Annotated in this window: 31 protein-coding genes (1 of these 31 running past the window's edge); 26 read left to right on the top strand and 5 right to left on the bottom strand. The window is 39.3% G+C overall.

Annotation, left to right across the window (positions count from 1 at the left end):
• The 6 genes from JIV24_RS02565 to JIV24_RS02540 all read left to right on the top strand — a co-directional run.
• Positions 1-180 carry the final stretch of a RagB/SusD family nutrient uptake outer membrane protein gene (locus tag JIV24_RS02565; protein ID WP_200463440.1) on the top strand. 1410 nt of this gene lie to the left of the window's left edge, so the window shows 180 of its 1590 coding nt (coding positions 1411-1590); its start codon lies beyond the left edge, outside the window; it ends in the stop codon at positions 178-180.
• Positions 181-191: 11 nt separating this feature from the next.
• Complete coding sequence (locus JIV24_RS02560; protein WP_200463439.1) at positions 192-2045, top strand: sulfatase family protein; 1854 nt, start codon at positions 192-194, stop codon at positions 2043-2045.
• A 63-nt stretch (positions 2046-2108) separates the two neighbouring features.
• Positions 2109-3422 carry a sulfatase-like hydrolase/transferase gene (locus JIV24_RS02555; protein ID WP_200463438.1) on the top strand — a complete coding sequence of 438 codons (1314 nt, stop codon included), beginning with the start codon at positions 2109-2111 and terminating at the stop codon, positions 3420-3422.
• A 128-nt stretch (positions 3423-3550) separates the two neighbouring features.
• Complete coding sequence (locus JIV24_RS02550) at positions 3551-5062, top strand: T9SS type A sorting domain-containing protein (protein ID WP_200463437.1); 1512 nt, start codon at positions 3551-3553, stop codon at positions 5060-5062.
• A 67-nt stretch (positions 5063-5129) separates the two neighbouring features.
• Positions 5130-6695, top strand: a complete 1566-nt coding sequence (locus tag JIV24_RS02545) for a sulfatase family protein (RefSeq protein WP_200463436.1) — start codon at positions 5130-5132, stop codon at positions 6693-6695.
• A gap of 15 nt (positions 6696-6710) precedes the next feature.
• A complete protein-coding gene (locus JIV24_RS02540) occupies positions 6711-7568 on the top strand; it encodes an AraC family transcriptional regulator (protein ID WP_200463435.1) in 858 nt (285 codons plus the stop codon).
• Positions 7569-7983: 415 nt separating this feature from the next.
• On the opposite strand, the gene JIV24_RS02535 is transcribed toward JIV24_RS02540, so the two are convergent.
• The 5 genes from JIV24_RS02535 to JIV24_RS02515 form a co-directional block, all read right to left on the bottom strand.
• Positions 7984-8964 carry a nucleotidyl transferase AbiEii/AbiGii toxin family protein gene (locus JIV24_RS02535; protein WP_234445677.1) on the bottom strand — a complete coding sequence of 327 codons (981 nt, stop codon included), beginning with the start codon at positions 8962-8964 and terminating at the stop codon, positions 7984-7986.
• Positions 8961-9683 carry a DUF6088 family protein gene (locus JIV24_RS02530; RefSeq protein ID WP_200463433.1) on the bottom strand — a complete coding sequence of 241 codons (723 nt, stop codon included), beginning with the start codon at positions 9681-9683 and terminating at the stop codon, positions 8961-8963. The genes JIV24_RS02535 and JIV24_RS02530 overlap by 4 nt, the downstream gene beginning before the upstream one ends.
• A 159-nt stretch (positions 9684-9842) precedes the next feature.
• A complete protein-coding gene (locus tag JIV24_RS02525) occupies positions 9843-10358 on the bottom strand; it encodes a hypothetical protein (RefSeq protein WP_200463432.1) in 516 nt (171 codons plus the stop codon).
• Positions 10359-10534: 176 nt separating this feature from the next.
• Positions 10535-11755 (bottom strand): site-specific integrase, encoded by a 1221-nt coding sequence (locus tag JIV24_RS02520; protein ID WP_200463431.1) that lies wholly within the window; start codon positions 11753-11755, stop codon positions 10535-10537.
• Positions 11756-12009: 254 nt separating this feature from the next.
• Positions 12010-12582 carry an RNA polymerase sigma-70 factor gene (locus JIV24_RS02515; RefSeq protein WP_200463430.1) on the bottom strand — a complete coding sequence of 191 codons (573 nt, stop codon included), beginning with the start codon at positions 12580-12582 and terminating at the stop codon, positions 12010-12012.
• Positions 12583-12708: 126 nt separating this feature from the next.
• Here JIV24_RS02515 and JIV24_RS02510 point away from each other — a divergent pair, with 126 nt between their 5' ends.
• The 20 genes from JIV24_RS02510 (at position 12709) to JIV24_RS02415 (ending at position 57512) form a co-directional block, all read left to right on the top strand.
• Entirely contained in the window at positions 12709-13695 is a 987-nt protein-coding gene (locus JIV24_RS02510; protein ID WP_200463429.1) for a FecR family protein, read from the top strand.
• Positions 13696-13850: 155 nt separating this feature from the next.
• Positions 13851-17144, top strand: a complete 3294-nt coding sequence (locus JIV24_RS02505; protein ID WP_200463428.1) for a SusC/RagA family TonB-linked outer membrane protein — start codon at positions 13851-13853, stop codon at positions 17142-17144.
• Positions 17145-17171: 27 nt separating this feature from the next.
• Positions 17172-18854 carry a RagB/SusD family nutrient uptake outer membrane protein gene (locus JIV24_RS02500; RefSeq protein ID WP_200463427.1) on the top strand — a complete coding sequence of 561 codons (1683 nt, stop codon included), beginning with the start codon at positions 17172-17174 and terminating at the stop codon, positions 18852-18854.
• 139 nt (positions 18855-18993) lie between these two features.
• Entirely contained in the window at positions 18994-20541 is a 1548-nt protein-coding gene (locus JIV24_RS02495) for a hypothetical protein (protein ID WP_200463426.1), read from the top strand.
• Positions 20542-20654: 113 nt separating this feature from the next.
• A complete protein-coding gene (locus tag JIV24_RS02490; protein WP_200463425.1) occupies positions 20655-22607 on the top strand; it encodes a glycoside hydrolase family 97 protein in 1953 nt (650 codons plus the stop codon).
• A 73-nt stretch (positions 22608-22680) separates the two neighbouring features.
• Positions 22681-24699, top strand: a complete 2019-nt coding sequence (locus JIV24_RS02485; protein ID WP_200463424.1) for a glucosidase family protein — start codon at positions 22681-22683, stop codon at positions 24697-24699.
• 13 nt (positions 24700-24712) lie between these two features.
• Positions 24713-26695: a glycoside hydrolase family 97 protein gene (locus tag JIV24_RS02480; protein ID WP_200463423.1), complete on the top strand. Its 1983-nt coding sequence runs from the start codon at positions 24713-24715 to the stop codon at positions 26693-26695.
• 285 nt (positions 26696-26980) lie between these two features.
• Positions 26981-28003 carry a PEGA domain-containing protein gene (locus JIV24_RS02475; RefSeq protein WP_200463422.1) on the top strand — a complete coding sequence of 341 codons (1023 nt, stop codon included), beginning with the start codon at positions 26981-26983 and terminating at the stop codon, positions 28001-28003.
• Between the two features lie 27 nt (positions 28004-28030).
• The gene (locus JIV24_RS02470) at positions 28031-29467 is read left to right on the top strand and encodes a sulfatase family protein (RefSeq protein ID WP_200463421.1); all 1437 of its coding nucleotides are present in this window, start codon (positions 28031-28033) and stop codon (positions 29465-29467) included.
• 51 nt (positions 29468-29518) lie between these two features.
• On the top strand, positions 29519-32056 hold the full coding sequence (locus JIV24_RS02465) for a beta-mannosidase (protein ID WP_200463420.1): 2538 nt from the start codon (positions 29519-29521) through the stop codon (positions 32054-32056).
• 23 nt (positions 32057-32079) lie between these two features.
• Positions 32080-34947, top strand: a complete 2868-nt coding sequence (locus JIV24_RS02460) for a glycosyl hydrolase 115 family protein (RefSeq protein WP_200463419.1) — start codon at positions 32080-32082, stop codon at positions 34945-34947.
• A gap of 154 nt (positions 34948-35101) precedes the next feature.
• Entirely contained in the window at positions 35102-39181 is a 4080-nt protein-coding gene (locus JIV24_RS02455) for a hybrid sensor histidine kinase/response regulator transcription factor (RefSeq protein WP_200463418.1), read from the top strand.
• 1058 nt (positions 39182-40239) lie between these two features.
• The gene (locus tag JIV24_RS02450) at positions 40240-43335 is read left to right on the top strand and encodes a SusC/RagA family TonB-linked outer membrane protein (RefSeq protein WP_200463417.1); all 3096 of its coding nucleotides are present in this window, start codon (positions 40240-40242) and stop codon (positions 43333-43335) included.
• Between the two features lie 17 nt (positions 43336-43352).
• The gene (locus JIV24_RS02445) at positions 43353-45161 is read left to right on the top strand and encodes a RagB/SusD family nutrient uptake outer membrane protein (RefSeq protein ID WP_200463416.1); all 1809 of its coding nucleotides are present in this window, start codon (positions 43353-43355) and stop codon (positions 45159-45161) included.
• A 24-nt stretch (positions 45162-45185) separates the two neighbouring features.
• Positions 45186-46280 (top strand): DUF4959 domain-containing protein, encoded by a 1095-nt coding sequence (locus JIV24_RS02440; protein WP_200463415.1) that lies wholly within the window; start codon positions 45186-45188, stop codon positions 46278-46280.
• A gap of 328 nt (positions 46281-46608) precedes the next feature.
• A complete protein-coding gene (locus tag JIV24_RS02435; RefSeq protein ID WP_200463414.1) occupies positions 46609-49497 on the top strand; it encodes a M60 family metallopeptidase in 2889 nt (962 codons plus the stop codon).
• A 51-nt stretch (positions 49498-49548) separates the two neighbouring features.
• On the top strand, positions 49549-50850 hold the full coding sequence (locus JIV24_RS02430) for a DUF3472 domain-containing protein (RefSeq protein ID WP_200463413.1): 1302 nt from the start codon (positions 49549-49551) through the stop codon (positions 50848-50850).
• Between the two features lie 60 nt (positions 50851-50910).
• Entirely contained in the window at positions 50911-54048 is a 3138-nt protein-coding gene (locus JIV24_RS02425; RefSeq protein ID WP_200463412.1) for a glycoside hydrolase family 2 TIM barrel-domain containing protein, read from the top strand.
• A gap of 21 nt (positions 54049-54069) precedes the next feature.
• Positions 54070-55560 carry a Gfo/Idh/MocA family protein gene (locus tag JIV24_RS02420; protein WP_200463411.1) on the top strand — a complete coding sequence of 497 codons (1491 nt, stop codon included), beginning with the start codon at positions 54070-54072 and terminating at the stop codon, positions 55558-55560.
• A gap of 71 nt (positions 55561-55631) precedes the next feature.
• Entirely contained in the window at positions 55632-57512 is a 1881-nt protein-coding gene (locus tag JIV24_RS02415) for an alpha-1,3-galactosidase-related protein (protein ID WP_200463410.1), read from the top strand.
• Positions 57513-57671: the final 159 nt, after the last annotated feature.

Genomic DNA, 57671 nt, shown 5'->3' with positions numbered 1-57671 from the left:
TTCTTTATGGAAGGTCAACGTTGGTTCGACCTAATACGTTTAGGTGTTTATGAGGCAAAATGTAAGATTGCTTTCGACCCTAAAAACCAAGGTAAGATTCAGGGAATTAGAGGCCCTGAGGATTATACATGGCCAATTCCTATTACGGAGACATCTGCGAACGAAAACATTGATGAATAAGACGAATTGAGATGATGAAATTTGTGAGTATAGTCGTATTAAGCCTGGTACTTCTGCCAGGCTTGATACAGGCGAAGAAAAAGAAAGAGAATGAGCGCCCTAATGTGGTGTTCATCATCTCAGACCAGCATAAGAAAGATGCTTTAGGATGTTATGGTGATGAGCTGGTGATTACTCCAAATATTGATGCTTTGGCTAAAGAAGGCGTACGATTAACCAACTGCTATGTGGCGGCTCCCGTGTGTGCACCTAGCCGTGCTGCTTTGATAACAGGCATGTATCCGTTTGCAAATGGAGCTCCCTATCATAAGGCACCGATGCAAATGACTAATGGTAAAGTGAAGCACCTGGGTTCTGGTTTCTTGCGCGAAACGGGTTATCATGAGGGTGTCACTACTATTGGAGCAGCTTTCCAGGCCAATGGTTACATTACAGCTTCGCCGGGTAAAATGCATGTACATGGTGAGTTGCAAAAGAACGTAGATGAAGATCACCCCGATGGGAATGATTTAGGTTGGGATGAAATCAACACCCGTTATTACACACACTTCCCGGGTGGTCATTATCAGGATGAAGTAGGCGAAGATGCTTACCAGCGTTATCGTCAGTTTAAAAAATATGCTAAAGTATATAAAGGAGGGCCTGGCCATCTTAACGAAAAATATGAGCCAACTTTAGTGAAAAAGGATGAAGATAACTTCGATATGGTGGTGGCCCGTAAATCGGTCGAGTTTATCAAAAAACGAGGCAAGGATGGTGAAAACTTCTTCTTACATGTAGGCTTCGAAAAACCACACCCGCCTTTCACAACAACCCAGAAATACCTGGATATGTATAACCCGGCTGATTTCACTCTGCCTGAAACAGCTACCGAATGGCATGGTAAGGGTAAATATCCATGGCTACCCGACTGGATTCATTCAGGCTGGCCCAACAAGTATCCTGGTGCAACCAAAAATATCATCGCTTCTTATTATGCTTGTGTAACACAAGTAGATGATATGGTAGGGCGTGTAGTTAATGCCCTTAAAGAAGAAGGCTTGTACGATAATACCATCATCATTTACACTACCGATCATGGTGAGCACTTGTTTGAACACGGTTTAAGAGGTAAGCACTGTATGTATGAAGATGCGGTTAATGTTCCTTTTATTATTTCATACCCGAAGGCATTTCCAAAGGCTGAAGTGAACGATATGTTGTTCAGTTTTGTGGATGTAATGCCAACACTATGTGAGCTGACAGGCACACAAGTGCCCGAGACTGCGCAAGGAATTTCAATTGTAGATAATTTGAAGAATGGTACACGTTTATTAAATCGCCCTATATTGTCGGAGTATCGTAGCGGAAACTACAACGGCTTTAAAGAGATTAAAAACCTGCCATCACGCATGTTTCGAGTTGATGATTACAAGTTTATCTATACGCACGGTATTATCAGTCAGTTGTATAATGTGGTGGAAGACCCGGATGAGTTAAGCAATCTGGTTTTAGACCCTGCTTATCAGGATATGGCGCGTGACTTCTGTTTCCATACTTTAGTTGATAAACCTATTTTGGAATACCAAAACATTGATTTGTCCATTAAGTACCGCATCATAAAATGGCAAGCCTTTGACCAGGCCGAAAGCTATAGCGTGTATTATGCACCTGAGAACAATCCGGGGGCTGCAAAAATGATGGTTGAAGACTTGACAGAGCTATCCTATAAAGTGCCAAAAGAAGGGTTTTACTGGGTAATGGCGAAACCGAAATATACACGTACATCACCACGTTTAGGAGATGTGCCTGTTTATTTGGAAGAATACACCTATCAACTGCCAATTTCCGATGCCGTTGAGTTTGTACCGAAGAACAAGAAGTAATTTATATACTTAATTAGCAGGCATCTATTTTAATAGGTGCCTGTTTTTTTTAATAGACTTATGATGAAGCGACTCTTAATAATCTGCATAACCATATTTCTAACTTTTTTATCTAATGCCCAACAACCCAATATTGTCTTTATCCTAGCCGACGATTTAGGCTATGGTGATTTATCCTGTTATGGGGCGACCGACCTTCAAACACCCAATATTGATAAACTATGTGCAAATGGTGTAAAGTTCACACGTGCTTATGCCAATAGTACAGTTTGCTCGCCAAGCCGCGCAGCTATATTAACAGGCAATTATTCCGATAGAGTTGGTGTGCCGGGCGTTATACGTGATATGCCGGACAATACCTGGGGTAACTTGGCTGATGATGCACCTTTTCTTCCCGAACAATTAAAAGCGTTTGGTTATCACACGGCTTTAATCGGTAAGTGGCATTTAGGTTATGAAAGTCCCGATTTACCAAACGATAGAGGCTTTGACCATTTCAAAGGCTATGTGGGTGATATGATGGATGATTATTATACTCACCTGCGAGCAGGTGTTAACTGGATGCGTGAAGGTAAAAAGGAAATTTATCCCAAAGGGCATGCTACGGATGTATTTACGGATTGGGCGACGGAGTATATTGGTGAACAATCGCCAAACGATAAACCGTATTTCTTATTTTTAACCTACAATGCCCCGCACGACCCCATTCATCCACCTGCCGATTGGCTGGCAAAAGTAAAAGAAAGGGAGCCACAAGCCAGCCTGAAGCGTCAGAAACTAATCGCACTGATTGAGCATCTGGATGATGGTATTGGAAAGGTGATGGAAGCGATAGAAGAAAGTGGTGAAGCAGATAATACACTTATCATTTTTACATCAGACAATGGAGGTACCTTGCAGTATGGTGCCAACAATGGCTCTCTAAAGGGTGGCAAAGGAGATTTGTACGAAGGTGGTATTCGTATACCCTGTATCGTTAACTGGCCGCATAAGATAAAACCCAATACTGCTTCAGAACCTATCATCCTAATGGATTTTTACCCAAGCCTCATTGAATTGGCTGGAGGTAATCATCAACAGAAACTCCCCTCTAAAAGTCTGGTCAACTTATTAAAAGAAGAATCACCTAAATCCGTGGTCAGAGAAATGGTTTTTATGCGACGTGAAGGGCATCGATTTGGAGGACGAGCTTATTATGCCATTTCAAATGGTGAATATAAACTTATGCAGAATTCGCCTTTTGAATCTTATCACTTAGTGCACCTTAGTGAGTGCGGTAGCCTCGAAAAAGAAGTGGAAAACGGAGCTGTAAAAAAAGATTTGTGGAAAAAATTAATGAAGCATATTCAAATTTCCGGAGAAATGCCTTGGAGGTAAAAGTCATTGTAATAAGTTGTTAACAGTATTTAAACCCATCTGACCGATATATAAACCATATTTTCTGATTCACTATATACTTTTGATTTTGAATAAATGAATTAAATCAAAAGCTAAATAAAATTGATATGAAGAAAACGTTTACACTACTAGTATTGGCAATGGCTATTAGTTCAGCGATTGCACAAACCGTTAAAATCGGAACTACTTCCTATAATTCAATTACAGAAGCAATTGATGCTGCTCAGGATGGCGATGTTATTTACATTACCGGGGTGCATACAGAATCAATCAATATTGGGAAAAGTATCACATTGAGAGGTGCAGACCCTTCTATTGATATTATTCAAGCTGCTGCTACTCCAGCGTCCGATGGAACGGGTGCTCGTGTAATTGGAGCAGGTGAAGGAGACTTCGATATTACAATTGAAAACCTAAGTATCCGAAATGGTAATGCGCCAGATACTGACAATGGTGGTGGAATTAATGCGGATAAAATTACAGGTCTCTTAAGGCTAAAAAACTTAATCATTGAAAATAATTATACTGCCAAGAATGGTGGGGGAGTTAGTTTGGCGGGTTCAAATGTAGATATTGTTGAATGCGCTATTTTGAATAATAACTCTGCGCTTGACGGCGGAGGATTCATTGCTGTGCCTAATAATGGAGCAGCCATTAATTGTACGGTAAATATTAAACGTTCATTGATTGATGGTAATACCGGTCGAAACGGTGGAGGATTGTATATCAACGGAAACCAAGGTTACGGAAATGATTATACAATTGATGTAAATGTTGAAAATAGTATAGTTTCAAATAATGAAGCAAGCAGTGCTTCAAGTGGTGCCGGAGGTGGAGCAGTGTGGTGTAAAGTTGCTCAATGGACAACTAATGCTGGAGGTGATGGAACTTCAGGTAATATTAATTTGAGTTTTGTACATGCTACGATTTACAATAATACCCATGCTGCATTGGTTAAAGGTGGTTTACGCTTTACAGGTACAACGGGTTATACAACCAATTTAAGTGCCTTCAACTCAATTATTGTTTCTGCTGATGACCTGTCAGTAAAAGCTATTAATTTTGCAAATGCCAACCTAACCAATATGGTAAATTGTATTATAGGAGGATTAGAAGCTGCAGCTACAGCAAATACTGTTATTGATGATGCAGCTAAGAATAATGCAAAGGGTAAAACTTCTACTTTCGCTGGATTGGCTACAAGCCTGACTGATGAAGGGGGTAATGTTAACGTCCTAACTATTGGCAATGGTAATAACAATGCTGTCGATTATTGTACGGCTGCTACTGGTATTGCTTTGCCGACTACTGATGCCCGCAATTTCTCACGCGATGTAACGCCTGATGCCGGTGCTTTTGAATTAAATGGTGTTGCGACAAATGTAGGTCAGGTTCCTGTGTTGGATGTGACCATTAGCCCAAATCCGGCTACTGACTTCTTCAATGTCATTGGTACATCGCAGGTTCGAACTGTTAATATCTACTCTTTAGGAGGAGTATTGGTTAAGTCAGTGTCAAACACCAACCATGTTGATGTTTCGACATTCACAAACGGGGTTTATTTGGTACAGTTGGTAGGAGAAAATGGCGAGGCGATTAAGAAGTTAGTTGTAAAATAAACTGTATTTTAATTCATAAATGAAGCACTCTGACTAAGGTTAGAGTGCTTTTTTAAATCTGTAAAGCATGCAAAAGTATTTGTTTCTTCTTGGCTTGAGTTTGTCACTAATTCTTTTAAATAGCTGTGCTAAAAAGGTAGAAAAGCCCAACGTGGTTTTTATTATGACCGATGACCATGCCAGTCATGCCATATCCGCTTATGGTGGTATTTATAGTGAGATAGCACCAACACCCAATATTGACCGTTTGGCTAATGAAGGTGTACGGATGAATAATACCTTTTGCACCAATGCTATCTGTGGGCCAAGTCGTGCTGCAATTTTAACCGGTAAGTACAGTCATGTCAATGGCTACTTGAAAAACTATAAAGGCGGACGTTTTGATAATACGCAATGGACTTTCCCTAAAGAGCTTCAGGCTAATGGTTATGAAACCGCAATGGTAGGCAAGTGGCATTTGGCATCGGAACCAACAGGTTTTGATTACTACAAATACCATGTGGCAAGAGGTGAGCAAGGCTATTATTGGAATCCTTTGTATAACGATAATGGCGATACGATTCAGGTAAAGGGTTACGCTACTAACCTGACAACCGAATTTGCTTTAAACTGGTTAGAAGAAAGAAATGAAGATGAGCCGTTTTGTTTAATGCTACAGTTCAAAGCCCCACATCGCCCCTGGCAGCGAGATTCTGTATACCAGCATCTGTTTGAAGATATAGAATTACCATATCCATCAACGTTTAACGATGATTACAAAGGAAGAGAACTAACGGCCGGTAACACCGAAATGACCATGAATGATTTCAGTCGCGAAGACATGAAATTAACGCCACCGGATTCACTCAAGGGTAAACAGCTGCGCAAATGGATTGATTTTGGAATTAAGCCTCATGAGAATGTGATACCGGTAGAAGGCATGAGTGAGGAGGATGCCCGTAAATGGAAATACCAGCGCTACATGAAAGATTATTTAGCAACGATTCGTTCTGTGGATGATAATATCGGTAAAATCTTAACATATGTTGATGAGAAGGGTTTGACAGATAACACCATTGTTATTTACACATCCGACCAAGGCTTTTTTCTGGGTGACCATGGTTGGTTCGATAAACGTTTTATGTACGAACAGGCACTTCGAATGCCATTCCTGATTCGATATCCTAAAGTATTGAAGGCCGGCAGTAGCTGTAATGATGTTGTCACCAACATCGATTTTGCCCCAACAATACTGAATATGGCCGGACTGCAAGCACCTGGTGAGATTCAGGGAAGAAGTTTCTTTGCCAATCTAAAAGGTGATACACCGGATGATTGGAGACAATCGATGTATTACCATTATTACGAATACCCTTTCTGGCATCATGTGCAACCACATTATGGGATAAGAAACCAACAGTACAAACTCATTCATTTTTATTATGATGTGGATGTGTGGGAATTCTACAATCTGGAAGCTGATCCGAATGAGTTAAATAATCTAATAGATGCACCAGTGCATCAGAAACGAATTAAGCAACTGAAAGCAGAACTTTTTAAGTTGAAAGAGGAGTATGCTAATACTAAATCACTCGATGAATTGAGAACTGTATCTGATACTGATTTTGGAGGCTTAGAGTCAGGGAAACATTAATTACAAAAGCATTTTATGGAGTCAGTAATACGGGAAGTTTCACCACTAGCCAATGATGATTTCTTTTTTGTTTACCATTTAAAGCAGTCTATGTCAGATGAGTCTTTGCATTCCCATGTTAATTATGAACTGAATCTGATTATCAATGGGAATGGGAAAAGGAATATTGCAGGATCTGTTTCTCCATTTGGTCCTGTTGAGTTAGTCTTAGTTGGGCCAGAAACGCCGCACGCATGGCAGAGTGAAATATGTAATTCTGAGATTGTTAAGATTCAGTTTCATTCAGATTTTCTGGATAGCCAGTTTCTTTCCAGAAATGCTGCTTTACCAATAAAAGAACTCTTGCAAAAGGCTAGTAAAGGCATTCTTTTTTCTCAATCAACTGTAGAAAAGGTTAAAGATAAGTTGCTTTTTTTTGATAAACAGCAAGGCTTTGATTCTGTTTTGTCATTATATTCTGTACTCTATGACCTTGCAATTTCACGAAACATGGTTCTACTATCCGATTTTGAGGGAGACCAACAGTTTGATGAGGAAAAAGCCAGAAAAATCAGTATGGTAGAACAGTACTTAGTAGATAATTTACAGCGGAATATTAAGATTGAAGAGGTCGCTAACTTATTAAATATGTCAGAATCTGCATTTAGTCATTTCTTCAAAAAGTATCGACGCATATCATTTACAGAATACCTTACATCAATCAGAGTTGGAAGAGCCATAAGACTGTTACATGATTCAGAACATAGTATTTCTGAGGTTAGTCGAAAATGTGGTTTTAGCAACCTATCAAATTTTAACAGGGTATTTAAGAATATTCAACGATGTACACCCCGTGAATTTAAGGAGAAAGAGTTGAGCTATAGCTTTGTTTGATGAGTTGCGTAGTTATTTTAGACACTATCCCATTAGGAGTGTAGGTTTAAAAATAAACGTTCAGCTTAATTTGAGTTTTACCCTTTCTTCAAATATAGCAATACATTTACTAAGAATGATTCCCCAGTCTTTCAACGACTGGTGGCATTTTTTAGTAACCTCTTTAGTTGCAAGAAAGATGGACTCTGTAGCCTTACCTGATGGTTTATGATTGTCAACTGCAACTAAAACTATTATTTATAAGATATATATATATAGTGCTTTTATTGCAACCTGACAAAGCCAACAAATTATCGCAGTCACCTTGTTTAAAAGCAAGTAAGAGGGATATACACAAACCCATAATTTCTGTACATTTCTACTTCTTTTAAAAATTGATACCTTGACTAAGTTCAAAAAAAGGAATTGGGTAATCTTATTTCACATTAACACTCCAAGCCACTTTTGCCAAACGGGTCTTAATCCCTTTCAGTGTTTCCAATACATCACTATCCATAGGTAATTCCGCATAAACCAACTTTTTAAAGTCTCCGTTATATGTAGTTTTCAGTTCTTCCCAAGTTTCTTCAAGTTTATCAAAAATCAGTGCATCTTTCGGGTGATTAACAAGCCAAGAATTGTTGTTTTTAAAGCTTGTCACATCATCATTAGCTACTTTCAAAAGCATTTCATCAAACTCTGGTGAATTCAGAAAATCTGCATACTCCTTTTGCTTTAGTAACTGGTGTAAATCGTAAGTGTGCCTTATTTTGTTTTTCAGGTCTGTAATCGGGTCTTCACCATATGAAAACCTAACAAGGCTCATTATCTTTTCACAGATTGTTCTTTTAGGGTCCATTACATTTACTTTGAATGGTAAGAGACCTTTATCCTTGGCTATTTGTTCCTGATTATTATCTAGCATCATTTGCCCAACCATTGAAACAACCTCTTTTTCAGTATGAGGGTCAGAATTCCCTAACCATGTTGCCTCAAGCACAATGGTATCCCTCACCTGACCGTACTCTCCATCAAATTCTTTATTATAGGTATGTGCAGTTTTTCGAGTCATTCCCATTTTATGGGTTAGTCCATCCACTTGTATCTCTGGAAGCTCTTTACTGACAACCTTTCCCATCTTTTTAATTTTGTTGGAAAGCTGATTGCCTGTTTCATCACCTTTCTTGAGTACCACTAAATCAATATCTTCAGAAAATCGCTCTATCGAGGCATAGCATTTTGATAAAGCAGTTCCTCCTTTAAAGACAGTATCCTTCCCAATACCATCTTTGAATATTGTATTTAAGGCATATGTAACCCAATAGTCTTTCTCAACATAGATTGACAATATCCCCTTTTGTTGAGCTGTAAACTCAATTGCCTGTCTAAATAGCTTTTTATCTTCATGTAGTTTCATACGATATTCCATTTTTCAGCGTAAGGAAGAATATTATCCAAGCCACCCAGTTTGTATTTAGTAATCGGATTAAGAGACTTGTACAATTGGTCTAAATTACCAAAGTTAACGGTAGCCAAGATAGCTCCCAGTGTAGCCCTAACAGATGGAGGATACTTTAGAGCTAATCTGGCTATTGTTGATTTATCATTACTGTTAAGCCCTTTCACAATCGAAATTAAACGCTTCACAGAAGCTTCTATCGTTGTATCAGGTATTTTCTTTATGTAGCGGATAGCATCTAACATCTGCAATAGAGGGATATTTTCCTTAGTAATAGTATTATTCTGGCGAATAAATGAGATTGAATATCTTTCACGTTTAAAGCCAGGACGAATTGTGTTTTTTCCTATTTGAATAACATTACCAACTTGAGTAGTTAAACCTAATTGGTTATAGATACTATATCCAGTTAAATAACCTACAATCCTTCCATTTTCTTCTAAGAGGTCCTTAACTATTTGATATTGCGGAGGCTCTAAGTTTCCAAAGGGGGTTGTTTCCGGCTTGTAATATTTTCCCTTGGACAGCTTCGCTATCTTTCCAGATACCACCATTCTATTAAGGGCTTTAATAATAGCTTCTCTCTTATTTACCTCGGTTATAAAGTCAGCATAGGTGAATATATATCCTTTGGGCAACCTATCTATTGTATTTGCAATGTATTCAGTAGTTTTCATAGCGTAATCCTTATTGCAAATATATACAAAATGTCCAGTTTATTAGTTAAAAAACTGGACTTTTGAAAGGGTGATTAGTGGTGGGTATAGTTGTGTCCAATGATATCCTTCACAATCCTTTAAACTTTCTTTCAATCCTGATTTATCGGGATTGGAAATTTATTGTATCCTTTTCTTCAGTTCCTTAATTCCAATACTAATTTCTCGTGCTCTTCCAACCCGAATTGTGTCAATGATGACTAATAACTCATATAACTGTTGGTCACATTTTACCACATCTGGAAGATTTTTATACAGTGGTTCAATTTCCTGACCTCGAAGTTTGCCATTAGCATAGGGCCAAACGTAATCACCACCTCCAGCATTAATATGCTCTTTGATTGGGGAAGCTGAATGTGCTGTAGGAATACCTCTAACAATCGCACCAGGTTCTGTAGGAAACACATATTTTAATCCATAGATCAGGAATTCTAGGAAGGACTTCTTATGTACTTTTCTCTTCTTAGAATCAATGAGTCGGGCAACTTTGCAACGGTGTAATGCTTCTGAAATTTCTGATGCACTAATATTTAGCGAATACGCTAAATCTTTATTTAGCCATTCATCATTTCCGATAGTCGATATTTTCAATAAAACCACAATATCTTGCGGCCGCATTCCATTATGCTTTTTCATAAACTCAAATTTAATTCGCGATTCGCGAATTGCAAATATATAATTTCTGAACTGAAAAAGAATTCTATTGGATGGATCAGACATGTACGTATGTTATCCTTTGGTTGTTTTATAAACACCACGCCACTATTATACTTTATGAAAATATAGCTAAATTCAGTTAATGAAATCTATCATCATATCAATGAAATAACCTCATCATTATAGTTGTCAATAATCTTCTTGTTTAGACTTGCTAAATAAATTTGAGTAGTGCTTAATTTCTGATGCCCCAACATTTCACTAATTGCAGTAACCGGAATAGCCATGTTATTAGCTAAAGATGCAAATGTATGACGCGCTACATATGAGGTTAACTTAGTCTCAATTCCGGCATTTTCTGCAATCAAACGTAAACGTTTATTGTATTTCTTCCTGGCTCGAAGTATGTGCTTATATTGAGTAATAGGATCTTCACTGCGAATTACCGGCAAGATATATTCTTCTTTTGACTTATCTTTTGTGTAATAATCAAGAATTATCTGCAGTTGTGGTGATATTTTTATGTCGTAATGTTTTCCAGTTTTTTGTCTTTTGTATTGGATACGACCATCAACTATGTTCTTTACTTTAAGGTGCGCCAAGTCCGTAAAAGATGCTCCCATCAGGTAAAAACTCATCATAAAATAGTTACGAGATTTAAACAAAGCGGAGCCTGGCTTGAACTTGAGATTTGCAATCTTTTGAAGGGATTCCAGACTAATAGCTCTTTTCTTGGTTGGTTCAGTTTTAATAGAGAATCGATCAAAAGGATAACCTTCCTTTTCTGCAATGCCGTCTTTGATTGCTTTGTTATAGATTGCTCTGACAGTACGCATAAATGAGGCAAAGCCATTGACCGTGTATCCGTTTTTTATAAAGTAGGCCTCGTAATCTTGTAAGAAACGATAGTTGAGCTCATTAAATTTAAAATCCTTTTCTTTCCGAAATTTCTTTACAGAGTTGACAGCTGTTTTATAGCTGCGAGCAGTGCCTATTCTATTTTGCTCTATCATTGAATCAATCAACTGCTGTGAATAGGTAAAGAAGGTTTGGTAATTTTTTTTAGGAACAAGCTTTTGTTTTAGTTCTTGGATTGAAAGATAAGCCAATTCCTTTTTATCCTTAAGGATAGTTATTTGGTCAATGTGACGTGCGCGTTCTTTTTCCAGAAAATTATTTACCCTTAGAACGTTTTCGATCCCTTTATAATGTGTTTTAATTCGTCGATTCTTTTCATCCCAGAACTTTTCTGGCACACTATAGCCTGTTGAAATGGTTACTGTTTTCTGAAAATGACATAGTCGAAAGGTGATTGGGTAAGTACCATCTCTTTTCTCTCTGCGTGTATCCAATGTGATGACAATACTTGTATTCATAGGGCTCCAAAAATTTGCACTTAATTTGCACTTAGTAGTTTGATTTCATTTAAATCGCTTTAAATACAAATATAATGTATATTGCAGATAATCAGTACATATTGATTTTATTTAGTTTAATATAATATCCATTTTGCATAGCTCATAATCAGGGGGTCCCTGGTTCAAGCCCAGGTGGGCCCACCCTCAGAAATAAGCACTTACAGAAATGTAAGTGCTTTTCTTTTTTACAGCTCCAATATATCTTGGTATTTTTATATAAACTGTGATAAATAGCAAAAAATAGGAAGATACTCCTTCAGTTCTGTTCGCAGGTGTTTCAATGCTTTGCTGATGTGTTTCTCAACCGCTTTTTCACTGATATTGAGTTGGGCTGCAATCTCTTTGTTTTTGAGCTCTTCATTACGACTCATTAAAAATACTTCAAGACATTTGGGAGGAAGTTTGTCAAGTGCCACTTTGTATGTGTCACTAAGCTCCTGCTCAATAATACTGTTTATTGAGTTATCGTCATCTTGAAAATATTCAACTTCCATTATTGAAAGTTCATTCTGCTCATTTTTTGCTTTTTGTCGGATGACTTTAAGGCACTTGTTACGCGTAACCCCAAATAAGTAACTGTTTAACGATGTAGTAATATTTAAATCGATACGTTGTTGCCATAATGCCATAAATACCTCTTGCACAACATCACGAGCCTCATCTTCCGAGATAAATTTACAGGCATAGTAGAACAACGACTTTGAATACCGGGAGAATAACTCCCGATAGATAGTCACATCGCCACTTTCAACGGCTTGCAATATGATTCTTTCAGATGGATTCATGTTTTTTAGTGGCGTCAAATATACGGATTCCCCTAAAATTACAAGAGTGTAACAAAAATTTAAAAAAATTAACTTTTTGAGGTAGGGTGACTGCTACTTTTTGGAACATACTATAAAAGAACGTCAATGGAAGTCAATCAAGATATATTAATCCAGTTTATTAAAGGGGAGCTTAGTGCTTCGGAATATCAGGCTGTTAACAAGCAGATTAAGAGTGATAAGGCCTTGTTCCGTCAATATATTCAGTTAAAGGATATTTGGGATTATACTGCTTCAAAATCTAACGCTTTAAAATATAATGAAGGCAAGGAATGGGATACATTGGCCGCAAAAATACCTTTCGCTTCTACCAGAACACTAAAGTTTAAACGGATAGTTGGAGCGATTGCAGTCGCAGCGTCGATCGTTATTGCTTTTTTAATTGGTCATGTATACGAATCGATGCAATCGGGTAATGCTATGGTTGCTGGCTCACATGTATTCAAAGCTCCATTTGGACAAGTAAGTAATATTACCCTGGCCGATGGTTCAAAGGTGATGCTTAATGAAGGATCAACCCTGACTGTACCTCTGGATTTTGGTATTAACAATCGCAACGTAGCTTTAAATGGCGAAGGGTATTTTGATGTGAGTACGAATAAAGATTTGGAATTCTCTGTTACTTCTGGAAAGCAAAAAGTTAAGGTGCTGGGAACCATCTTTAATATCAGGGCTTATGAGCATGAAAACAAAATGATTACTACTCTGGAGGAAGGGATTGTTCGTTGGGAAATGGAAGCAAGGCACATCACTCTTAAACCCGGTATGCAGGTAATTTACGATAATCAGCTGGGGGATGTCGAAGAAAAGACTGTTGATATCACAGAGGTGAAACAGTGGGCTTTAGGACGTTATATGTATGAAGACGCCTCGCTCGACGAGATAATAGCAGTAATAGAAAGATGGCATAATGTAAAGGTGAAATGGAATCCGGCAGATTTTAAAGGCGTACACTTTAATGGCGTACTTAAACGTTCTGCTACCATTGATGAGACCTTTGAATTAATCAAAGTAATGGTGCCTATGAAATACACAGTTAAAGGACAAATAGTAACAATTGAGCGAATGAGATAAACGAAAAATCGGGAGATGCTACCAACATTTCCCGATCAACTAATGATGTCTTGCAGGACATCACAATAGTAATTTAACAATACAAATTTATGAAAAAAAAGTGGAACTGTTGTTTTCTCTTCAAAGAGAGAACGACAACTAAAATCGTCAAGGTTATGAGATTAACCATGGTAATGCTTATCGTTACGTTGATGAATTTATCGGCCAGTACTTATTCACAGAATAAGAATGTGTCGTTGAAACTGAAGAATGCAACGATTGAAGAAGCCCTAAAACAAATTCAAACGGATTTGGGAATTGATATCTATTTCCAAACCGAAATGATTCCTCAGGGAAGTACTGTCGATTTTGAAACCCAGTCAGCAACCGTAGCTGAAATTATGGATGCAGTGTTAAAAGACACAGGGTTAACCTATCGGATGATTGATGATAATATGGTGATTGTACCCAGACAATCGACAGTAAATACTTCAGCTCAGCAAGGTCTAACTGTTTCAGGAACAGTAACTGATGTTAACGGAGAGCCTTTACCAGGAGTAACCGTTTCAATTGAAGGAACAACTACTGGAACAATAACGGGTATTGATGGTACTTATTCCTTACAAAATGTTGAGGAAGGATCAGTTTTATTATACTCATTTATTGGTTTTGAAACACAGACTATTTCAGTTGCCGGACGTACATCTATTGATGTTACTCTGGTTGAAGAAGTAACCGATTTGAATGAAGTGGTAGTTGTAGGTTATGGCACGCAGAAGAAAGCTAATCTAACAGGTTCTGTATCGGCAGTAAAAGGTGAAGAACTATCAAAAAGAACAGTAACCGATACGCGACTGGCGTTACAAGGTGCGGCTACGGGGGTTACTGTAATTGATCGAGGTGGTGTTCCAGGGTCCGAAGATGTTAGTATAAAAATTAGGGGAAATACTTCTTTATCAGCAGGTAGTGATCCTTTGGTTCTTGTGGATGGAATTGAAATGCCAATTAAAGAAGTTAACCCAACAGATATTGAAAGTGTATCGGTACTGAAGGATGCAGCTTCAAGTTCTATTTATGGTTCTCGTGCCGCCAATGGTGTTATCTTAATTACAACTAAACGTGGTAAAGAAGGCGATTTTAAAGTAACCTATGATGGTCATATGGGATGGCAAACGCCCGCTACTTTACCTGAATCGGTGAGTGCTGCCGACTACCTGATGTTGGTGAACGAAGCCAAAGTTAATGCTGGTCGTGCTCCAAAGTATTCTCAGGATTATATTGATAAGACTGTTTCAGGCACAGATCCTGTGAATTATCCATATACGAATTTATTTGAAGAACTTTACGAAACAGCACCAATGCAAAACCATGCATTGCGTGTGAGTGGAGGAACAGAAAAGGCACGTGTCGCATTGTCAATGAATTTGTTGGATCAGGATGGTATGCTTAAGAATATCAATACCAAGCGTTATGGTTTACGTTTGAACACTGACTTCATTGTTAACGATCGTTTAAATATGCGTGCTGACATCAGTTTCAATCGTAGAGATAACGAAAAACCAACACGTGTTAATTCAGCAATTAGTAATATTGTAGGTACTTCGCCAGTATTCTTATCAAAATATCCTAATGGATTATATGGCTTGAATAAGGATAACCAAAGTCCTTTGGCAGCTCTTGAAGTTGGTGGAGAGACGGAAGAGCAGAGAGAGTTGTTAAATATCAAGGCTGGATTTGACTACCAGGTAATGACAGGTTTGAAATGGACCACTGATGTATCCTATAAAACGTTAAATAATCGTTCTCATAGGTTCCAGGCTGAATATGAATTCATGGATCCAATTAATGAGGATAATGAAGAGCCACTTTATACCTGGAATCCAAGTCAATTAACAGATAGTCGTTGGCAAGAGCAAGAATCAAACTTTCGTTCTTTGTTAAATTATAATAAAACTATAGGGAGCCACGGTTTTAAGGCATTAGCCGGTTTTGAAGCAATAGAGCATTTAGAATACTTCTTGTCAGGGTCGCGAAATAATATTTATAGCCCAGCTAATGCTGAATTAAATACAGGTGATGCTGAGACTAAAGATAATTCAGGCTATCGTGCTGATTGGGCTTTGGTTTCTTATTTTGGTCGTTTGAATTATGATTATAATCAAAAATATCTGTTGGAAGCTAACTTCCGTTACGATGGTTCATCTCGTTTTGCCGAAGGTAACAAGTGGGGATTCTTTCCATCTTTCTCAGCAGGCTGGCGTGTGTCAGAAGAAGATTTCTTAGCTGGAACTGATTTTCTTGATAACCTCAAATTGCGTGCTTCATGGGGTGAGTTGGGTAATCAAGATATTGGCTACTATAAATTTACATCACCAGTTTCCACAGGTTATTATGATAGATGGAATAATTTTAGGCCATTCCATTACAACTTTGGTAATAATGAAGCTACTGGTTATTCTCAATGGTACTATGCCAATGAAGACATTACATGGGAAACAACTCAAATTTTAGATATTGGATTTGACTTAACTATGTGGCAAGGTAAATTAGGTGTAGTTGCCGATTGGTTCCAAAAAGATACGCATGATGTGTTAATGACCTTACCGATTTCAACCATGGTTGGTCTGGCTCCTTCAGAATCAAATGTGGGTAACATTCGTAATACCGGATGGGAAGTATCTATCACTCACCAGAACCGTATTGGCGAGTTTGAGTATGGTGTAGGTTTCAACTTATCGGATATTAAAAACGAAGTAATAAGTTTAGCTGGACAGGAAGCTGTTATTAGTGGTTGGAATATACTACAAGAAGGTGAAGCTGTGTGGGCACTTTATGGTTACAAGTCGGATGGTTTATTCCAGTCGCAACAAGAAATTGATGATGCTCCACAACAGCCTAACCACGCCGATTTAAAACCTGGTGACATCAAGTTAGTTGACATAAATGGAGATGAAGTTATTAATGATGAAGATCGTACCATCATTGGTTCGGACATTCCACGTTACACTTATAGCATTGATTTGAACATGCGCTATAAAGGATTTGATTTGAATGCGATGTTCCAGGGTGTGGCACAAGCCGAAAACTATTTCTATGGTGCGCCTAATGAAGGTCCTAACTTTGAAATTTTCACAACAACTCGAGCTCTTGATCGCTGGACACCGGATAATCCTAACGCTTCTTTTCCTCGTTTAGAAGATGCATCAAACAAGAATAATTACTTGTACAATGATTTCTGGATTAGAAATGCGTCTTATTTCCGTATGAAGAATCTTCAGATAGGTTATTCATTTAATCAAAATGTATTGGAGAAGCTTCAAATTGAACGCTTGCGCCTGTATGTAGGAGGTACCAACTTATTTACTGTTACTGATGTAGAAAGTGGTTTAGATCCTGAAACATATGATGGGCGTCCATCATATTATCCACCCGTATCAACCTACTTAGTTGGTATGCAAGTAACATTTTAATGGTTTAAATTGAGAAAATTGAAACACATGAAAACATTAAAAATATATTTCTTCGCCCTGTTGGCACTAATGGGAGCGAGTAATTGTAGCGACGAATTTTTAGATAGAACACCTAGTGATCAGGTCTCTTCTGCTACATTCTTTCAACAAGAAAAGGACATTGTTTACGCCCTAAATGCTGTTTACGATTTAATTGGTTTTAATAATTGGGGGAGCGTTTATGGAAATGGAACAGATATGTTGCGTATCGAAGTATTAACTGATAATGCAGTTGATCATCACTCATGGAATGCCTGCTACGAGTTAGGTAATGGTACGGCTAATGCCTACGACTGGTATGTACAATACCGTTGGCAAGAACGTTACCGTGGCATTATGCGCGCTAACCGTTTACTGGAAGGTGTGCCTAATGTGGAAGACATGGACCTGGATTACCGCAATCGTTTAGTAGCTGAAGCAACTGTTTTACGTGCTTATTTTTACTTTGATTTGGTGTATTTGTTTGGTGATGTACCTTTCTTAACGTCAAGCATTATCCCTGATGATTGTGAACCAATGATTGATTCAGAAGGCAATGTAACGCCTAATCCGAAGTGTACACGCACTGATAAGAACACCATTATGGATGCTTTAGTCGCTGATCTGGAAGCAGTGGTAAATCATCTCCCAAAATCGTATGATACAGAAGATAAAGGGCGAGTGACGCAAGGAACTGCTTTAACTTTACAAGCACGTATTCATCTGTATCGTGAAGAGTGGGTTAAAGCCGCTGAAGCCTCTAAAGCTGTTATGGATTTAAATGTTTACTCTATTTACCCTTCCTATGCCAACATGTTCCATTATGAAGGCATTGATAATGAAGAGGTGATTTTTGACATCCAGGTGATGGAAGATGTAAAAGAAGGCGAATTTTGGTTACCTAACTATGGACCAAACTCTGTTGGAGGATGGAGCTGTTCATGTCCGTTGCAGTCAATGGTCGATGCCTATGAAACTACGGATGGCAAAACCATCGATGATCCTACATCTATCTATGATCCTAATATGCCATATGCGAATCGTGATCCTCGTTTTAACCACTCCATTTTATACCCTGGTCGAGATTGGCAAGGAGGAGTTTATAATACGATACCTGGGGCAACTTACCCTGGTAAAGAAATTATAATAGGTGATGACTTGACGGATGATGCCGGTGGTCAGTGGAATAAAACAGCAACGGGTTATAACTGGATTAAATATATCTCTCAGCAGGATATTGATAATTCGAATTACTGGGATAGTGGCATCCATTTTATCATTATGCGTTATGCCGAAGTATTATTAATGTATGCCGAAGCAAAAATTGAAGCAGGCGATATTGATCAATCGGTTTATGATGCCATCAATGACGTACGTCAGCGCGGCGATGTAATGATGCCGGCTATTACAGCAGGTAAATCAGTTGATCAGCTACGCGAAATTGTTCGTCGCGAGCGCCGTGTAGAGTTAGCATTCGAAGGCATTCGTTTATATGATATCCGTCGTTGGAAGATTGCTGAACAGGTTATGCCAGGCGAATCTGAAGGATTAACATATACAGATCCGGATAGTGGTGAACAAGTAACACTTTCTGGAGGGAACAGAAATTTCGATCCTGCAAAACATTACTTATGGCCAATTCCTCAGGCCGAAATTGATGTTTCCGGATTGCCCCAGAATAACAATTGGTAATATGATCTCACAGTTATGTGGCCCTGTTTTGACAGGGCTGCATAACTCTTTATATCCTTCCTTATCACGAGGCTTCTTTTTATCAATACCTTTCTAATCCACTTATTGATAAATCATCACTAACTCAGTCAAAACCATTATGAAGATATTGTTGATTACTTTGGCAGCGCTAATTGTTGGAACAGCTTGCACATCTGTTCAGCATGACAACAAAACGGCTCAATCATCCTCAATTGTTGAACTTTCAATCCAATCGGATAATTTATTGTTACAGGATGGCTTTAACTGGGCAGTTCAAAAAACCGGTCAATTTGTAATGACAGGTAAAACCGGATTGGTGAACAAGGATGAACGTAACAAAAATGGAACTGGCACGGCAACCTATATTCCATCCTATTGGGCGGGCTATTATGATCGAACAGCATTCTATGGAAGAGATTTTGTACATCAGGCAGTTGGCGCTCAAATAGTTGGTTTATGGGATGAGAATTTCTCCATGTTTAAAACCTTTGCCGAAAATGCAACAGAAGCGCGTGATTGGTGGACTCTTTGGGCTTTTAATTTTGATGGAACACCACACCAGATTGATTACAGAGGTGATGAAAAATTTGTTAAAGAGGTACCGGCTCAATTTGAATTGGTAGAAAAAGCCTATAAACAATACTTATGGAGTGGGGATGAACGCTACATAAGAGATACCACATTGTGGAATTTCTACACCAAAACATTAACTGACTTTATAAAGCTACACGACACTAATAATAATGGTATTGCTGAGGGTAAAGGTGGAATTTGGGCTGGTAGCTGTACTTATAATGAACGTGGCGAGTATCCCATTGAAGCAGGAGATGGCATCGCATGTCAATATCAGGCAACCCTGGCTTATGCACACATGTTAAAAGCTCGTGGAGAAGAAGAAGCAGCACAATTGTGGTATGCACAAGCTAACGAAATTAAAGACTACTTTAATAATGATTGGAGTGTATTAGAAAACAATACAGATACTTTTACACGTGGCATTAATAAAGAAGGTGTGAAACTGACCGGCTTTGGTAAAGAAAACTCATGGTTTATGCCATTGAAATTGATCACTGAACCCGGTAAACGCAATGACGATTACCTCCGCTTTATATCAGAAAACCTGGGCGAAGGCATTGGTACTACACCAACGGCACCCAAAAACATTGAAGCATACACATACATTCCTGATATGTACTTCCATTACAATTGGAATGATGAAGCCTGGCAATGGATGAAATACATACTATCGGTTAAAGACCTGCCGCATGAACGTCCATCTCAAGGTACCAATGGTGATTATCCTGAAATATCATATACCATCATTTCTCAGGTTGTAGAGGGGATGATGGGAATTACTCCCAATGCTAATACCGGCCAAATAGAGACTGCTGCACGATTGGCTCAAGACATTGGTTCGGTTAAAGTTAATAATGTTCGCTTTGGCGATTACAAGGTTAATGTTGAGCATGTTGACCTTCAAAAAACCATTTTAACGAACAACTCAACAAAAAAACTAAGCTGGGAAGTGTGCTTTTATGGCAACTACAAAACCGTAAAGGTGAATGGTGACAGCATAAATGCCAAACAAAAAGAAATTAATGGCGTCCTGGTAAGTTATGTGAATATTGATATTGAGCCAGGCCAAACATTAACGGCGGAAGTATAAGACAAAAACCATTTGTCTTGACATACTTGAAGGGACTTGTGTGAGCTAATAGTCTATCAACGATAGCGAATTCTTGTGCCCAGTAATTAAAGAACAACCTATAATCAAATACAATGAAATTAAAGCATATAGTTTTACTTGGTTTTATAACCTTGTTTGCAATAAATATACAGGCCAGAGAGAGTTATGTTAGCTCACCAGATAAAAATATTCATATTTCGATTAACATAGCTGATAACATCACTTATTCAGTTGATTTTAAAGGACAAAAACTGATTGCACCATCATCAATTTCAATGGATTTAGGATTTGGCAATGTACTAGGGCATAATCCTAAATTGACAGGAAGCAAAACCAAATCAGTTAATGAAATTCTTAAACCAGTAGTCAGAGAAAAACGTGCTGAAGTACTTAACCACTACAATGAACTAACCTTAAGCTTTAAAGGTGGATATAAGCTAGCTTTTCGTGTTTTTAATGATGGCATGGCTTATCGCTGGATAACATCGAAAGCCGGTGAAATAACAGTCTATAATGAGGAGGCTAACTTTTCTTTTGCCACCAATCAAATGGTCTATTTTCCTGAAACAAAAGGATACATTACGGCCTTTCAGCACACTTATAAATATCTGCCTTTAGACAGCATTTCAAATGACAGAATGTGCATCACACCAGCACTTGTTGATGTGGACCATGGCCCCAAGGTAGCCATTACAGAAGCCAACTTAAGAGATTACCCAGGTATGTTTTTAGTCGGAAACAGTAATAATACCTTATCTGGAAAATATGCACCATACATCCTTAAAGGTGACCAATTGGTTAATAAAAAGGACATTAAACGAGCTGATTATTTAGCTCGAACAAAGGGAACACGTCAATTTCCATGGCGCGTTGTAACCATTGTTGAAAATGATGGCGATTTGCTTAATACTGAAATCGTTTACCGCCTTGGTGAACCTTCGAAAATCAACGATACATCATGGATTAAATCGGGTAAGATTGCCTGGGACTGGTACAATGCCAACAATATTTATAACGTCGATTTCCGCGCTGGCCTGAACTATGATACATATAAATACTATATCGATTTTGCCGCCGATAATGATATTGAGTATGTGGTGTTGGATGAAGGCTGGTCAAATACTTATGATATCTGGGATCTGAATGAAGACATGCGTATGGATGAGCTGACAGCATACGCTATAGAAAAAGGAGTTGGGCTCATCCTTTGGGTGGAGTGGAGTACTTTTGGAGCCGATATTGAGGCGCTTACCGATCAATTTGTTGAGTGGGGTGTTGTGGGCATTAAAATGGATTTTATGAACCGTGACGACCAATACATGGTGAGTTTTTATGAGCAAGTAGCTCAAGTTTGCGCTCGAAAAAAGCTGATGGTAGATTTTCATGGTGCATTTAAACCTACAGGCATTCGTCGTACCTACCCCAATATAATGACTTACGAAGGTGTAGCAGGACTTGAAAACTGTAAATGGGCCGATTATGCCGATCCTGAATACGATGTGACCTTCCCGTTTATTCGGATGCTGGCTGGACCAGCTGATTATACGCCAGGTGCGATGAATACAGCACAAAAGAAAAATTTTAAAGCAATCTTTAATCGTCCTATGGGACTTGGCACAAGAGCGCACCAGTTAGCCATGTATGTCGTATTTGAAAGCCCCTTGCAGATGTTGGCCGATGCACCAACGGCTTACATGAAAGAAACCGAATGTCTGGCTTTTCTTTCTGAAGTTCCTGTCGAGTGGGATGAAACAGTAGTGTTGGATGCTAAAGTTGGAGAATACATTGTTATTGCTCGTAAACGAGGAAACGATTGGTATCTGGCAGCCATGACTGATTGGAATAAGCGCGAGGTTACTGTCGACTTCTCAAAAGTAGCCAACGGAACCTATACTTTGGAAGAGTTTGTGGATGGCATAAATGCTGATCGTAACGGAAATGATTACAAGAAAAACATCAGAACTATTTCAACTGAGGACAAGATTGAAGTGAAAATGGCTCCGGGAGGCGGCTGGACTGCTATTCTGCGTGATTCAGTGAATTAAAGAGGATTGCTTATCTTGTATTTTATCCCTTTTAAGAGTAAATCAATTCGAATAAAGAGTAAATTGAAATCAAATGAAAAATATCTTCCTATTAATATTGTTGCTTATTACTTTACAAACCATTGCGCAAACAGATTCTAATATCTGGGAAATTAACGAAGATGGTAGTATCGGTTGGACAGTAAAAGATTCTTCTTTACCTCATCATGATGATATCGAAATGAGTGGTAAATATATTTCTGCAGTGGTTAAGTATGGCGTTGAAGCTGATAATAGCTTCAGCATTGGCCGTGAGATTGTTTGGCCAATGTTACGAATCATTCCAAATCAAACTCGAGGTGGATTACTTCGAACCATAAATGATGATGTCATTAAAGGCTTGCACATTGAAGGGCGCCGACCTACAAAGGAAATTGTACACCATGTGCAGCATGATGGAACCCTTAAGGTAAAGCGTGAACTCCAGTTTAGCTACTTCAGAACTAAACCCGTATTAAAACTAGAATTAGAAAGCACTCATTTTGTCTCATACGATCAAGCTGCTTTCTGCGAAAAGTATGTCCTTCACAATCCGGGTGATGAAGATGTATTTGTAGAAATCCCTGAAACAAATAAGCAATGGGTGGCACATACAGACAGAACCGTGGATGGGCCACATCTTGTAAAATATCAAACAATTAATGGCGGCTCAAAAAAGTTAGGTGCTGGTGAATCGGTGGTTTTTTATGTCACTATTGCGGCGCATCGCCAAACAGATAAAACGCCTGTTATTGATGTAGAGCATGAACTAACTAAAAGAGCATTTTTTGTTAGCAACTTATGGGATAAGCTGATATTGGAAACGCCTGACAAAACACTAAATACGACTTTTGCCTTCGCAAAAATTCGAGCCAACGAAAGTATTTATCAAACAAAAGGTGGCCCTATGCATGGTCCTGGCGGATTGAATTACTATGCGGCTATCTGGGCCAATGATCAGGCCGAATATATCAACCCTTTCTTCCCATTCCAGGGCTATGATTACGGGAATGAATCGGCCATTAATTCCTATCGCCATTTTGCCCGCTTTATGAATGATGCGTACGAACCGATTCCATCTTCCATTATTGCTGAAGGCATAAGTTACTGGAATGGTGCAGGCGACCGTGGAGATGCTGCTATGATTGCCTATGGTGCGGCTCGATTCGCATTAACTTATGGCGATAAAAAAGTGGCTAGTGAACTATGGCCTTTGATTGAGTGGTGTCTTGAATTCAGCCGTCGTAAAATTAATGATGAGGGTGTGGTTCTTTCCGATTCTGACGAGCTGGAAGGGCGTTTCCCTGCTGGTGATGCGAACTTATGCACTTCTTCTCTTTATTATGATGCTTTGGTTTCAAGTTCTTACTTATGTCGCGAGTTAGGACTGGGTGATGAGTTGGCCGATGAGTATGAAGCGCAGGCAACAGCTTTAAAATCAAATATCGAGAAATATTTTGGTGCCAATGTAATGGGCTTTGATACTTACAGATATTACGAAGGGAATGATATTCTAAGAGCCTGGATATGTATTCCGTTAACCGTAGGCATCTACGATCGAAAAGATGCCACTATTGATGCATTGTTTTCACCTGATCTATGGACTGCCGATGGTCTTGCAACAGAAGCGGGCGATAAAACATTTTGGGATCGTTCTACCCTATATGGTTTACGAGGTGTATTTGCAGCCGGTGAAACAAAACGGGGACTTGAGTTTCTAAAGTATTATTCAAATCGACGATTGCTCGGTGACCGCGTTCCGTATCCGGTAGAAGCTTATCCTGAAAACAATCAGCGCCATCTGTCGGCTGAAAGTGCTTTGTATTGCAGGGTCTTCCTTGAAGGATTATTTGGGATTCGCTCAACTGGTTTTCATTCGTTTACAATCACTCCTCAGTTACCGGAAGAATGGGATTACATGAATATCAAGAATGTTCATGGCTTTGGTAAACAGTTTGATATTGAAGTCAGCAAAAAGAATAAGAAAGTTCAGGTATTGATTAAAGATACCAACGGAAAAACCCTATACAGAAAGACTGTTGCAAATGGCGGCTCCTTCTCTGTTAAATTATAAAATCAGTAATGATATGACTATGAAAAGAATCACTAAGCATCTTTTATCCCTTTTATTTTGTGCCAGCCTAGTACATTTGGCTGTTGCAGAAGAGGTAAAAGTAAGTTCATTGGATGGCAATACAATACTGACTGTTCAAATTGACAAGCAGATAAGCTGGTCGGTTAAAAAATATGACCAACTTGTTTTGCCAAAGGTTACCATTGGTATGACTGTTAATGGAAATCAATTGGCTCAATCTCCAAAGCTTAAATCAAATAAGGAAATTGAAAAAAACGAAACTTTTGAGGTGATTGTTCCTCTAAAGAACCGTCAGGTTTCCAATAATTACAAAGAATTGCAGCTGGCCTTTAAAGGTGGTTTTGGTCTTCATTTCAGAGTATATAACGAGGGTGTTGCCTATCGTTTTTACACATCAATGAGAGGGGAAATTGAAATCAACAACGAATTAATGGACATCACTTTTCCTGATGGTTCCAGTTCCTTTTTTCCAAAGGAAGTATCTACTTATTCGCATTATGAGCGTAATTATTTAAAGTTGGATATTGATTCAATACCTGTTGGCGATTTTTGCTCACTGCCAGTTTTGTTTAATCAGGATGACGAACAGCTTCGGGTATTATTTTCAGAAGCCAATTTGTATGATTATCCAAACCTGTTTTTGGAATTGACAGGCGATAAGCACCTTGCAGCCAGGTTTCCAATGGCAGTTAAAGCAACCATCCCTCAACCGGGAGCGAGAGTTGATCGCAATGTTATTATCACTAAAGAGTATGATTACATAGCGAAAACCAAAGGCAAAAGAACATTTCCATGGCGACTGTTTGTCATCACCAATGATGATAAAACAATGTTGGAACAAGACATGGTTATGCAATTATCAGATCCTTTAAAATTAACGGATACAGATTGGATCAAGCCTGGGAAAGTAGCCTGGGACTGGTGGAATGATAATAACATCTATGGTGTTGATTTCGAATCAGGATTGAACACAGCAACCTATAAGTATTTCATTGATTTTGCTTCGGAATACGGTATTGAATATGTGATATTGGATGAGGGGTGGACAAAATCGACTACCGAGATTCTGGACTTTAATCCGGACATGGATGTTAAGGAAATTATTCGCTATGGTGAAGAAAAAGGTGTAGGTATCATCCTGTGGTGTTTGTGGAAACCATTGGATGAAAACATGAAGGAGATATTGGATACTTATGCTTCTTGGGGAGCCAAGGGGATAAAAGTTGATTTTATGCAGCGTGCCGACCAATACATGGTTAATTCATACGAGCAAATTGCCAAAGAATGTGCCGCACGTCAATTACTGGTCGATTATCATGGCTCTTATAAACCGAATGGACTTCGCAAAGCATACCCGAACGTCATCAGCTATGAAGGTGTTAAGGGTAACGAAAACCACAAATGGAGCGATGAGATTACTCCCATTCATAATACAACCTTACCATTTATCCGCATGGCGGTGGGGCCAATGGATTACACACCTGGAGCGATGGTGAATATGCAGGAAGAAAACTTCAATATATCTTTCAGTCGCCCAATGAGTATGGGCACACGCTGCCATCAATTGGCCATGTATGTGGTGTTTGAAAGTGGTTTGCAAATGATGTGTGATAATCCTTCTAACTACTATAAAGAAGAAGAGTCTACACGTTTCATCTCTAAAATGCCAAGTACCTGGGATAAGTCAATTGCTTTAGAAGCCAGGGTTGGCGAGTTTGTGGTTATGGCACGTCAGAAAGGCGAAAACTGGTACATTGGTGGTATGACCAACTGGGATGAACGCAGCATGGAATTGGATTTATCATTCTTGCCTGAAGGGATTTTTGAAATGGTACTTTTTAAGGATGGTGTGAATGCCAATAAATATGCGCAGGACTACCAGGTCAAGACCATCAAAGTCACTCAAAGCGATCAGTTAACAATAAAATTAGCTAAAGGAGGTGGTTTTGCTGCCATTCTCCGTCCTATTCAGTAATACCAATTTTATTTTGGAATGAGCTTTAATTTTTTCGAATATTTTTTCCTTAGGCAAGGCGAAAAATTGAGGCATAGCCTTAGCTACGTCGATATTTTTCAACGAAGCATCGGTAAAAAAGAACAAAAAAACAAGGCTCACTTCAATGTAATATTGGTATAAGTAAACAAACATATACATACATCTATTTTGGGCTGGGTGGCGGTTTAGGCCGTTACTTATAGCCCGAAGCAGGTATCTATATCTCATATTTTTCAATAATACAACCTTATCAAACTCATTCAAATGAACAAAATAATTGTAGCTATACTCGCCATTGCTTTAGGTGTAATGGCTTGTGATTCAGGTGCAGATAAACAAACTAAAACGCCTTTGGTAAAGATATCAGCCGAAGAGCAGGGGCACGTCTATTTAGATGGTCAGTACACCGGATATACTACACCTACCGAGTTAAAAGTGAGCAAGGGGGAACACGTGATTTCTGTGACTGCTGAAACATCAAAACGATACATGCGTCAGGAAGTCACCATTAATGAAGATACAGAGGTGCAACTAACAATGAAGGATGTACCTGAACCTAAAGTATGGAAGGCGCTTTGGATTGGCGTGCAAGAAGTAATCGGCAATAGTGTCGATGGTCAGTGCAGTTCTTCCTTTAGTCAGGAGGAGTTAGATGCCGGTTTTGAGTTTTTCCAATGGAGCATCGACAAGCAGTTTCATCCGTTTTCCTATAACACCACTAAATGGGAAGTGGAGCGCAAAGATATAACTACACCCATAGAATTGCACAAAGCCAGCAATACCTGGTTTACCCTTGAGCCAGAGTCCATTACCGAACTGCTACCTGAGGTAAAACCGGGTAACTACGATGCTGTATTTGTTTTTTGGCGTGAGTCAGATGGCGATTGCAGTTTTAAAAGCTCGTATTTTGGATTAGCGTGGACCGATCCTTTAAATGACCCGATTAAAACGGGTTATATCACCATCAAATTTGATGCAGGTGACGACATCAATAAAAACATTAATTGGTATAAAGAGAATGATCCCGGCGTATGGGTTCATGAGTGGTTACATACAGTTGGTGAGAATTATTTTCAGAATTGTGGTGAGCGATTACCTGAGAAAGGTGGCGATGGATTAGTATTACATGCAGCCGAAAAGTATAAGTATACGTATCCGTGGATGGATTGGTATGCCGACTTTATGAGTGGGCGTGTCAAAGACCTAGGTTCAGGAAATACCTATTGCGGCATTGGACCCGAAGCCTTTTTAAAATACACAGTTCGAGAAAGTGCTTTAAATCAATAAGCTAATTCAATAATTATCCATACCATTATGAGCAAACTTCATTTATTACTCGCACTATTTATTTGTGTCACATGCATCTCCTGCTCTTGTGACAAGCCCGACAAGCCCAATATTCTTTGGATCTATGTTGAAGATTTAAGTCCAGATTTTACTTGTTATGGCAACAACTTGGTGAATACGCCCAATGTGGATAGACTAGTCGAAAATGGCATCTTATTTACCAATATACATATGCCAGCCAGTGTTTGTTCTTCTGTTCGTTCAGGAATCATTACCGGATTGATGCCAACCACTTTAGGTTTACACAATCACCATAGCAGTCGCGATTTGGCTTCAGCCATTTTTTTGCCTGATTCCATTCAAACTATTCCAGAGTTATTTAAAGAAGCGGGTTACTTCACCTTTAATCATGGTAAAGATGATTATAACTTCTGGTATGATCGTAGGAATTTATACGAAGGCGAATTTCGCTCTATAGGCATGTATGGTATGCAGGGATTGAAAATTGACTGGAATGCCCGTGATGAAGGACAACCATTTTTTGGTCAGATTCAATTGTATGGCAACAAACACATTTACAATCGAAAATTTAAGGAGAAGGTGATTCGTCCTATTGATCCGAATTCGATAGAAGTGCCACCGTACTACCCTGATTCAGCTTTTATACGTCAGGAACTGGCCGACCATTTAGAATGCGTGGAGCTCACAGATTATGAAGTAGGGCAAATAATTGAACGACTGAAATCTGATGGCCTGCTCGAAAATACCTACATCTTTTTCTTCTCCGACCATGGTATGCGCCTATGGCGCCACAAGCAGTTTCTGTATGATGCAGGTACCAATGTGCCATTCGTAATGGCCTACTTTGGCGAAGATGGTGTCATTAAAAAAGGCAGTATTAACAATGATTTGATTAGTGGATTAGATATCGGAACAACCAGTCTTGGATTAGCTGATATTGAAATTCCATCATATACCGAGGGTGCCGATTTCTTGTCAGAAGATTATACGCCGCGTGAGTTTGTCATCTCTACGCGCGATCGCTGTGATTTCACTATCGATCGTATTCGTTCGGTTCGTACAGATGAGTTCCGATACATTAAAAACTATTTTCCTGAACGTCCTTATATGCAAGCCAACTATCGCGATGAATGGAAAATTACACAACGCATGCGTGCGTTAGCAAATGGAAATATGTTAGGTGATATTCCGGCGATGTTCTGGTCTGATAAGCGACCAAAAGAGGAGCTTTATCAAGTTGACACCGATCCTCATATGATTCATAACCTGGCTGATGAACCGGCATTTGAAGCTCAATTGGTACAAATACGTTCTTTATTAGATAAGTGGGAGCAAGAAACAAATGATAAAGGCCAGCATCCCGAGGGAGCCGATGGTTTACGATTCATGTTTAACCGATGGGGCGAGCAGTGTATCAATCCCGAATATGACCAATTTAAATAACAAACAAAATAGTAGCCACAAAGCAAGTTCGTTAACTGAAAATCTTACAAAATGAAACAATTTATATTTCTTGTCATTTCCTGCCTGATGATTTTTAATTCTTGTAGTAATACCCTTGAGAAGCGGGTTCCACAAAAAATCATCTTAAGTGACAGTGATTGGTTTTTTGCCGAAAAAGATAGCCTTAATTTTCTTCCGGCCAATGTGCCGGGGTCGGTGCACATGGACTTATTACAGAACCAACTTATTGAAGAGCCTTACTATCGTAATAACGAGAATGAATTGCAATGGATTGGCGAACGCGATTGGGTGTATAAAACGAGCTTTAATGTCACTCAAGAATTGTTGAAGCATGATGCTGTTGAGTTATGCTTTGAAGGCCTGGATACATACGCCGAAGTCTATTTAAATGAGAAGCATATCCTATCGGCTGATAACTATTTTCGTCAGTGGCAGGTAAATGCAAAAGAATATTTGGTGCCGGGCGAGAATACGCTGCAAATTATTTTTCAAAGTTCAGTTCAGGTCAATAAAGATAAGCGCCGGGCAGACAGCGTTCCTCTATTTGACGATTATGCCTATTCGCGCAAACCGGCCTTTCACTTTGGCTGGGACTGGGGGCCTGTTTTTATCACAGCAGGTGTTTGGCGACCGGTGTATCTCAAAGCATGGTCTGATGCAATGATTACTGATGCTCACATCATTCAGAAAAGTGTAAATAAGAATCTTGCTGAGCTGAATGCCAGCATATCAGTTGAAGCTTCTGAGCCGCTTGAAGCTATTTTAATTGTTGAGGTAGAGGAGGCAGGCATAAAAGAGCAACTGGATGTTTCCCTCACAACGGGCCTCAACAAACTGGCGTGTGAATTCAAGATCGAAAATCCTGAATTATGGTGGTCACACGGGCTTGGTGAAGCCAACTTATACGAAGTCAAAACTAGCCTGGTGAGCAAAAGTGATCTGTTGGATAGCAAAGAAACAAAAGTTGGTATTCGTGATATTAAACTGGTGCAAAATCCCGATGAGTTAGGCTCTTCCTTTCATTTTGAGTTAAATGGTGTTCCCGTTTTTGCTAAAGGAGCCAACTACATACCGCAAGAAAGCTTTCAGAGCAAGGTCGATTCTGCCGATTATCGTCGTGTCATTCAGCATGCAATTGATGCCAACATGAATATGATACGCGTGTGGGGTGGTGGATTTTATGAAGAAGATTACTTCTATGACTTATGCGATCAACACGGCATATTGGTTTGGCAGGATTTTATGTTTGCCTGTAGCATGTATCCGGGTGAAACTGAATACCTTGAGAATGTAAAACAAGAAGCAATTGACAATGTGAAACGCTTGCGTAACCATGCGTCATTAGCCCTATGGTGTGGAAACAATGAAAATTATATCGGCTGGAGAGACTGGCGCTGGCCAGGCAAATTCCCAAAAGAAGATTCGGCCAAAGTATGGAACGATTACTTAGCTTTATTTGAAGAATTATTACCCGAAGTTATTGAAGAATACGACAAGGGAAAAGATTACTGGCCCTCATCGCCGAAGTATGGATGGGGTTATCCGGTAAATAGTGATGGGGATTCGCACCTTTGGGCCGTGTGGCATGCTCAGGATCCCTTTGAGGTGTTTCTCGAAAAAGAAAACATCCCTCGATTTATGAGTGAGTATGGCTTTCAGTCATTACCTGAGATGAAAACCATCGAAGCATTTACCTTGCCCGAAGACAGAAGTATTGATTCCGATGTAATGAAGAATCACCAAAAACACCGTATTGGTTACCCGGTAATTGACACCTACCTGAAGCGCGATTATCAATGGCCCAAAGATTTTGAATCATGTATATATATCAGTCAGGTACTGCAGGCCAAAGGAATTAAAATGGGCATTGAAGCGCATCGTCGTGCAATGCCATTTTGCATGGGCACACTTTACTGGCAATTAAATGATTGCTGGCCGGTAGCATCCTGGTCATCTGTTGATTATTACAATCGCTGGAAAGCTTTACACTACAAGGTACGTGATGCTTATGCGCCTGTGTTGGTTTCACCATTGGAAGAACAGGAAAATATCAATATCTACCTTGTTTCCGATGAGCAACAAGAACAACAAGGTCAACTGCTGACTACCATTTTTGATTTTCAAGGCAACGTCGTATGGGAAAGTAACCAGGATGTAACGGTTCCTGCTAATACGAGTCAGAAGGTAGCTAGCTTTAAAACAAACGATATGCTAAAAGGACACCAAAGAAATGAGCTTGTGTGTATGACTAAAGTTATTGTCGACGATCAAATAATTGCCAATAACACACTATATCTGGAATCTCCTAAAGATCTTAATCTCAAAAAAGCAAAACTATCTTACCAGATTGAAAAGCTTGGAGAAGATGCCTTGCAGATAACACTCACAACAGCTTATCTGGCAAAAGATATATGCCTGTCATTTCCTGAACTTGAGGGCTTTTTTACAGATAATTATTTTGATCTGATTCCGGGAGAAACAAAGCAAATACAGTTTAGAAGCCAGGCGCTAAGAAATACTAATACTCCAACCACTATAAATATCAAATCTCTGGTGGATAGTTATTAAACATGATTCAATAAAATAGAAATATGAATCGAAAACAATCACAAATACCAAGGTCACTTGTACTGTTTCTATTTAGTTTTTTGAGTATTACAATAGGCTCAGCACAAACAGTGAAAGTGGCGGTTGACAACACTGAAGGGAAGCAACATTTTCCATTGATAAGTAAAGGTGTGTGTGCAAGCATCTATTACGATGATGCAGATCATAAGGTGGTTGAGTTAGTGGCTGGCCATCTGGCTGATGACATTGAACTGGTTTCCTCTTACAGACCAGAAACTAGTTTAGTTAACAATATTCAATCAAAGTATCCCGTCATTATAGGAACACTGGGGCACAATCAGTTTATCGATAGCCTTGTCGCCTCAGGAAAAATAGATGTCAGTGCCATAAAAGGACAATGGGAATCCTTTATTATAACAACAGTAAAAAAACCTGCACCAGGCATCAAGCAGGCATTAGTAATTACAGGTAGCGACCGACGAGGAACTGCTTATGGGTCTTTTACTTTATCAGAGAGTATTGGTGTTTCGCCCTGGTATTGGTGGGCTGATATTATTCCAGAAAAGCAAGAGGAAATCTATATCAAACCCAAAACTTACCTTCAGTCCTCACCTTCGGTTAAGTATCGTGGTATTTTCATCAACGATGAGGGTTTTGGAGGTTTAAACGTTTGGGCATGTAAAACCTATGAAACGGAGATTGGGGACATTGGGCCAAAAACCTATGCGCGCGTTTTCGAGTTGATGTTGCGACTCAAAGCCAACTTAATTTGGCCGGCCATGCATGCCTGTACCAAGCCATTCTACTGTTATAAGGAAAATCCTGTTGTAGCCGATAATTATGCCATTGTAGTCGGGACATCGCATTTAGAGCAGATGCACTGCAACACCATGACGGAATGGGACGAAGACCAGACGGGACCATGGAACTACTTTGTGAATCGCGAAAGAATACAATCTTTTTGGCAGGATCGAGTGGACTTGACTAAGGGTTATGAGAATTTTTATACGCTTGGCATGCGAGGCACTGAAGACATTGAAATGCAAGGTGCCGAAAGTGTGGATGATATGGTGAGGATTACCGATCAATCCATTAGCGATCAACGAGAAATTCTGAAGAATACCATCGGACAAAAAGCCGAAGAAATACCCCAGGTATTATGTACTTATAAAGAGGTATTGGTGACCTATCAGAATGGATTGGATGTGCCGGATGATGTGACTTTATTATGGGCCGATGACAACCATGGCTATACCCGCCAGTTGTGCACGCCTGAAGAACAAAAACGAAGTGGAGGTTCTGGCGTTTATTATCACTTGTCCTTATTAGGAACACCGGAGGATTATTTATGGCTCAACACCATCTCACCAAGTCTGGTGGCCTATGAAATGACAAAAGCCTATGAATATGGAGCTGATCGAATCTGGATGTTTAACATTGGTGATATCAAACCACACGAAAAAGAGTTGACATTTGCGCTGCAGATGGCTTACGATATTAATCGATGGATGCCATCAAATGCACATTTGTTTTTGGCCGAATGGGCGGAAGATACTTTTGGAAAAGAGCTGGCTGACGACATAACTGCGATACTAGAAAATTACTATCGTTTAGCGGAATCTGGCAAGCCGGAACACTGTTATCGACTTGATTATTCACCCTTAGAGTTGGATGGGAGGATAGAAGCGTACAGAAGCTTATCAGGTCAGGTTGCTGAGATGAAATCTCGTGTACCTGAAACTTTGTTGCCAGCCTACTACCAATTAGTGGAATATCCGGTTTTAGGGTGTCGGTGGATAAATGAACGTAACCTGATGGCTCGACGTAGCTTGCAAAAGGCAGCCATTGGTGATATGTCGGCCTTGGATGATGCGCAATTGGCACATCATTGTCATACGCAATTAGATTCTATCACCCATTACTACAATGCCATAAACAATGATGGTAAGTGGAACCATATCATGTGCTGGCATCCCTGGATGAGTGATGAAATGCCTGATGTTGCATCCAAAGAATTGGTGCAACTGGGAAAGAAAGCCCCAAAGAGCCATACAGTGGTGCTGGAAGATGTGATTTGTAGTCCACAATTAACATTTAAAGACGGTGTGTTGAAACAGGAATCAATGTCAGAGCAACACCAAGCAGGCGAATACACTTGGCAAGCCGATAAAGAGGGCGAAGTGCCTGTTTGGATCTTTGCCACTATCCCCACAAGCTATGTACCTTCTTATAAATTGACGATTAATGGTGGTGAGATTAAATCTGAATTAAAACACATAGGAAATATCTGGCATACGCAGGCTGCAGCACCGGTATGGTACAAACTAGGACATGCACATTTAAATAAAGGTTCCAATACCATGCAACTCTCATTACCCGATTCTTTATTAAATATTGGAGAAATTCATCTAGGCTGGTATCCTCCTTCTCGTCAGAATTATAAAAAACAAATGATGGCTGAGGACTATGTAAAAAGTAAACATGGTCAATTATCAACCATTAATGTTGTATCTGGTTTAGGACTGGGGAAAGGGGTTTGTATAATGCCTTTTACTTCACCTTCATTAAATGTCAGTCATGTGGGCGAGGCAGCCTGGGTTGAATATGACATTGAACTGAGCGGAGGTCAGTCGGAGATTGAAATACGAACGCTGCCAACGCAACGCATCCATGATGGTAGAACCTTATCTTATGCGGTTTCCATTAATGGAGAGGAACCAGTCGTTTTTGACGTTCAGGCCGATGAGTTTACACCTGAATGGCAGGATAATGTCATTAGAGGTTTTACTTCACGAAAAATTAGTTATTCAGCAAAAGATAGTGAACCAGTTAAATTAAGAATTTACTTTCTCGATCCGGGATTAGTAATTCGTGATATTGTGGTTAATTGAAATAAATAGGTGTTATAAATAGGAAGGAGTCTTACTGTAATGGTAAGGCTCTTTTTGTGTATGAAAAAGGGTATAACTCATTTGACATACAACTTTTTCCAGTTTCATAAATAGGAATTAATATCTTTGGACAATAATTCAATTTGGGCGTACAATGAATTTTAAGAGGCTTATTCATATCTTTTCCATTACATGTTTATTCTTATCAGGAAATTTAGCGAATGGGCAAGAATATCTAATTTCCTATTTGTCAGTTGAAGATGGTTTATCCCAAAATGAGGTGACCTCTATTGTGCAGGATAAATATGGTTATATGTGGTTTGGTACCAGAGGGGGACTAAACAGATATGATGGCTATCAATTTAAGCATTATAAGCCTGAAAGTGAAGAAGGATTAAGTGTTCAGGATGCATCTGTCGAGTGTTTATATCAGGATTCAAAAGGTCAAATATGGGTTGGAACTCAGACAGGAGGTGTGAGTTATTATGATTCAGAAAAAGAACGTTTCATTGTACCTGCAGGATCAGAAAGGTTTGAAAAATCAAGGGTAATTTCTTTTGATGAGGATGCGAAAGGTCAAATCTATATTGGAAGTTTTGGTAACCGCTTGTATAAGTATTTAGGTGACAGCTGTAAAATGCACGAAATTTATGCTGCAGAGATTAGCCATTCGGTTAAAATAATCAATGATACTCTATTGTTTTGGGGTGACCAAAGTGGTTTAACAAAATTAGGTGACGAAAAGCAAGCTGAAACAATAAAGTTCATCGAGGATTATCAGGAACCTCTGGATATTATGGTGGATAAACAAGAACCATATTTGTGGATAGTCGGATGGCGCTTGAACCTAATTCGATATAACTATATAAATGGAAAGAGTAAAAGTTTTGCTATTCCAGGCTTCTCAATTAATCATGATGGAGGTAGTGCTTTATTACAAGATAATGAAGGTAATATATGGGTAGGAACCCGAGGGAAAGGGCTCTATCTGTATAATGTTGATAATTCGGAATTTAAGCGAATAAATATTAAACCCAATACCATTGATGCTACCAATAGGGATTATGATGTGATATTAGATATTTATCAGGATGAAGCCAATAATATATGGGTAGGTACTGATGGCGGAGGAATTGTTCGCTTATCAAAGAAAAAGCAATTTGATACATTTGAGCAATCAACCCCTATAGGCGGACAGCATATTACGTCTGTGCTAGAAGATAGGGATGGAATTTTATGGATTGGGACGAAGGGCAATGGACTCTATAAGCGAGATAATAATGGGAAGTTTGTCAAGGTCGTGCATTCTGATTCAACAAATGAATATTCATTTGAATCAGAATACGTCAGAAGTATATACGAATCTGATGATGGTCTAATCTTAATAGGATTTGAAACATCCTTATTTGTAGTTAATAAAAATGAGAAAGGTAGAGATGAATTAGTGCATGCTGATCGTTATTTAAGGTCACCAAGTTTGTATTTAAGAAAACCCATTGATATGCTGATGTTAGATAATCAGTTTTGGGTGGCCACAGATCAGGCCGGTTTACAGCTCTTTGAGAAAAAGAATGGGGTGTTTGTTCATAAAGAGAGCTTTAATGACTATGATAAGAAAGGTCAATTAGGTTCAACATTGGGTTTAACCCTACATTTGGATGATAAATTACGATTTTGGATTGGAACAAAGGCGGGATTATTTCTAAAAGCGAAGGGCGAAGAAACATTTATTAATGTCAACTCATTGGTATCGAGTCAGGAACAGCCAGGAGATCAAGCAATCTTATGTATTCACACTGATAGAGATGGTGATATTTGGTTTGGTACACCCAATAGTTTAAATCAATTAATTGAGCTTTCTGAAGGTAATTATCAGTTAATTCAGTTTACTAAAGAAGATGGTTTACCCGATGATTACATTAATTGTATTTTAAGCAGTTATAATGGAGATATCTGGATCAGTACAAATGCTGGATTGTCGAAGTTTAATAAAAAGACAAAACGATTTAGTAATTATAATGATTCAGATGGTATAAGAGGATTAAATTTTTCTGTATCCGCAGGTTGTGTTGGGCAGGATGGCCATTTGTATTTTGGGGCCTATAATGGATTAACTTACTTTAATGCATCAAAGATTAAGGAAAATAACTATTTACCTCCCATTGTAATCGCTGAGTTTAAGATCTTAAATAAAGATGTCCCTGTTAATGGTGATGTTCTAAAGGCGAATATTAATGAACAGCGATCAATTAAGCTAAATCATCAACAGAATGAGTTTTCATTTGAGTTTGCTGCTCTCGATTATAAGGCCACAGAGCTTAATCAATATGCATATTGGTTGGAAGGTAGAGATGATACTCGGGTAATGTTGGGTAAACAAAGATTTGTGTCATTTTCTAATTTAAAACCAGGAAGTTATACGCTTCATCTATATGGAACAAATAGTAATGGTATATGGAGTGATAATGAATGTGTTATAGACATAAGTGTCTCAATAGCTCCCTGGAAATCAGGCCTGGCTATTGTGGTTTATGTGCTTCTTATAGTTTCAGTTGTTGTTGTAATTGTACGCGTGGGTCGTAAACAAGAGAAGCTAAATCGTGATGTTGAAATGGAAAAGATGTTACGTGAACAGCAAAAACAATTAAACGAAGAGAAGCTAAGTTTCTTTACAAATGTATCTCACGAATTAAGGACTCCGTTGACCTTAATATTAGCTCCTGTTAGTGAGTTGTTAAGTAATGATTTCTCAAAATATAGCCTTGATTATATTAAAAGCAAAGTTGAAGTTGTCCACCAAAATACAACGAGTTTGTTATCATTGGTTGGTCAGTTACTTGAGTTTAGAAAAATAGAGGCCAAAAAAATAAAGTTGCAAGCCTCTGAAAATAATGTCGTTGAGTTTACAAAGCAAATTTGTCAGCCTTTTGAGAACTATGCCAAGAACAAAAGTACTCATTTCAAGATGGATTATTCAGAGGCAAGTGACGCTTTAATCTATTTCGACAACGAAAAAATGGCAGTCATACTGAATAACTTATTATCTAATGCATTTAAGTTTTCAGGAGAACCCGGAAAAGTAAAAATTGCTGTAAATACCGATTTGGAGAATAAAGTATTAATAAGTGTGTCAAATAATGGTAAAGGAATTAATGAAAAAGACCTGGAATTTCTTTATGATCGTTTTTATAAAGGAAGTGATTTGTCCTTTAGTGCAAGTTCGGGTATAGGCTTATCATTGGTTAAAAACTATATTGAATTGCATAAGGGTGAAATACAGGTGGATAGTAAGCCTGGAGAACAAACTACATTTACCCTATCACTTTTAAAAGGGAAACAACATTTACATGATGATGAAATGACACAATCCCCTACCAAAATACAACTATTCGAAGGCAACCCTAAGAAAGTGTCGAACATCCTGCAGAAGCCAAAGAAAGCGATAGAAGGTTCAACCATTTTAATAGTTGAGGATAACAGTGAAATACGGTCATATATGCAACAGTTATTGGAATCGATTTATAATGTGATTACAGCTAATGATGGGCTGGAAGCATTTGACAAAGTGATTGAGCACAAACCTGATCTTGTTATCTCCGATGTGATGATGCCGCGAATGGATGGTTTTGAGTTGTGTAAAAAAATTAAAACCAATGCATTGGTTTCCCATATACCAGTTATTTTATTAACAGCAAAAGGAACTAAAAAAGATGAAGTGTTTGGAACACGCCAGGGAGCAGATGCTTATATAACTAAACCATTTGATGTAACCCTACTGCAAGAAAAAATCAATATGCTGATAGAGTCCCGTCTTGCCTTATCAAATAAATATGCTGATAAGGTAATACTTGCGCCTAATAAGAAAGAAATAGAAACCGAAGATGCCCGCTTTCTTAAGAAAGCTGTGCAAATAATTGAAACCAATATTCACGATGTAGAGTTCAATCCTGAGAAACTTGCTGAACTAATGGCAATGAGTAATGCAACCATATATCGCAGATGTAAAAAAGTCATTAACAAAACTCCAGGTGCATTTATTCGATCTATACGTTTAAAAAGAGCTGCACAGCTGTTGATAGATTCAGATCTGGCAGTTGCAGAAATAGTAGAAGAAGTGGCCTATCAGGATGTTAGTGGTTTTCGACGTGGATTTGTTAAAGAATACAATATGTCACCCTCAGATTATAGAAAGGCGCATAGGAGTGGAAGTGATATAAATACAGAATATGAATAATGAAGATGAATGAGTTAGTTTACGTCGAATGAAAATAATGCAGGCTCAGGTTTAACGAAATGTCATAATACTTGGACGTTATTTTTTAAGGTCTTAATGTATTTAGTTCCATATGAAATCAAGTAGGTAATCTCAATATTGTCCCAACAGCATTGATGGAGCCATAAAGCATCGAAATTAGCTTACTAAGAATAAAATATTCCAGCACAAAGTAGGATTGTACATGTCTCTTATGCTTACCGACATCGGTCCCCTATGCTTGACAGTGTACATCCCTTATGCTTGATAATGACTGTCTCTTATAAGGGATGTAAGGTGGCTCTTATAGGTATTTTTACAAGTCAGAAATGGCATTCAGGAATCGCGGTCTGAGCAATCAATTTAATATCGTACTCGGGTTATTAATATACAATTCTTGATACATCCGGCCTGTTTAGCTTAGGTAATACAATAATCGTAGGTGAAAATACAAGCCTTTGAATAAAAAAAATACCGCCGTGGTAAAAGAGTGACTGAAGCAGGCGCTCTTCCATAGGCTCCTGCCCGGCAGGACGGGTATATAAGGTGGCAGGACGGGGCACTTGATTGGCAAGATAGCGAAAAAGAGCGCCAGAACGAAGCTATCAGTTTGAATAAAACGATAAAATTTTATTCGCAAAAATTAACGTTTAGTAAGGTTAAAACGCCATTTAGAAAAATGCAAACAGAGTTGGCGGGATGTTGTAAGTGACAGAAAAAGAGTAGTAAGGGGTTCTGGTATGATAAGTTTGGCACTCTTTGTGAGAATTTAAAAAATGTTAAAATGAGAATTGTCGCTTCTATGTTGAGAAGTATTTCTAAGCTATTGAGCATCTCAATTAACACATTTGTAAAGGAAATTTATGAAATAATTTACCGTTGCAAATGGTGTTAAAAACAAATCGAATTAGTATGAAGAGTGAAGCAATGCAAAACAAATTAAAAAAGAAGATGCGAGTTCTGTATCTGCTACTTGTATTACTCGTGAGTATTGTATTATACATTATTAGCAATTAGAGATTTACTAAAGTTTTATATTTATGAAAAAAAAGTATTGTAAATTGAGTCGGATGCTTTTGGTTATTGTCATGATAATCACATGCCATCTGAATGTAACCGCACAAGGAGGCACTGTCACAGGACGTGTTACCGATGTGGAAGGATTACCAATGCCCGGTGTTAATGTTATTGTAAAAGGGACTACTAAAGGTACTATTACTAACATTGATGGAAACTACTCACTTGATGTACCTGCGAATGCAGAAGCGATTCAGTTTTCTTTTATTGGAATGAAACTGCAGGAAGTGATTTATACTGGTCAGACACAGATTAACATGACCATGTTAGACGACGCCCAGGGTCTTGAAGAAGTCATGGTGGTTGGTTTTGGTAAGCAGAAAAAAGCCAGTGTTATCGGATCCATCAATACAGTTAAACCGCAGGATCTAAAAATGCCCACCAGTTCTTTATCAACAACTTTGGCTGGTCGTTTAGCAGGGGTTATCTCTGTACAGCGTTCAGGTGAACCTGGTGCCGATGGTGCTGATTTCTGGATTCGTGGTGTGTCCACCTTTGGTGCTAACAAGTCTCCACTGATGTTGGTGGATGGTGTTGAAGTGTCTTCAGGCGACTTTAATGACATTGATCCGGAAAATATTGCTAGTTTCTCAATCCTGAAGGATGCAACAGCAACTGCCATTTATGGTGTTCGAGGTGCAAATGGTGTGGTACTTATTACTACTAAAACTGGTAAAGTACAGGAAAAGGCAAGCATAAGTGTTCGTGCAGAAACATCTTTTACACAGCCTACTCAAATTGCTGATTTTGCAGATGGAGTAACTTACATGAAAATGTACAATGAAGCTGTTAGAATGCGCGATCCTTTGGCTCCGGCTAAATTCAGTAAAGAAAAGATTGCAGGTACTGAAGCAGGATTAGACCCTTATGTTTTCCCAAATGTAGATTGGTACAATACCTTATTTAAAGACATGGCTCAAAGCCAGCGAGCCAACATGAATGTAACTGGCGGTGGTAAAAAAGCACAGTACTTCTTATCAGCTTCTTTCTTTCACGATAGTGGGGTGCTAAAGAAAGATAATAGTAATACCTTTGATAACAACATCAATATTAAGCGCTACAATCTTCGAAACAACATCACGGTTAATTTAACACCTACTACGAAGGTTGATCTTAAGTTATCAGCTAACTTAGAAGATTACAATGGACCGGTTAGTGGTGCTTCAAGCTTGTTTGGAAATATTATGGAGTCAAATCCTGTTTCATTTCCAATCATGTTCCCAAATAATGGTGATGATTATGTGTATTTTGGTAATAAGTCTGGTGGATTCTTTGGCGGAAGATACATCAACCCTTATGCTGAGATGGTTAAAGGTTACAAAGAAAGGTTTGCATCAACATTAATCTCTAACTTGTCTTTCGAACAAAAGTTAGACTTTGTCATTAAAGGTCTTTCTGCGAATGGTTTAATATCATTTAAAAATTGGAGTACAACTAGTATAAACCGTTCAATTGAACCATTTTATTTTGAGGTAGATAATTATAGCTACAATCAGGATACTAAGAGCTATGACTATACCCTACGTCGTGTAGGTAGTGAAGGAAGGAATACGCTTGATTATGATCCATCGAATGCTTCAGATCGTCGAATGTACATTCAAACATCTTTAAACTATGCCCGTACGTTTGATAAGCACGATGTGGCTGGTATGTTATTGTACAACCAGGATGAGTATGTTAATGGGAGCCCTGGTAGTGATGATTTTTATGGTTCATTAGCATTCCGAAATCAGGGGCTGGCCGGTCGTTTTACCTATAGTTTTGATAATCGTTACTTTGGCGAATTCAACTTTGGTTACAATGGTAGTGAAAACTTCATTGAGGGCAAACGTTTTGGATTCTTCCCGTCATATGCAGCGGGTTACATTATTTCCAATGAAAACTATTTTGCCAGTTTAAAAGAAACCATTAGCCTTTTAAAAATGCGCGTATCTTATGGTTTAGTTGGTAATGACCAAATTGGCTATGGTCGATTCCCATATTTAACACAGGTTAACTTATCAAATGGAGATTATCAATATACCTTCGGTGATAATTACAATAATACCAGGTATGGAGTATCCATTGATCAATACGGTAACGTTGAATCGACTTGGGAAGTAGGTCGTAAGTTAAATATTGGTTTGGAATTAGGTTTGTTTAATGACGTAATGATCCAGGCGGATGTATTTAAAGAAGTACGTGATGGTATTTTTATGCAACGCGAAACGGTGCCAAGTACTGTAGGTATTGGAGAAGCTCGTCCATTTGCAAATATTGGTAAAGTAGAAAACAAAGGTTTTGATGCATCTATTGAGTACAACAAGGTATTTGGTGATTTGGTTGTTTCAGCTAAAGGTAACTTTACTTATTCGACCAATAAAGTATTGGCCATTGATGAACCAGATCAGTTGTATCCATATGCATCCAAAGTTGGTCATCCTATCAATCAATTATGGGGTTTGCAAGCTGAACACTTATTTATTGATCAGGAACAAATAAATAACAGTCCAGGACAAACTTTTGGACCATACCTACCGGGTGATATAAAATATACCGATGTATCTAAAGAATATGATGGTCAGGATCGTATAGATGTCAATGACATGGTACCAATGGGTCACCCTACAGTACCGGAAATTGTTTACGGTTTTGGTTCTTATTTTAAATATAAGAACGTTGACTTTTCATTGTTCTTCCAGGGTATTTCTCGCGTGTCTTTCTTCTTAAATAATATTCACCCGTTTGCACAAAACGAAAGAAACGTGTTGCAAGCTGTTGCTGATGATTACTGGAACGAAGAAACGCAAAATATTCACGCTTTCTACCCTCGTTTATCGGATACAGAAAATGCCAACAATGGACAAAACTCATCGTGGTGGTTACGTGACGGTAGCTTCCTAAGATTAAAGAACGTCGAATTAGGTTATACGTATAAAAAGGCTCGCTTTTTTGCCAATGGTACCAACCTGCTAACCTTTTCTAAGTTTGATATGTGGGATCCAGAAATGGGAGGTGGAAATGGATTAGGTTATCCTCCACAGAGAGTGATTAACATTGGTGTTCAGGTGAAGTTGTAATGATAAAAATAATAACGATGAAACAGATAAAATTTTTATTTCTATTTCTAACAGTATTCACGGTATCGTGTAACTACTTGGATATTGTACCAGATAATAATCCAACCATGGAGGATGCCTTTAAGAGGCCGGGTGAAGCTCAAAACTTCTTATTTTCACTATATTCATTTATGCCAGCGGAGAACGATATGTTTAAAAGTATTGGCTTGTGGGGTACAGATGAGATGGTAACACCTTGGGACAGAAGTTGGTATTATGCCAAGCGTATGATGAAAGGTGAATTAAATGCCAATGATCCATTCTTTGATTATTGGACCACTTCAGGCGATATTGATTTATACGATGGTATTCGTCAAGGCTATATTTTCCTAGAGAATGTTGATAATGTACAAGGACTTGATGAAGCAATTGCAATCCAATGGAAGGCCGAAGCAAAGTTCCTGATAGCTTATTATCACTTTATTCTATTGCGTCAGTATGGACCTGTGGTCTTGATGGAGAAAAGTATTCCGTTAGATGCGCCTGATGAAGAGTTTTTCCCTACGCGTAAGCCTTACGATCAGTGTGTTGACTTTATTGTCAATTTACTGGATGAAGCAGCAGAAGATTTACCGGAAACAATTTCTGATCAAACCGAATATGGAAAACCTTCAGCTGTAACTGCTAAATCGATAAAAGCTCGCTTGTTATTATACGCAGCATCACCTTTGTTTAATGGTAATGCAGAGTTCTATAGTAACTTTAAGAATAAGGATGGTGAAGCTTTAATGAATACCACTTATCAGGCTGATAAATGGAATCGTGCAGCTACTGCTATCAAAGACGCCATTGATATGGCAGAAGGAAATGGTGTAGCGTTATACAATTACACCGATGATGTGGCTGACCAGTTTGAGCAGTATACCTCTAATTATCGTTATATGATGGTTGATGGCTGGAACAAGGAGTTAATCTGGGGCTATTCAATTCAGGAAGGTTATTATGGATGGCAACGCCATAGTGCACCTGCTAATGGTGTTGGCTCTACTTATAACGGACAGGCGCCAACCATGCGTATGGTAGAAGCTTTCTATACAAAAGACGGTTTACCGATGGATGTGGATCCTGATTTTGACTATAATGGGCGATATAATGTTGATGGTGAGACAGTAAAATTGCACATCGAAAGAGAGCCTCGTTTCTATGCCACTATTGGTTACGATAGAGGAGACTATGAAATTAACAATGGGGTTACATCATTAGCGATGCGCTTTGATGAGGCACACGGATTTGCTGAAAACAGAAATGATTATTCGCCAACTGGTTACCTGGTGAAAAAAGGAGTGCACCCTAACACGACAATGACTGATTCGAAAGATAACATGGTACTTTACCCTTGGCCAATTATTCGTCTGGCGGAATTGTATCTAAACTATGCAGAGGCTTTAAATGAAGCTAACGGTGCAGCGAGTCATACTGAAGTAATCAGATATCTGGATGATATTCGCGAACGTTCAGGTGTTCCTGGAGTATTAACAGCCTGGCAAAAAGTGGGTAAGAGCAGCTTTACCAAAGAAGAGATGCGTGAAATTATTCGTACTGAAAGAACCATTGAGTTGTGTTATGAAGGACATCGCTGTTGGGATGTACGTCGTTGGAAAATGGGCGAAGAGCTGTTTAATACACCGGTTAAAGGTTGGAATATTAATGGTTCAAGTGCCAATGAGTTTTATCAGGTGGTGGATACCGAACCACGTGTATTTAACTCACCAGGGTATTATTTATTCCCAATTAAGATTGATGAACTTGAAATTAATACAAACCTGGTTCAAAATCCGGGCTGGTAATCGAATTTTCAAATAATAGTATTTATGAAGACGAAATATATAATAATGAATATTATTGCAGGCGCACTATTATTTTGCTCCTGTGATAAGGAAGAAGGAGAAACGACCCCTCCTGCTCCGGTTGCAAATATTGAGGCCTCATCAGACTTTGGTGCAGTCATGTTAAGCTGGGACAATCCAAGTGATGAAGATCTATTCTATGTAGATATTAACTTTACGGATGGTAATGGTGTTAAAAGAAGCGTTAAGTCAAGCAAATATGCCAGTGAAAAAACCATTGATGGTTTCGGAGATACCAGCGAATACGAATTTTCACTGAGAGCTTTCGATGAAAATGGGAATGCCTCTGCACCGGCATCTATTAAAGCTAGTGCTGATACGCCTCCATTCGAATTTGTGATTAACACGGTAGATGTACAGCCTGATTTTGGTGGAATCAAAGTATCGTGGACAAACGATACAGGTAAAGAAGTAAAAGTTGTTGTTAGTTACCTGGATGATGAAGATAAATTGCAGACAGCCACTTTTAACGCTACCAATACCGGAAGCAATATCTTAAATGGTTTAAGTCCGCGTGAGCATACGTTCACTGTAATCGCAACCGATATTTATGATCATGCTTCAGAACCTGTAACATTCACTACCACACCTTTAGTAGAGGAACAAGTTGATCGTTCAATCTGGACGGTGGTTGATTTCTCGTCTGAAGAACCGGCAGAGGCTAACTGGAGTTCGTATGACTACCAAGGTAAAGTGATTGCCATGTTTGATGGAATTACAAGTACTTTCTGGCATTCGGCATGGTCAGCTTCATTGCCTCCTTACCCACACTGGTTTATAGTAGATTTAGGGCAAACAGTTGCTGTTTCTAAATTCGAATGTTTCAAACGTGAAGGTAAAACCGAAGGCCATACAAAGGTTAAGTTCTATGGAAGTATGGACGGAGAGAATTGGACCGATTTTGGTGAATATGATTTTGATTCATCTAGCGATGATGCACAGCATTTCAGCATTGCTGGTTCACCACAGATGCGTTATTTCAAATTTGAAGCCATTGAAGGGCCTGCAACCCATACACATATGTCTGAGATATCTGTTTATGGTGGTGTAGTTAAGTAAGTATATTAATTTAGTTTGTGGATGGATGAGAGTCTGTCCACAAACTTTTTTTAACCCGGATTATGTATTAGAACATCGTAATGAGGAATGAAAATACAAACAATCAAGGACTTGTTGAGGCGATTCATAGCACCGCTATGGTGAGTCGAAGCAAGTTAGTTTACGGCTTGATTGGCAGTAGTTTCATTACGTAATAGGTAAGCTAATGCATATTGCGGGTTTAATTACCACCTGCCACTGTTTAGAAGAATATAGATTACTAATCATTTAGTTGTTAGTTTGATAAACTTATCCCTTTTCAAAGATTATATCCCTTAATTTTTACCCGATGTATAAGCACAAAATAATCCTACTCATCATTACCTTATTAAGCTTTTCTTATTCAGCCTGCCAGAAGGAAAGTGCAACTCCTCCCTCAATGCTTGAGATAGAAGAAGCCGACAAGTCCATTAATTTACCTGCTGAGGCCACCTTGAGGAGTGTTTCAATTAAGACAAATGTAGATAAGTGGACGGCTACAGCAGACCAGGATTGGTGTAAGGTCAATGCGAGTTACGCTGAAAATCCCTGGCTGGATATCGATGTGTCTTCTAATACAACTTTCGATTTACGAAAGGCCACCATAAGCATTCAAGCTGCAGAATTATCAGAACAAATAACCGTTACACAGTTAGGAACCAAACCAACAATCGTATTAAATGAGCGTCAGTTGATGCTCAATCTTAAAGCTCAGCAATTAGAACTAAAAGTAACCAGTAATGTAATACCTGAGGTTTCATTCTCACAAGAATGGATGAGAATTGCTGAAAACAAAGGGTTAAAGGGAACAAAAGTTGATTTAGTCGATTACAATTTTAAGGTAGAAGTAGATCAACTCGCCAATGATGTTACTCAAAGACAAGGAAAAGTCTTTTTTAAAAACGAAGCAGCTGATATTTGCGATAGTGTTATCATCACGCAGTCTTTAACCATTGAAGAATATATCCCCGAGGATACAAACGCTTTTGAAAAAGATAAAAAAATTACCATCCAGGGCGCAACGCTTACCCCTTCAGATAAATACCAAAGCGGAGAAGATATCACTAAAGCCATAGATGGCCAAACGTCAACCATGTACCATTCTCCCTGGAGCGGTATGTCGCGCGACACCGAACTTACGATGGAGTTTGCATTGGATCAATCAGAAGACCACATCGCCAACTACATCGTTTTGCATCCAAGAACAAGTGGACCTAATGGAATCATTAAGTCTGCTACTATTTGGGCAAATACATTAGATGACGATACCTATCAACAAGTTGGTGTACTAGAGGCCCCATTATCCAATAATCCAGCAGTAGTTCGTTTTGAGCTGCCGATTATACGCCCGAAAAACATAAAAATTGTTGTAACGGATGCCTATGGAGATGGTACCGGAAACTATTATGTATCCCTTGCTGAGTTTGAGTGTTATGAAAGCAAATCGATGAAGGGCTTAGAACAGGATCAACAGTTTTTTACCGATTTAACTTTTTCAGAACTTCAACCGGGCACAACAATAGCAGATGTTGCTGATATTCAGAATCCTTTCCTGCAAAATATTGCAGCCTACCTGCTAGCCGGTGAATATCCTGCCGAATACCGGGTTCAGAATTATAAGCCTTATCGTGAAGTAGGTGACTTGGCTTCAGAACTCAAAACAAGTGCTTACAGTCAATTTGAAAACATGACAGGGATGTACTTTTCAACTAACGAAGAAGTCGTTGTCTTTGCAGGAGAAATGAATGGTGAAAAAGTGAGCCTGAGAGTGACTGATTTCGGACAGTCAGGCAATGACTATAGCTATCCTCTAAGTGAAGGATTAAACGTGATTACTATGAAGGGAAAGGGCAATGGCTATTTAAGTTATTATACTAATAACCATGAGACGGCAAATTCGCTTAAAGTGCACATTGCATCAGGTCAGGTAAACGGCTATTTTGATTCATCATTGCACAGCGAAGAAGAAGGGAAAGCATTGCTGGATAATGCTGTTAGCACGATTATGGATATCAGGGGAGAATATGTTCATCTGGCCTATAGCGTTAGTTCTTTAAATAGTCAATGTTACGGACGTATGGGTGAGTTAATTGGTATTTATGATGATTTGATTGGATTGCAATACGCTGTAATGGGATTGGATAAATACAACAGAATACCAAAAAACAGAATGTTCGGTCGTGTTATTTGGAGCGGCTACATGCATGCCGATGGTTGGGGCGCTGCTTTCCATGATGATACCATGGGCGATGTCGCAAACCCGGATAATGTAAGAAATAATAATTGGGGAATAGCTCACGAATTCGGGCATGTGAATCAGGTACGTCCGGGTATGAAATGGGTAGGTACATCCGAGTGTACTAACAATATCTACTCAGTATGGTCGCAATACACCTATACACCCACTCAACTTCGTTTGGAACATGAGAATGTCGGAGGAACAATCGGAGGTCGATTCAATGCATTTCTTAATAATGGATTAGTTAAAGGTCAGGAATGGGGACTGCAAGCCGGTCCTGATAAGGGATATGGCTCTGATGAAAATGGCGAATGGGGTGCCGACCACTTTGTCAAGTTAGTGCCATTATGGCAACTGCACCTTTATTTCCATGTGGCCGGAGAAGGTAACTCATGGCACCGTCCTTACTTTTGGGCAGATATTTTTGAGACAGTTCGCCAGACAGATGAAAGTGCTATGAGCGATGGTGAAATGCAAATCAACTTTATAAAAAATATGTGTGATGCTGTTCAGTATGACCTAAGTGATTTCTTTATCAAAATCGGGATGTTGAAAGAAGTGGATAAGTATTTTGGCGATTACACATCAGCTCAAAAAACGATTACGCAATCAATGATTGATGAGGCTGTCAGCTATGCATCTAGATATGTAAAGCCTGAATCTGATCATATCTATTACATCAGTGGTAATTGTATAGATGCTTATAAGAATAAACAACAGGTTTCAGGAACCTTTAATACCGGAATAAGCGGCACAACCAGTAAAACCATTTCACATGCCGAATGGCAAAATGTAGTCGTGTTTGAGACATACGAAGGTGATCAGATAACTGATATTACAATGGTTGGAACAGGAAGCAGTAGTAATAGTTCCACCAAAGTGCCTTACCCATCCGGCTCAACACGTATCGAGGCTGTGAGTTATGATGGTACAAAAACGTTGGTTTTAGGTACGCGGTAATTGAAGCATTATTCGAGTGAAATAGGAGATTTTAGATTTAAAAAGAAAAAAATGATAAAAGTACACCTTATAGTATTGATATTAATTGGTGTTTTGTCCTCTTGTGTCGGAACCCAAAAAGGCAATTGCTCTGATGTTTATAGCCATGCAGTTCCATTTGTAGGCAATGCCTGGTTCGATAGTAATGAGATGCCTCCCCAAAGAATGGACTTTGATGAAGCTGGAGCATTGAATTGGAAAGAAGAAAATAAAACATTGAAAATATACTTCAGGACTGAAAAAACCGGAGATATCAAATTAGGCTTAAATGCGAAGGTTCTTGTTGGCCGGTCTAAGATTCAGCTTCGTTTTAAAGGAGAAGAGAAAGAGATTGTTGTTAAAGACAGCAGCTGGCATACGGTGTGCCTGGGTATGCATACGATTGAAAAACCGGGGTACCATGTAGTGGAGTTAAGGGGTATAAAACCGGCAGCTGATTCCTATGGGCTTTATAAAGAGTTATTGTTGGATGGTGCAGCCTGTAGCGATTCGCTTTACTTTGTGAAAGAAGATTTTTACTGGGGGCGTCGAGGGCCATCTGTTCACCTGGGCTACCAGGTGCCTGAAGAGGCTGGTGATATCGAGTATTTCTATAACGAAATAACCGTTCCGGAAGGTCAGGATGTATTGGGCTCCTATTTTATGGCCAATGGATTTGGTGAAGGCTACTTTGGGATACAGGTTAATTCACCAACAGAAAGGCGTATTCTGTTTTCAGTCTGGAGTCCTTTTCATACAGATAATCCAAACGATATTCCGGAAGAGCAGCGTATTAAGCTACTTAAGAAAGGAGATGAGGTTTACACCGGCAAATTCGGAAACGAAGGTTCAGGAGGTCAAAGTTATTTGAAATACAACTGGAAGGCTGGTATCACCTATGGCTTCTTACTAAAAGCACACCCTTCCGAAAATAACAGCACTGATTATACGGCCTGGTTTATGGATCCTGAACTTAACGAATGGCAATTGATTGCGAGTTTCCGACGTCCGCAGACCTCCACTTATATCAAACGTCCACACTCATTTCTGGAGAACTTTTATACGCAAATGGGTAATACCAGTCGAATGGCTTACTATACCAATCAATGGGTGCGTAATACCGAAGGAAAGTGGTATGAACTGACCAAAGCTAAATTTACGGCTGATGCTACCGCCCGCAAACATTCGCGTCTGGACTATGCAGGGGGCGTTCATAAAGGGAAATTCTTTATGAAAAACTGTGGCTTCTTTAATGAACGAGTGGCTTTTGACCAATATTTTGAAAGGAAAGAAGAAGGCCTGCAGCCTGAAATAGACTTTAGTCAGACGAAATAAAAGAGAAAAAGTGACTATTTTAGATGTGAAGAGCATATAAATTAAATAATTAAGCAGACTATGAATCCATTCATTAAAAAAGCAGTATTTACTCAGGCAGTTATCCTGTTGTTCTCAATGATGGCTTGCACATCCTACAGTGACTATAAGAATGTAACATGGACAGAAAATAGTCCGGTTGATTGGGAAAACCCGGCCGTGAGTCAGCTGAATCGTGAACCGGCACGGGCCTACTATATTCCTTTCGCTACTGAAGCAGAGGTGGATAGAGATAATAAATGGGCTTCTTCACTGATACAATCACTGAATGGTGATTGGTCATTCCACTTGTCGCAGAACCCATCGGAGCGTCCTTATTATTTCTTTAAAGACGACTTTGATACCCGCCACTGGAAGACCATCAAGGTGCCTTCCAACTGGGAGTGCGAAGGGTATGAATATCCCATTTATACCAATGTCAAGTATCCACACGAAAAAACACCACCTACGATTCAACGGCATTACAATCCTGTGGGGTCGTATAAAAGAACATTTACCATTCCTGCCAATTGGGATGAGAAAGATATCTTCTTGCATTTTGGAGCCGCAGGTTCAGCTGTATACCTGTGGGTAAATGAGCAACAAGTTGGGTATTTCGAGGATTCTAAAACACCATCGGAATTTAATATTACGAAGTATCTGACACCGGGAGAAAACACACTGGCTGTGGAAATATACAAATGGAGTGACGGTTCATATCTTGAAGATCAGGACTTCTGGCGTTTAGCCGGTATCACACGCGATGTGTTTTTAATGGCGCGTAATCAACAACACATCCGTGATTACGAAGTGGAATCTGGTTTAGCAGATGATTACACGACGGGTACCTTTAGTCTGTCCACCGAGGTGGTGGGAATAGGCGCTGCCACTGTTGAAGCCAAACTGATGGATGGCACTGAGGAGATGAAGTTATTCAATGCTAATGTGACAGAAGGCACTGTTTTTTTTGACGCCAATTTTCCAGGCGTAAAACGATGGACGGCCGAAACACCTCATCTTTATAACCTTATAATTACGCTTAAGGATGCCCAGGGTGATGTTATTGAAGTACTTCGTCAGGACGTTGGTTTCCGCCGCATTGAGATCAAGGATGCACAAGTGCTGGTGAACGGTCAGTATGTGTATTTTAAGGGGGCTAACCTCCACGAGCATCACGAGATCCATGGCCATGTGGTAGATGAGGCGACCATGTTGAAGGATATCAGCGTGATGAAGAGCCATAATCTGAATGCCGTGCGTTGCTCTCACTATCCGCAACCGGAGCGTTGGTATGAGTTATGCAATCAGTATGGTTTATATGTGGTGGATGAAGCCAATATTGAATCACACGGTATGGGCTATGGTGAAGTGTCTTTAGCGAAGCAGCCGGAGTGGAGCGATGCGCATATGTATCGTACAGTGAATATGTACGAACGCGATAAAAATCAACCGTCTGTTATCTTCTGGTCATTGGCTAATGAAGCGGGTGATGGTATTAATTTCGATGCTACCTACGATTATCTGAAGTCGAAGGATGACACTCGTCCGGTGCAATATGAGCGAGCAGGTAATGGACGTAATACAGATATTTACTGCCCCATGTATTTGCGAATCGAGGGTATGAAGAAGTATAAGGCTGAGAAAGGGGGTAAGCCCTTGATACAGTGTGAGTATGCACATGCTATGGGTAACAGTGTCGGTAATCTGCAAGATTACTGGGATTTGATTGAGTCAGAGCCGATTTTCCAGGGAGGCTTTATCTGGGATTGGGTTGATCAGGGTTTATTGACCCAAAATGAGGCTGATGAAAAATACTGGGCTTATGGAGGTGACTTTGGTCCGGATACTGTGCCAAGTGATGGTAACTTTTGTTTAAATGGACTGGTTGAGCCCAATCGCGGCGTAAAACCTCACTTACTGGAGGTGAAAAAAGTATATCAGTACATTAAGTTTAAAGCGATTGATTTGAAGGCTGGAAAGATTAGGATTGAGAATAAATACGCTTTTATCAATACCGATAAGTTTGACTTGACTTATGAAGTAAAAGGGAATGGTCAAGTGCTTCAATCGGGTACAATAGCCGATCTAAATCTGGCACCGGATGCTACAAAAATAGTGACTTTAGACCTGGACTTCAAAGCAGAGGCTAATACGGAATACTTCCTTAACATATACGCGTCATTGAAAAAAGCGGAGAACCTGGTTGAGGCAGGAACGGTCATGGCAAAAGAACAATTTAAACTGAAGGGAACAGCTGCTGCTAGGTACAAAGCAACGGGCCTGGCAAAGAAAGAAGAAAAGGAGGGTGCTGTTGTTTACTCAGGAGACAATTTCAGCATTGCTTTCGATACAGAGAATGGTGTGATGTCTACGTATCAGTTCGAAGGTAAGGACTTGATCACAGAAGGGCCTGTTCCGAACTTTTTCCGTGCACCAATTGATAACGATTTTGGCAACAAGCTGGATAAACGTGCCAGAGTATGGCGTAAAGCCGGACAGAACCGTGTGTTGACTTCTTACAATGCTACAGAAGCCGGCATCACATTTCATTTCAATTTGATGGATGGCAAAAGCGAGTTAGGTACATACCAATCTGTTTATACCGTAGGAGCTGAGGGGGCGGTGGTTGTTCAAAACAGCTTTACCATGGCAGAGGGGCAACTGCCTGAAATACCCCGCATGGGTATGAACCTGATCATGCCACGTGATTTTGACCAGATGAGCTGGTTGGGACGTGGGCCGCATGAGTCCTACTGGGATCGTAAAACAAGTGCTTTTGTCGATGTGTATTCAGGAACGGTGGCTGCTCAGTACTGGGCCTATATCCGTCCACAGGAAAATGGTAACAAAACCGATGTGCGTTGGATGAGCATGACCAATAAGGAAGGGTTTGGACTAAAATTCATAGCTGACGGTGAATGGTTAGAAGTATCGGCTCATCATAATATTATGGAAGACTTCGAGTCGCCGGAGCGGTCTGATGGTCGCCATGTTGACGGAGTGCCGGTTGTGAATCGTCATACTGTAGATGTGAAACCCCGTGATTTGACCTCTGTTAATATCGATTACAAGCAGATGGGTGTGGGGGGCGATACCAGCTGGGGAGCCCGGACACATGATCAGTATCGTTTGACAGGTAAGTCCTATCGTTATGGATTTACCATTGTACCTATAAATTAACAAACTAAAAATATTAGAAAAATGTCAACAAACAGAAGATCATTTTTAAGAAATTTAGCCATGGGTGCCGGTGTAGCCGCCACCGCACCACTGGCAGGATGTAATCCTCGTGCCAATGAGAAAGAAGCAGTCGCTTATATTCGCGAAAATGCTGAGCGTGTGCCTAAAATGGAGTTCAATATGTGTGGTTATGCAGCCCCAAAGCTGGATAAGGTTCGCGTTGGTTTCGTAGGTATTGGCGACCGTGGCATTGGTGCAGTTGACCGTATGGGTTTTATCGAAGGTGTTGAAGTAACTGCACTTTGTGATACGCGTCAGGCGGCTATTGATGGCGCTCAGGCTTCACTGGCCAAGGCTGGCCTGCCAAAAGCGAAAGAGTTTACGGGAAGTGATACAGCTTTTAAAGCGCTTTGCGACAGTGGACTGGTTGATCTGGTATACATTGCTACACCATGGGAATGGCACGTGCCGGTGGCTTTGGCAGCCATGCGTGGAGGAAGTCATGCCGCTGTTGAAGTATCAACAGCCAAAACGATGGATGAATGCTGGGAAATGGTAGAGGTATCAGAGCAGACGAAGAAGCACTGTGTGATACTGGAGAACTGTTGTTACGATTTCTTCGAACTGCTGACTTTAAATATGGCTCGTCAGGGTGCTTTTGGCGATTTGGTACATGGCGAAGGCGCTTATATTCACGATTTAGATTACTGGCATTTCAACAAGCCACAGGATGACAAACCACGTGGTGATGGTGCTTACGATAAACTATGGCGATTACACGAGAATACGCGCAAGGCTAATGTGTATCCAACACATGGCTTAGGACCTATCTGTCAGGCCATGGATATTAACCGTGGCGACCGTATGGATTACCTGACCGCTATGATGTCGGATGATTTTACTTTGAAGCATCGTATTAAAGAGTTAGCTCCTGACCGTCCGGACTTGCAGCAATTTATTGGTAAGGAAATGCGCGGTAACATGGATATGCAGATGATTCGTACCGTTAAAGGTCGTACCATGATGATTCAGCATGACATCAGCTCGCCACGTCCATATTCACGTATTCACATGTTGAGTGGTACTAAGTGCTTTGCTCAGAAGTGGCCTTTACAACACATCGCATTTGGTCATTCGAAAGCTGATGATGCAAAAATGAAAGAATTGCAAGAGAAATACACACCTGAAATCGTACGTCGCATTGGTGAGATGGCTAAGCAGGTTGGTGGCCACGGTGGTATGGACTTTATGATGGATTGGCGCTTAATCGACTGTCTGCGTAATGGCTTGCCAATGGACATGGATGTGTATGATGCAGCTTCCTGGTCATGTATTACACCACTAAGTGAATGGTCTATATTAAATGGCTCCAAGCCAATTGCAGTTCCTGATTTTACACGTGGTAAATGGGAGACCAATAAGCCTGTAGAGTTAACCCTTAAGGGCGGAGGAACAACTGGCGTTCGCAACTTGAAAGAAGCGGATTCAGATAAGCAGTTAAATGTGCATTAATAGATAGGAAAATGGGTGGATGATCATAATGGTCATCCGCCATTCTTAAAACTAGCCAATAGCTTTAGCTTATGAAACTCATTAAAAGAATAAATACGGCATGCATAATTCTTTTTCTGGCAGTAGCTTTTCAAGCTTGCACGGAAAAAGGCGAAGTAGTCATCAATGTGGAAGACTATGGTATTAATGCCAATACTCGAGAATGCATTGTTGCTCAAATCAATCAGTTGATTGAAAATTTGGATGAACAACCCACTACTATTGTTTTCCCCAAAGGCCGATACGATTTTTATCCGGATTCCAATTATTTAAGACCTTATTTCGAAACCAATACCTATGATGTCAATCCCAAACGTCTGGGTATTTTGTTGGATAAAAAATCAAATATTACCATAGACGGACAGGGCTCTGAGTTTATTTACCATGGACACATCCAGCCTTTTACCCTTGATAATTCAACTAACATTACTCTAAGAAACATCAACATTGACTGGGATATCCCTTTAACTGCCGAGTCAGAAATAATAGAAGCATCATTATCCCATCTCTTACTGAAAATAGATACGAAACAATTTCCTTTTGAGATAAATCCTCAGCAAGGCATTGATTTTATTGGGGAGGACTGGAAAGAGAATTGGCAATTGTCACAAGGCTCCTGGCTAATTGAGATTGATCAAAACCACATAATACCAGCATACACAGGCGGCCATGGCTGTGTAAAATATGAAGATGACAAGAAACTAAAATATACGCTGGTTGATGGTGGTTTATTAAAGATTGAAGGACAATTTACCAAAATACCTACAATAGGTAATCGCTTAATAATGCGCCATAGTACGCGTGATCATGCCGGAATATTCTTGTTTCATAGTAAAGATCTGAAGTTAGAAAACATCAATGTGTACCATACTTCAGGCTTGGGTATTTTATCTCAGTACTGCGAGAATATAGAAATGAGGCAAGTGCATATGATTCCCAATCCTGCAAAGAATCGTTTTTTAAGTGGTCATGACGATGGACTTCACTTTATGGGATGTAAAGGTGACATTGTTATTGATGATTGCAAGGCCCAGGGATTGATGGATGATCCCATTAATATTCATGGAACCTGTGTGCCAGTAGTTGAGCAGATTGATGCGACGACCGTAAGGTGTAAATTTGCCCATGGTATGAGTACTGGCCTAATTTGGGCTCAACCTGGAGATTCGCTTAGTTTTATCCATAAAAAAACAATGAAATCGATTGGCATAGGAACTATTTCCAGTTTAGAACCTGAGAGTAAAGATGTTTTTGTCTTGAAGTTTAAAGAGGCTGTTCCTTCAATGCTGGATGCAAACTATTCAATCGAGAATTTGTCGTGGATACCGAATGTGAAAATAAGCAACTGTTTCGCAGGAAGCTGCAGAGCAAGAGGCTATCTGATATCAACACCAGGCAAGGTTATTATCGAAAACAATGTGTTTGAAACCAGTGGTTCAGCCATATTAATTGCTGGAGATGCCAATTACTGGTATGAGAGTGGTGCAGTAAGAGATGTCACCATTAGAAATAATGAATTCAGGTGGCCTTGTAACTCATCATACTATCAATTTTGCAATGCCATTATAAGTATTTACCCTGAAGTGCCAGAACCTGATTCAGAACAGCCATTCCATCGAAATATACGCATTGAAAGCAACCGTTTTAATCCGTCTGATTATCCGGTCTTGTATGCTTTATCAGTTGATGGATTAAGCTTTAATAACAACACCATTAAGCGTAGTTATGAATATCAACCCTGGCATTTTCAAAAGCATACTTTTTTATTGGATGCTTGTAAAAATGTCGAAATTAGCAGAAACATAATTGAGGATGATGTGTTGGGCAAAAATATCTTACTAAAGCGGATGAGCCAGGATGAATTAAGGCTTGGAAACTCGGAGCTGACTGTTGAGGTGAAAGATGCTGATTAATCATAGATACTGTTGCGACAATGTTTTTGATAATAATTGAGGATTTGAGGATAGCTTAATGTAAAAATAGAATTGGTGATTGTAAAACAATTTCATTTTTTATTGTCAGCCATCGTCATATAGGTTCAACTCCTCTGGAGTTGCTATGTAACGCTTAGA

It is taken from the genome of Carboxylicivirga marina, from assembly GCF_016612505.1.
Classification (GTDB): Bacteria; Bacteroidota; Bacteroidia; order Bacteroidales; family Marinilabiliaceae; genus Carboxylicivirga; species Carboxylicivirga marina.
Note: the sequence above shows the minus strand (reverse complement) of the source record. Positions and strands in the feature narration are given on the sequence as shown.

Excerpts from the sequence above, each read along its gene's own strand:
- JIV24_RS02560 (WP_200463439.1), top strand. The coding sequence starts at position 192 with ATGATGAAATTTGTGAGTATAGTCGTATTAAGCCTGGTACTTCTGCCA.
- JIV24_RS02555 (WP_200463438.1), top strand. The coding sequence starts at position 2,109 with ATGAAGCGACTCTTAATAATCTGCATAACCATATTTCTAACTTTTTTA.
- JIV24_RS02550 (WP_200463437.1), top strand. The coding sequence starts at position 3,551 with ATGAAGAAAACGTTTACACTACTAGTATTGGCAATGGCTATTAGTTCA.
- JIV24_RS02545 (WP_200463436.1), top strand. The coding sequence starts at position 5,130 with ATGCAAAAGTATTTGTTTCTTCTTGGCTTGAGTTTGTCACTAATTCTT.
- JIV24_RS02540 (WP_200463435.1), top strand. The coding sequence starts at position 6,711 with ATGGAGTCAGTAATACGGGAAGTTTCACCACTAGCCAATGATGATTTC.
- JIV24_RS02535 (WP_234445677.1), bottom strand. The coding sequence starts at position 8,964 with ATGAAACTACATGAAGATAAAAAGCTATTTAGACAGGCAATTGAGTTT.
- JIV24_RS02530 (WP_200463433.1), bottom strand. The coding sequence starts at position 9,683 with ATGAAAACTACTGAATACATTGCAAATACAATAGATAGGTTGCCCAAA.
- JIV24_RS02525 (WP_200463432.1), bottom strand. The coding sequence starts at position 10,358 with ATGAAAAAGCATAATGGAATGCGGCCGCAAGATATTGTGGTTTTATTG.
- JIV24_RS02520 (WP_200463431.1), bottom strand. The coding sequence starts at position 11,755 with ATGAATACAAGTATTGTCATCACATTGGATACACGCAGAGAGAAAAGA.
- JIV24_RS02515 (WP_200463430.1), bottom strand. The coding sequence starts at position 12,582 with ATGAATCCATCTGAAAGAATCATATTGCAAGCCGTTGAAAGTGGCGAT.
- JIV24_RS02510 (WP_200463429.1), top strand. The coding sequence starts at position 12,709 with ATGGAAGTCAATCAAGATATATTAATCCAGTTTATTAAAGGGGAGCTT.
- JIV24_RS02505 (WP_200463428.1), top strand. The coding sequence starts at position 13,851 with ATGAGATTAACCATGGTAATGCTTATCGTTACGTTGATGAATTTATCG.
- JIV24_RS02500 (WP_200463427.1), top strand. The coding sequence starts at position 17,172 with ATGAAAACATTAAAAATATATTTCTTCGCCCTGTTGGCACTAATGGGA.
- JIV24_RS02495 (WP_200463426.1), top strand. The coding sequence starts at position 18,994 with ATGAAGATATTGTTGATTACTTTGGCAGCGCTAATTGTTGGAACAGCT.
- JIV24_RS02490 (WP_200463425.1), top strand. The coding sequence starts at position 20,655 with ATGAAATTAAAGCATATAGTTTTACTTGGTTTTATAACCTTGTTTGCA.
- JIV24_RS02485 (WP_200463424.1), top strand. The coding sequence starts at position 22,681 with ATGAAAAATATCTTCCTATTAATATTGTTGCTTATTACTTTACAAACC.
- JIV24_RS02480 (WP_200463423.1), top strand. The coding sequence starts at position 24,713 with ATGACTATGAAAAGAATCACTAAGCATCTTTTATCCCTTTTATTTTGT.
- JIV24_RS02475 (WP_200463422.1), top strand. The coding sequence starts at position 26,981 with ATGAACAAAATAATTGTAGCTATACTCGCCATTGCTTTAGGTGTAATG.
- JIV24_RS02470 (WP_200463421.1), top strand. The coding sequence starts at position 28,031 with ATGAGCAAACTTCATTTATTACTCGCACTATTTATTTGTGTCACATGC.
- JIV24_RS02465 (WP_200463420.1), top strand. The coding sequence starts at position 29,519 with ATGAAACAATTTATATTTCTTGTCATTTCCTGCCTGATGATTTTTAAT.
- JIV24_RS02460 (WP_200463419.1), top strand. The coding sequence starts at position 32,080 with ATGAATCGAAAACAATCACAAATACCAAGGTCACTTGTACTGTTTCTA.
- JIV24_RS02455 (WP_200463418.1), top strand. The coding sequence starts at position 35,102 with ATGAATTTTAAGAGGCTTATTCATATCTTTTCCATTACATGTTTATTC.
- JIV24_RS02450 (WP_200463417.1), top strand. The coding sequence starts at position 40,240 with ATGAAAAAAAAGTATTGTAAATTGAGTCGGATGCTTTTGGTTATTGTC.
- JIV24_RS02445 (WP_200463416.1), top strand. The coding sequence starts at position 43,353 with ATGAAACAGATAAAATTTTTATTTCTATTTCTAACAGTATTCACGGTA.
- JIV24_RS02440 (WP_200463415.1), top strand. The coding sequence starts at position 45,186 with ATGAAGACGAAATATATAATAATGAATATTATTGCAGGCGCACTATTA.
- JIV24_RS02435 (WP_200463414.1), top strand. The coding sequence starts at position 46,609 with ATGTATAAGCACAAAATAATCCTACTCATCATTACCTTATTAAGCTTT.
- JIV24_RS02430 (WP_200463413.1), top strand. The coding sequence starts at position 49,549 with ATGATAAAAGTACACCTTATAGTATTGATATTAATTGGTGTTTTGTCC.
- JIV24_RS02425 (WP_200463412.1), top strand. The coding sequence starts at position 50,911 with ATGAATCCATTCATTAAAAAAGCAGTATTTACTCAGGCAGTTATCCTG.
- JIV24_RS02420 (WP_200463411.1), top strand. The coding sequence starts at position 54,070 with ATGTCAACAAACAGAAGATCATTTTTAAGAAATTTAGCCATGGGTGCC.
- JIV24_RS02415 (WP_200463410.1), top strand. The coding sequence starts at position 55,632 with ATGAAACTCATTAAAAGAATAAATACGGCATGCATAATTCTTTTTCTG.